Annotated in this window: 52 protein-coding genes and 1 tRNA gene; 30 read left to right on the top strand and 23 right to left on the bottom strand. The window is 63.6% G+C overall.

From position 1 onward, the window contains the following. Positions 1-478: 478 nt before the first annotated feature. From LAN37_15740 to LAN37_15730, 3 genes are all read left to right on the top strand, one after another. Positions 479-1483, top strand: a complete 1005-nt coding sequence (locus LAN37_15740; protein ID MBZ5648662.1) for a hypothetical protein — start codon at positions 479-481, stop codon at positions 1481-1483. A 1120-nt stretch (positions 1484-2603) separates the two neighbouring features. Further along, on the top strand, positions 2604-3113 hold the full coding sequence (locus LAN37_15735; GenBank protein ID MBZ5648661.1) for a porin family protein: 510 nt from the start codon (positions 2604-2606) through the stop codon (positions 3111-3113). Positions 3114-3158: 45 nt separating this feature from the next. Beyond that, on the top strand, positions 3159-4334 hold the full coding sequence (locus tag LAN37_15730; GenBank protein ID MBZ5648660.1) for a lactonase family protein: 1176 nt from the start codon (positions 3159-3161) through the stop codon (positions 4332-4334). Positions 4335-4443: 109 nt separating this feature from the next. Here LAN37_15730 and LAN37_15725 read toward each other — a convergent pair whose 3' ends face one another. From LAN37_15725 to LAN37_15685, 9 genes are all read right to left on the bottom strand, one after another. Next, complete coding sequence (locus LAN37_15725) at positions 4444-5259, bottom strand: uridine kinase (protein ID MBZ5648659.1); 816 nt, start codon at positions 5257-5259, stop codon at positions 4444-4446. Next, complete coding sequence (locus LAN37_15720; GenBank protein ID MBZ5648658.1) at positions 5249-6157, bottom strand: uridine kinase; 909 nt, start codon at positions 6155-6157, stop codon at positions 5249-5251. Before LAN37_15720 ends, LAN37_15725 begins: the two co-directional genes overlap by 11 nt. A 201-nt stretch (positions 6158-6358) precedes the next feature. Continuing rightward, positions 6359-9007, bottom strand: coding sequence for a molybdenum ABC transporter ATP-binding protein (modC, locus tag LAN37_15715; GenBank protein ID MBZ5648657.1), 2649 nt, complete (start codon positions 9005-9007; stop codon positions 6359-6361). Continuing rightward, complete coding sequence (modB, locus tag LAN37_15710; protein MBZ5648656.1) at positions 9004-9705, bottom strand: molybdate ABC transporter permease subunit; 702 nt, start codon at positions 9703-9705, stop codon at positions 9004-9006. The genes modC and modB overlap by 4 nt, the downstream gene beginning before the upstream one ends. Then, complete coding sequence (gene modA, locus LAN37_15705; GenBank protein MBZ5648655.1) at positions 9702-10472, bottom strand: molybdate ABC transporter substrate-binding protein; 771 nt, start codon at positions 10470-10472, stop codon at positions 9702-9704. Before modA ends, modB begins: the two co-directional genes overlap by 4 nt. Positions 10473-10563: 91 nt before the next feature. Beyond that, positions 10564-10935: a DUF983 domain-containing protein gene (locus LAN37_15700; protein MBZ5648654.1), complete on the bottom strand. Its 372-nt coding sequence runs from the start codon at positions 10933-10935 to the stop codon at positions 10564-10566. A gap of 54 nt (positions 10936-10989) precedes the next feature. Further along, positions 10990-13146 (bottom strand): protein kinase, encoded by a 2157-nt coding sequence (locus LAN37_15695; GenBank protein MBZ5648653.1) that lies wholly within the window; start codon positions 13144-13146, stop codon positions 10990-10992. Positions 13147-13312: 166 nt separating this feature from the next. Continuing rightward, on the bottom strand, positions 13313-13690 hold the full coding sequence (locus LAN37_15690) for a PilZ domain-containing protein (protein MBZ5648652.1): 378 nt from the start codon (positions 13688-13690) through the stop codon (positions 13313-13315). A gap of 83 nt (positions 13691-13773) precedes the next feature. Then, a complete protein-coding gene (locus tag LAN37_15685; GenBank protein MBZ5648651.1) occupies positions 13774-14571 on the bottom strand; it encodes a class I SAM-dependent methyltransferase in 798 nt (265 codons plus the stop codon). A gap of 244 nt (positions 14572-14815) precedes the next feature. On the opposite strand from LAN37_15685, the gene LAN37_15680 reads away from it, so the two are divergent. The 3 genes from LAN37_15680 to LAN37_15670 are packed head-to-tail and all read left to right on the top strand — an operon-like array spanning position 14816 to position 17716. Next, the gene (locus LAN37_15680; protein ID MBZ5648650.1) at positions 14816-16192 is read left to right on the top strand and encodes a tryptophanase; all 1377 of its coding nucleotides are present in this window, start codon (positions 14816-14818) and stop codon (positions 16190-16192) included. After that, on the top strand, positions 16189-16494 hold the full coding sequence (locus LAN37_15675; protein ID MBZ5648649.1) for an antibiotic biosynthesis monooxygenase: 306 nt from the start codon (positions 16189-16191) through the stop codon (positions 16492-16494). The genes LAN37_15680 and LAN37_15675 overlap by 4 nt, the downstream gene beginning before the upstream one ends. Before the next feature lie 22 nt (positions 16495-16516). Next, positions 16517-17716, top strand: a complete 1200-nt coding sequence (locus LAN37_15670) for a TIGR03790 family protein (GenBank protein MBZ5648648.1) — start codon at positions 16517-16519, stop codon at positions 17714-17716. Here the strand turns inward: LAN37_15670 and LAN37_15665 are convergent. After that, positions 17693-19867 carry a SpoIIE family protein phosphatase gene (locus LAN37_15665; protein MBZ5648647.1) on the bottom strand — a complete coding sequence of 725 codons (2175 nt, stop codon included), beginning with the start codon at positions 19865-19867 and terminating at the stop codon, positions 17693-17695. The genes LAN37_15670 and LAN37_15665 overlap by 24 nt on opposite strands. Before the next feature lie 280 nt (positions 19868-20147). Here LAN37_15665 and LAN37_15660 point away from each other — a divergent pair, with 280 nt between their 5' ends. Genes LAN37_15660 through LAN37_15650 form a run of 3 tightly spaced genes read left to right on the top strand, consistent with a single transcriptional unit; the run spans position 20148 to position 22660 of the window. Then, complete coding sequence (locus tag LAN37_15660) at positions 20148-20789, top strand: GvpL/GvpF family gas vesicle protein (protein ID MBZ5648646.1); 642 nt, start codon at positions 20148-20150, stop codon at positions 20787-20789. 12 nt (positions 20790-20801) lie between these two features. After that, a complete protein-coding gene (locus LAN37_15655; protein ID MBZ5648645.1) occupies positions 20802-22253 on the top strand; it encodes a hypothetical protein in 1452 nt (483 codons plus the stop codon). A gap of 2 nt (positions 22254-22255) precedes the next feature. Then, positions 22256-22660, top strand: a complete 405-nt coding sequence (locus LAN37_15650) for a response regulator (protein MBZ5648644.1) — start codon at positions 22256-22258, stop codon at positions 22658-22660. 134 nt (positions 22661-22794) lie between these two features. Here LAN37_15650 and LAN37_15645 read toward each other — a convergent pair whose 3' ends face one another. Next, the gene (locus tag LAN37_15645) at positions 22795-22998 is read right to left on the bottom strand and encodes an allantoinase (GenBank protein MBZ5648643.1); all 204 of its coding nucleotides are present in this window, start codon (positions 22996-22998) and stop codon (positions 22795-22797) included. A 93-nt stretch (positions 22999-23091) separates the two neighbouring features. Here LAN37_15645 and LAN37_15640 point away from each other — a divergent pair, with 93 nt between their 5' ends. The 3 genes from LAN37_15640 to LAN37_15630 all read left to right on the top strand — a co-directional run bounded on the left by LAN37_15640 (position 23092) and on the right by LAN37_15630 (position 25873). After that, positions 23092-23772 (top strand): hypothetical protein, encoded by a 681-nt coding sequence (locus LAN37_15640; protein ID MBZ5648642.1) that lies wholly within the window; start codon positions 23092-23094, stop codon positions 23770-23772. Positions 23773-23817: 45 nt separating this feature from the next. After that, positions 23818-24750: a thioredoxin-disulfide reductase gene (trxB, locus tag LAN37_15635; GenBank protein ID MBZ5648641.1), complete on the top strand. Its 933-nt coding sequence runs from the start codon at positions 23818-23820 to the stop codon at positions 24748-24750. A gap of 202 nt (positions 24751-24952) precedes the next feature. Beyond that, positions 24953-25873, top strand: a complete 921-nt coding sequence (locus LAN37_15630) for a proline dehydrogenase family protein (protein MBZ5648640.1) — start codon at positions 24953-24955, stop codon at positions 25871-25873. Between the two features lie 100 nt (positions 25874-25973). On the opposite strand, the gene LAN37_15625 is transcribed toward LAN37_15630, so the two are convergent. From LAN37_15625 to LAN37_15610, 4 genes are all read right to left on the bottom strand, one after another. Then, the gene (locus tag LAN37_15625) at positions 25974-26621 is read right to left on the bottom strand and encodes a DUF3106 domain-containing protein (GenBank protein ID MBZ5648639.1); all 648 of its coding nucleotides are present in this window, start codon (positions 26619-26621) and stop codon (positions 25974-25976) included. A gap of 9 nt (positions 26622-26630) precedes the next feature. Continuing rightward, a complete protein-coding gene (locus LAN37_15620; protein MBZ5648638.1) occupies positions 26631-27095 on the bottom strand; it encodes a hypothetical protein in 465 nt (154 codons plus the stop codon). A gap of 14 nt (positions 27096-27109) precedes the next feature. Beyond that, entirely contained in the window at positions 27110-27856 is a 747-nt protein-coding gene (locus LAN37_15615; protein MBZ5648637.1) for a sigma-70 family RNA polymerase sigma factor, read from the bottom strand. Between the two features lie 176 nt (positions 27857-28032). Continuing rightward, a complete protein-coding gene (locus LAN37_15610) occupies positions 28033-28755 on the bottom strand; it encodes a response regulator (protein MBZ5648636.1) in 723 nt (240 codons plus the stop codon). Between the two features lie 206 nt (positions 28756-28961). Between LAN37_15610 and LAN37_15605 the strand changes: the two genes are divergently transcribed. The 9 genes from LAN37_15605 (at position 28962) to LAN37_15565 (ending at position 36226) form a co-directional block, all read left to right on the top strand. Beyond that, positions 28962-29210, top strand: coding sequence for a hypothetical protein (locus tag LAN37_15605; protein MBZ5648635.1), 249 nt, complete (start codon positions 28962-28964; stop codon positions 29208-29210). Next, positions 29207-29431, top strand: coding sequence for a hypothetical protein (locus LAN37_15600; protein MBZ5648634.1), 225 nt, complete (start codon positions 29207-29209; stop codon positions 29429-29431). The genes LAN37_15605 and LAN37_15600 overlap by 4 nt, the downstream gene beginning before the upstream one ends. Positions 29432-29640: 209 nt before the next feature. Continuing rightward, a complete protein-coding gene (locus tag LAN37_15595; GenBank protein MBZ5648633.1) occupies positions 29641-30237 on the top strand; it encodes a prepilin-type N-terminal cleavage/methylation domain-containing protein in 597 nt (198 codons plus the stop codon). Continuing rightward, positions 30228-30791, top strand: coding sequence for a type IV pilus modification protein PilV (pilV, locus tag LAN37_15590; protein MBZ5648632.1), 564 nt, complete (start codon positions 30228-30230; stop codon positions 30789-30791). The genes LAN37_15595 and pilV overlap by 10 nt, the downstream gene beginning before the upstream one ends. Next, positions 30772-31899 carry a prepilin-type N-terminal cleavage/methylation domain-containing protein gene (locus LAN37_15585; GenBank protein MBZ5648631.1) on the top strand — a complete coding sequence of 376 codons (1128 nt, stop codon included), beginning with the start codon at positions 30772-30774 and terminating at the stop codon, positions 31897-31899. Before pilV ends, LAN37_15585 begins: the two co-directional genes overlap by 20 nt. 37 nt (positions 31900-31936) lie before the next feature. Next, the gene (locus tag LAN37_15580) at positions 31937-34456 is read left to right on the top strand and encodes a hypothetical protein (GenBank protein MBZ5648630.1); all 2520 of its coding nucleotides are present in this window, start codon (positions 31937-31939) and stop codon (positions 34454-34456) included. Between the two features lie 28 nt (positions 34457-34484). Then, positions 34485-35042, top strand: a complete 558-nt coding sequence (locus LAN37_15575; protein ID MBZ5648629.1) for a hypothetical protein — start codon at positions 34485-34487, stop codon at positions 35040-35042. 184 nt (positions 35043-35226) lie between these two features. Beyond that, complete coding sequence (locus LAN37_15570; protein ID MBZ5648628.1) at positions 35227-35946, top strand: PEP-CTERM sorting domain-containing protein; 720 nt, start codon at positions 35227-35229, stop codon at positions 35944-35946. A 205-nt stretch (positions 35947-36151) separates the two neighbouring features. Then, positions 36152-36226: transfer RNA gene (locus LAN37_15565), tRNA-Val, on the top strand. A gap of 21 nt (positions 36227-36247) precedes the next feature. Here LAN37_15565 and LAN37_15560 read toward each other — a convergent pair. Further along, entirely contained in the window at positions 36248-38140 is a 1893-nt protein-coding gene (locus tag LAN37_15560) for a hypothetical protein (GenBank protein ID MBZ5648627.1), read from the bottom strand. A gap of 741 nt (positions 38141-38881) precedes the next feature. Between LAN37_15560 and LAN37_15555 the strand changes: the two genes are divergently transcribed. Next, positions 38882-39301, top strand: coding sequence for a response regulator (locus LAN37_15555; protein ID MBZ5648626.1), 420 nt, complete (start codon positions 38882-38884; stop codon positions 39299-39301). Between the two features lie 104 nt (positions 39302-39405). Here LAN37_15555 and LAN37_15550 read toward each other — a convergent pair whose 3' ends face one another. From LAN37_15550 to LAN37_15540, 3 genes are all read right to left on the bottom strand, one after another. After that, positions 39406-39747, bottom strand: coding sequence for a histidine triad nucleotide-binding protein (locus LAN37_15550; GenBank protein ID MBZ5648625.1), 342 nt, complete (start codon positions 39745-39747; stop codon positions 39406-39408). Between the two features lie 130 nt (positions 39748-39877). Beyond that, positions 39878-40660 carry a septal ring lytic transglycosylase RlpA family protein gene (locus LAN37_15545; GenBank protein ID MBZ5648624.1) on the bottom strand — a complete coding sequence of 261 codons (783 nt, stop codon included), beginning with the start codon at positions 40658-40660 and terminating at the stop codon, positions 39878-39880. Continuing rightward, positions 40576-40779 (bottom strand): hypothetical protein, encoded by a 204-nt coding sequence (locus LAN37_15540; GenBank protein MBZ5648623.1) that lies wholly within the window; start codon positions 40777-40779, stop codon positions 40576-40578. Before LAN37_15540 ends, LAN37_15545 begins: the two co-directional genes overlap by 85 nt. A gap of 521 nt (positions 40780-41300) precedes the next feature. Between LAN37_15540 and LAN37_15535 the strand changes: the two genes are divergently transcribed. The 7 genes from LAN37_15535 to LAN37_15505 all read left to right on the top strand — a co-directional run bounded on the left by LAN37_15535 (position 41301) and on the right by LAN37_15505 (position 52000). Further along, on the top strand, positions 41301-43460 hold the full coding sequence (locus LAN37_15535) for a radical SAM protein (protein ID MBZ5648622.1): 2160 nt from the start codon (positions 41301-41303) through the stop codon (positions 43458-43460). Positions 43461-43780: 320 nt separating this feature from the next. Continuing rightward, complete coding sequence (locus LAN37_15530; GenBank protein MBZ5648621.1) at positions 43781-45484, top strand: radical SAM protein; 1704 nt, start codon at positions 43781-43783, stop codon at positions 45482-45484. Positions 45485-45579: 95 nt separating this feature from the next. Next, positions 45580-46041 (top strand): nuclear transport factor 2 family protein, encoded by a 462-nt coding sequence (locus tag LAN37_15525; protein ID MBZ5648620.1) that lies wholly within the window; start codon positions 45580-45582, stop codon positions 46039-46041. Positions 46042-46116: 75 nt separating this feature from the next. Continuing rightward, a complete protein-coding gene (locus LAN37_15520; GenBank protein MBZ5648619.1) occupies positions 46117-47067 on the top strand; it encodes an A/G-specific adenine glycosylase in 951 nt (316 codons plus the stop codon). A gap of 20 nt (positions 47068-47087) precedes the next feature. Then, complete coding sequence (locus LAN37_15515) at positions 47088-47585, top strand: TlpA family protein disulfide reductase (protein MBZ5648618.1); 498 nt, start codon at positions 47088-47090, stop codon at positions 47583-47585. A 439-nt stretch (positions 47586-48024) separates the two neighbouring features. Next, positions 48025-50265 (top strand): hypothetical protein, encoded by a 2241-nt coding sequence (locus LAN37_15510; GenBank protein MBZ5648617.1) that lies wholly within the window; start codon positions 48025-48027, stop codon positions 50263-50265. 103 nt (positions 50266-50368) lie between these two features. Beyond that, complete coding sequence (locus LAN37_15505; GenBank protein ID MBZ5648616.1) at positions 50369-52000, top strand: hypothetical protein; 1632 nt, start codon at positions 50369-50371, stop codon at positions 51998-52000. Between the two features lie 8 nt (positions 52001-52008). Here LAN37_15505 and LAN37_15500 read toward each other — a convergent pair whose 3' ends face one another. The 3 genes from LAN37_15500 to LAN37_15490 form a co-directional block, all read right to left on the bottom strand. Beyond that, complete coding sequence (locus tag LAN37_15500) at positions 52009-53508, bottom strand: class I SAM-dependent methyltransferase (protein MBZ5648615.1); 1500 nt, start codon at positions 53506-53508, stop codon at positions 52009-52011. A gap of 113 nt (positions 53509-53621) precedes the next feature. Beyond that, complete coding sequence (locus tag LAN37_15495; protein ID MBZ5648614.1) at positions 53622-54266, bottom strand: PEP-CTERM sorting domain-containing protein; 645 nt, start codon at positions 54264-54266, stop codon at positions 53622-53624. Between the two features lie 310 nt (positions 54267-54576). Next, a complete protein-coding gene (locus tag LAN37_15490) occupies positions 54577-56373 on the bottom strand; it encodes a TonB family protein (protein ID MBZ5648613.1) in 1797 nt (598 codons plus the stop codon). A gap of 163 nt (positions 56374-56536) precedes the next feature. Here LAN37_15490 and LAN37_15485 point away from each other — a divergent pair, with 163 nt between their 5' ends. Then, complete coding sequence (locus tag LAN37_15485; GenBank protein ID MBZ5648612.1) at positions 56537-56998, top strand: hypothetical protein; 462 nt, start codon at positions 56537-56539, stop codon at positions 56996-56998. Between the two features lie 97 nt (positions 56999-57095). On the opposite strand, the gene LAN37_15480 is transcribed toward LAN37_15485, so the two are convergent. Continuing rightward, positions 57096-57300 (bottom strand): DUF4082 domain-containing protein (locus LAN37_15480; protein ID MBZ5648611.1); only part of this gene is annotated, 205 nt, incomplete at its 5' end.

The following is a 57300-nucleotide window of genomic DNA, read 5'->3' as shown; positions in this document are numbered from 1 at the left end:
TCCCCATTATGAGTAGGCCGATTACTTCAAGACGCGCGGCTTGCGACCGAGAGCGCTAGGGCCTTTGTTTGGAGATGGTTTCAGGGCCATGATGAGGTTCGCGAAAGCCTATCCTGGTAAATTTCTCAGCCGTCGAGACTACTTATCGCCACAGGTTATCAGGTCATGAACAGGGGTGCCTGTCCTCACCCCTGTTTTTTTTTGATTTCGAGAGTATTTCGGACGTGGGCGCCGCCCCGAATTTCACGGGCGTGCCCCCACTGGCCCCCTGGTCTAGCACCTCCGTAATCCCGCCTGCGGTCATCGGTTATTGACAGGTAAATAGGCGTTCCAGCTAAACTTGCCATCAGAGTGGGGCAGACCGGAATATCCGGTCGACCGAGCCGCATGGTTCAGAGCGGCGTTCAATGAGGATTCTGCAGGAGGAAAGATGATTAAACATTGGGTAGTAGTAGTGGCACTAGCCTCGGGCGCAGTCGTGAATACCGCCATCGCCCAGACCCAAGCGGGGGCGCAGGCTTCCGGCTCCGCCTCGAACCAGACATCGGTTTCTGCCGACAAATCAGGTGCGCAGGCGAGTTCGCAGAGCGCGACCAGGACCGGCGCGGCGGCTACCACCTCGCACAACGGCCAGGAAAGGAGCAACGCCAGTGCTAACGGCAGCGCGATCAACACGGCTTCCGCAGCGCTGGGTCCGGGCAGCGCCAATCTGGCCGGAGGCAGCACCGTCAACGCGGTGCTCAACAAGTCGGTCGACGTAAAGAAAAACAGGCCGGGCGATGAAGTCACCGCCAAGGTCACGCAGAATGTGAAGTCCTCCGCCGGGGGCTCTTCTCAGGTTGTGATTCCCAAGGGTTCGCGCCTGGTAGGTCACGTGACCGAATGCAAACCGCGCGAGAAAGGCCACAAGTCTTCGGCGGAAGGCAACGCCAGCGCAAGCGGCCAGGCGGATTCCGCGCTAGGCATCGTGTTCGATAAGGCCATCCTGAAGAACGGTAAGGAAGTGCCGATGCACGCTGTGATCCAGGCAGTGGGGGCGGCGCAGCAAAGCCTCACGGCGGCCGGACCCGGCAGTGACGTGATGGAGTCCACGAGCGGCATGGCATCGGGCAGCGCGGTGGCCGGCGGGGGCCGATCGGGTGGCGGGCTGCTGGGCGGCGGCGGCTCGACGGTCGGTTCGACGCTGGGGTCAACCACCGGCGCAGTGGGGAACACCACAGCAGGGCTCGGCAATACGACCGGCGGCGCGCTGAATGCGACCACGAACGCCGCCGGATCGTTGGGCAGCAACGTGGGCGGTGCAACCACTGCCACCGGCCAGCTCATGTCTTCAGCCAACGGCGTGATCGGCTTGCGGGGGTTGAACCTTTCCTCGGTCGCTGCCAACCCGACGCAGGGTTCACTGATCACTTCCAGCACCCGCGACGTACACCTGGACAGCGGCACGCAGATGGTCCTGCGGATCGTCGGTTCAGTCCAGTAGCTCGTAGCAAATCGGTCCCTTGTCCTTTCGCTCCGGCCGCGCAGCTGTCACAGTCCGCAGCTTCCGGCCGGAGCTTTTGCTGCTTCTGCGCGGTCTGTCACGCCATTTTCAGCAACGGTGCAGTTTGAACTCCTGCCTTTTCCGCCACAATCACAACAGTAATGAGTCTTCCTCTGGCCGCCTCGACGACGTTCCGAATCCTGCGTTGCTCGACAAGGTGCAGTGCGGGTTGCGGTAGGGGTCGGCGGGCGCAAGCGCGCTCTTTCACACCGAAGGCGGTTGGAGTAGGCTGTCGCAACGTGGGGGTGGGTATGACTTTGTCCAGCGCTCTCCGCGCGGCATCGCGGGCCGCCTTGCGCCCGCTAGCGCTGAGATTCGGAATATCGAAACCCTGTTTTGGGCTGCGCAAATTGTTTGATCCTGGACGGAGTGATTCTCTCAACTGATGCGCCGTTCTTGCCTTCACCGGCATCGAGCTGACCCACCAGCGCTAGGTCACAGGGTTTTCCTTGGCCTTCTCTGAATCAAGATGTGCCGGAACGGTTGGTTTTTGGCGCGCACTAAGCGCTCGCTGATTGTGACGCTTTTGTGACGCTCGCTTTCTCCTGCAGCTTCCAAAATCCAACAGAATCAACGCAGGTCCGACTACCTTCCGTGCGGGCTGAAATAGGCTCTAAGCCTTTGTTTTCTGTATAGGTTGCCGAGTTTAGCCCAGCAATGACTCTGCAATTCTCAATCTTCAAACCCGGGTTCGATTCCCGGTAGCGCTACCAATCCTTCCATCGCTCTTGCCGATTGAGGTCCTTCGCTGCGCTCAGGATTTCGCCTGCTGGCTCCCGCTTCGCTCACGCCCGCAAGACGGCTCAAGTTCGATTCCCGGTAGCGCTACCAAATCCCTTCCCGCGATACTTTTTCCTGCGCCTCCTCAGGCATGTCGAACGAGTGCCGAATCATGCGATGAAATCTTCGGCGCTGTATGATTTTTGTATTGACACCCCGCAACCTTGGCAGCCATCATGGGGGCCGTTTTGTGGGGCTCCAGACACCTTCTTTCTTTATCTGAGAACAGATCTACCGGCGCCACATCTGTGGCGGCGAGAAGCTTCAGAAGGGGTTATAGATGAAAAAAGCGTTATGGATCGCACCCCTGGTGGTGCTGTTCGCGATGCAGGGTTTTGCCCAGGACTCCAAAGTGGACATCTTCGGCGGGTATTCCTACGTGCGGTCCGACCCGGGCTTCACTCTGCCTGCGGGGGACGCCAGCGGCTGGGAAGGCGCCCTGACCTACAACTGGAACAACTGGTTGGCGCTGAAGGCCGACTTCGACGGCCATTACTGCTGCGATCAAACCATGCACAATTTTCTGTTCGGGCCGCAGATCAACCTGGGGCATGGGAAGTTGAAGCCGTACCTGCACGGGCTGGTGGGGGGCAGCCACGGCACCTCGTTCGGAGGCTTCTCCGACACGGTGCTGGGGTTCGCGCTGGGGGGCGGGCTCGACGTGAAGTGGACCGACCGGATATCGGTCCGCATCGTGCAAGCCGATTACCTGGGGACGCGTTACGCGGACGCGACGCAGAACAACTTTCGCCTGTCGGCGGGGCTGGTGTTCCACTTCGGAAAGAGGTAGCGAGATCGCGCAACGCGGCGGCCGCGTGCGCACCAAGGATCGAACATGAATAAGCAAAAATTGATGGTACTGCTGGCCTTCTCGTGCCTGTTGATCATTGCCACGATCATCGGCTGCACCGCCGTGCAAGAGGGATTCCTGATCCCGGTGGAGGAGGGTGCGGAGGCTCGGTTCGCCTTCGTGGTCAACGCGGAGAACGACTGCGATTGCAGCTTCTCGATCAGCGTGTTCTCGGTCGAAAAGAGTACGGGGAAGCTGACGGCGGCAGCGGGGTCGCCGTTCACCACCGCATTCATCGGGGGAAATGAAGAAGGGACGTCGTTCATCGACGTGGACCCGAACAGCCGCTTCGTGTACGTGCCGCTGGGGAACCAGGGCAAGGTGGCGGTGTACAGCGTCAATCAGAGCACGGGAGCGCTGACGGAGATCGGCGGTTCGCCGTTCACGGTGGGAGAGGGCGGCGACCGGCCGTACTCGGCCAAGGTGGACCCCACGGGTAAGGTTCTCTACGTGACCAACCGAAATAACGACGAGATCTACGCGTTGTCGGTGGACCAGAGCACGGGCGCGCTCGCGACCATCGGGAGCTTCGAGCTGGACGGGTTCCCCTACCAGATCATCATGGACCCGCAGGGCAGGTTCCTGTATGTGGGGGTGGATACCGGGGAAGGCGCGGCCGTGCAGGGATTTAAGATCAACAGCAGTGCGCCGGTCCTGACGCCGGTGCCGGGGGAGCCGGGCGGTTATTGCGCCCTGCGCTCCGGGACCGTCGATGCCACCGGGCATTTCCTGCTGATCGCCAACCCGTGCGAAGATAACGTGTCCGTCTTCACCATCGATCAGAGCACGGGTGCGCTGGCGGAGGTGGCTAACTCGCCGTTCGACGCCGGCAGCGGGCCGTTCCACGTGGTCGAAGCGGTCAATGGAGGGCAGTCGTTCGTCGCGGTGAACAACCTCGACTCCGCCAACATCTCGGTGTACACCTTCAACACCTCCACGGGCGAGCTGAAGCCGGTCACCAGCTCTCCGTTCACGTTCGCCAATGCCAGTTGGACGCACTACATGGCGGTGGACTTCGGAAACCGTTTCGGGTACGTCGCGGATTTCGGGAACGGGATCACCGGGGTGACCATCACCCAGAACGGGACGCTGGCGCAGATCACCGGGTCGCCGTTCACCAGTAGCACGAGTCCGCCGACGCAGATCGTGCTGGGCCGCTGATCCAGGCGGCAGGAATCGAGCCGACGGCACCGCGTGCATGCGGTGCCGTTTTGCTTTGCCCAAGAGAACGGCCCGCGGGACCGCGGGCCGGCTTCGACCCGGGGACAGCCTAGTCCACGTAGATGATGGTGCCGACGTGCTCGCCTTCCAGGGCGCGGGTCAGATTGCCGGCCACCAGGCCGTTGATCACCTGGATCTCGCGCATGTGCACGGCGTGCAGCATGTTCTCCAGCACCACGCGCTCGACCACCAGGTCCTGGAGGTCCATCTCCAGGAGCTCCTGCGCGCTGATGCGCGGGATGAATTTCGCGTGCGGGTCCTTCTTGGGATCGTGGGTGTAGAGGCCCTTTTCGTCCTTCACGAAGATGACCGAGCGCGCGCCCAGGAATTCGCCCGTCAGGTAGACGCCGGAGTCGGTGCGGTTGGCCGGGATACGCCCGCTCTGCGTCGGTTTTTCCCAGTATTCGTACGGCGGCATTCCGACCATGATGGGGATGCAGCCCACGCGGAAGTACAGGGGAAGCTTTTCGAAATCCTCCGGATTCAGGTACACGCCGCCGTGCTTGGCCAGCAGCATCTGAAGGATGCGCGCGTTCTGCCGGCTGGTAGCGCAGCCGATGGAGGCCAGCACGCCGGTCGGCAGGTCCAGGTCCAGGGCCACGCTGTAAGCGTGACGGGCGCGCGTACCGCCGCCGGCCCCGATCAGGATGTTGAACCTCTTGGCCGCTTCCGCGATCTCTTCGATCAGGGGAAATACCGCCGCCCGGCCCCGGTCCATGATGCTCTGCCCGCCGATCTTGACCACGTTCACATCGGGGAGCACGCGGATCGACTCGCCGTACTTCTTCGACATCTCCGCGGGCGTGATATCGGGCGCGGCTGACTTCGCTCCGGGAGCCAGCGTCGCTTTTCCATTACCGCCCATTGCGATTTTTCCTCCCCCGGCGAATGCTAGCTACCTTCCGCTTCCAGAGTCCCTTCGCAGGATGGTTCTCCTTGCCGGCATAGATGACCGTTCCGACGGGCTCGCCGGCGAGCGCGCGCCGCAGCATCTGCGGCTTTGCCACGTTGATGATCTGCACCTGGCGCGTGTGCCGGGCGTTGAGCATGGTCTCGATCACCATGCGCTCGATGATCAGCTCTGGCAGGTTCATCTGCAACAGTTCGCCGGCTTCGACACACGAGATGAACTCCGCCTTCGGGTCCTTTTTGGGGTCGGCGGTATAGAGCCCGTCCTCGTCTTTGACGAAGATCATGGATCGCCCGCCGAGCACCTCGCTGACCATGAACATCCCCAGGTCTTCGCCGTGCGAGGGCACGTCGCCCGCGGTAGGCGGCTCCCAGTAGTGATAGGGAGGCATGCCCGTCATGATGGGGATCATGCCCGCCTCGAGCCACAGCGGCAGGTCGAGGAAGTGGTCCTTGTTCAGGGTGATGCCTTTGTCCTTGGCCAGCAGCGATTGCACCAGGCGGGTGTTCTGCTCGTCCACCGCCCCTGCAACCATGGCCATTCCGCCCAGCGGGATACCAAGGTCGCGGCAAATGTGAAACGTGTGACGTACCCGCGCGCCACCGCCCACCCCGATGATGATCTTGTACTTCTTGCGGCAGCGGACGATCTCCCGCAGGATGGGGAACAGTGCTGCCTTGCCCTTGTCGAGGACGCTGCGCCCGCCCAGCACCACGATGTTGACGTCGGGCAGGATGGAGATCTCGGCTTCCGTTTTGGTGGAGGCCACCACGTGCTTGTCCAGCAGCGACTCCCGCATCAACCGGCTGGGGATGTGCGTGCGCTTCGGACGATTCATTGCAGGACTCGCCATTTGGCTCCTTCTTCTTTCAATCCGCCCCACCCCGAACAGACCACTGGATCCGATCACTATCCATACCTATCCAGAGACTCGATCTCCGCGCAGGTGCCTACTGGATTCAGGGAAAGCAGGCAGGGCAACTACAGGATTGTACGTGAATGTAGGTGACCGTGCGGAGTAGCGTCAACCAAAATCCCCGCACGAACAACGGCGCTAGTCGCCCTGCGCACGGCCTGTACCCGAGCCGCCGCCACCCCCGCCGCCCCGTCCGCCGCCGCTACCCCGGCCTCCGCCCCCACCCGCTCCCATGCTGCTGCCGAAAGTCGCCGTCGGGGCAACGCTCGATTCGCCGGCAGGCGCTTCGGCGATCATCGCCATGCCCGGCGCCGGTCCCGGCTGTGCGGCCGCGGGTTCTGCCGCCGCATCCGCCTCCTGCCGCGCCGCACGCGTGGCATGGAATGCGGGCAGCACGAAGTAGGTCACCATGCCGCTCAGGGTCCCGGCGATCAAGTTGGGGATCAACTTGAAGAAAGGGAACAGCAGGACTTCGTCGCGCGGACGCAGCAGCAGGACGGTAGCGAACTCCGTGCTGGTGCGGGCGATGGCCGCTATGAATCCCACGGCGCAAAATACCAGCATGGACCGCGGCAGCCGCCGCACCAACGGCCAGGAAAGGTCGATCACGATCCCCGGCGCTGTGTGTTTCAGGATCTCGAAGGCGCCGTAGCGCCCGTCGCCCTGCAGGAAGCCGATCACGCCCATGATGGTGCCGCACACCGTCCCGCCCCAGCGCGAGCGCGTCAGATCGGCTGCCAGAAAATAAAGCGGGTACAACAGCAGAGTCTTGAACCCGGAGAAGAACGGGATGCCCGGCAGGATCTTCAGGATCTTGAGGGACATCATCATGAACGAAATGCCGGTAATGACGGCCACGTCGTGCGCGAGATCGGATTCCAGCTTGCCCCCGGGCGCCTGCTGCACGTGGTCCTGAGCGCGCTGCAGGCTGTCGTGCACGGCGGCCGTAAAGACACCCACGTCGCCGCGTAGCAGACTTTTCAGCACCTTGATGAGGCCAGGCCCGGGCGCATCCTGGACGGCCTGGGCGCGGCGGCCCCGGCCGCCACCCATCCCACCGCCCATCCCCTTACGGCGGATCCCGCCCAGCATGGCCAGCGTGTAGTCCACCGAGTACACAAAGAGCTTGGGCAGGCCGAATCCGCGAAGGCCGTCGATCAGGTCGGTGCCCGCGCCGGTCAGGCGCACCACTGCGGAGACCAGGATGACGGTCATTAGCTGCAGGCACATCATGGCTGACGTGGCCAGGCCGGTGAGATTGACGGGGATCGCCCTCCAGCCCTCGACCGCATGCCAGCGGATGATCTCGTCGTTCCCGCCGGAATCTGACGGCAGGAAGGTGTACATCAGAAGCAGGAAGAGGAAGAGCCACTTCAGCCGCGTCGCGCCGCGCGCGATCTCGCCCGCCGAAACCCGTGCTTGCAGCAGCAGGAGCACTTGCAACGCCAGCAGCGCGGGCAGGAATTGCCAGCGGTGCGCCCGCGTCACGCTCCAGGCAGGTACGGCAAACGCCAGCGCAGTGACGCCGAGCAAGTACAGGACCTTCAATCGTGGGAAGCTGCGCGCGGCCGCGGCGACGGGCCGCGGATCACCTCGTTCTGCCTTGGCGGCGTGAGCGCCATCGATCCAGCGTTTGTTTCCGGCGCCCTTCTGGACTCCGGCGTTCGCGCGGCTTTCTACCAGGTGGCAGGAGTGCGTCTTGATGACCAGCCAGATCTCTTTGCCCGGCTCGAGCTTTAGCGTCTCGCAGGCGCCAGGGGTGACGTTGACGGTGATCTTCACGCCACTGCAATCCACCGCGGTCACTACGAGCCCTTCGGCGCGCTCCAATCTCGCCAGCTTGCCCGGGACCACATTGCGAGCGCTCAGAAAAAGCGGCGGCTGGGTCGCCAGGAGGATGTCCCCCGCCCGAACGGCGAGCCGCACGCGCGCGCCGGCTTCCACACGGGCCAGCGGGATCTCCACTTCCACCTGGCTGTCTTCGAGGCGGCAGGTCATGGTGCCCTGGGTCTCGTGCAGGGCGAGCACAGTGGCGTCAAAAACGTTCTCGAACCCGGCCAGTTGAGCGATGGTCTCGTGCTGTGGCTGGTTCAAGACTTCGTGCGGGGCGCCCTGGGCGAGGATCTCGCCGTTTTCCAGGCACACGACGCGCTCGCCCAGCGCGAACACCTCGCGCCGGCTGTGGGTGACGTAGAGAATGGGGATGCGCCGGGCCTCGTTCCAGGCGCGCAGGTCCTCGATGATGCGGTTCTTGGTGGTGACGTCGAGGCCGGAGAGGGGTTCATCGAGCAGCAGCACCCGCGGCATGGTCACCAGCGATCGCGCCAGCGCCACCCTCTGGCGTTCGCCACCCGAGATGTCGCGCGGATAGGCGTGCAGCAGGTGGGCCACATGGAACGAATCCAGAATGGCCAGCGTGCGCTCGCGCTTGGCCTGCGCGTCCAGCTTACCCAGCCCGTACTGCACATTCTGTTCGACCGTCAGGTGAGGGAACAGGGCCAGCTCCTGGAAGACGTATCCGATGGAGCGCTGCGACACGTCGACGTCGATCCCCTCGTGCGAGTCGAAGAGCACCGTGTCGCCGGCGGCGATGCGCCCCGCGTCCGGCGTGGTCAGTCCCGCAATGCACTGCAGCACCGTGGTCTTGCCCGAGCCCGAAGGCCCGAACAGGATGGTGATGCCTGCCGGCAGGGACACGTCCACGTTCAGCGAGAAACGGTGCCGTCCGTTGGACGCCAGCCGTTTGCTGACCTGGATGGAAAGCGCAGCTCCGTTGCGGTCGATCATGGAGTCAGCAGGTCCTTCGGGGCGCGCGCCTTCATCCACAGCGAGACACCTTTGCGGTTCAACCCGTACACCACCGATAAGACAGCGAACGAGAACACCAGAAGCGCCAGCGCGGTGCGATTCGCCGACGGGTAGTTCAGCGCCTGTACTTGGTCATAAATATCGATCGAGACCGTCCTGGTCACACCCGGGATGTCCCCACCCACCATCAGGACCACCCCGAATTCTCCCATAGTGTGGGCAAAACTCAGAACTACTCCGGTGATCACGCTGGCCAGCGAAAGAGGCACGATCACGCGAAAGAAAGTCTTCACCCGCGATGCTCCCAGAGTCCATGAGGCTTCAATCAGCCGCCGGTCCACGGCGGCGAATCCGGAGGCGAATGGCTGCACCGCGAAGGGAAGGCTGTAGAGCACGGAACCGATCAGCAGGCCCTCGAAGCTGAAGGCCAGGGTGCGTCCGGACCAGTCGTGATACAGCCGCCCGACCGGGCTGCCTCGCCCGATGGCGACCAGCACGTAGAAACCAAGCACCGTGGGCGGCAGGACCAGCGGCATTGCCACTACCGCCTCCACCAGGAATTTCCAGCGCCAGCGCGAGAACGTGATCCAGTAGGCGATGGGCAGTCCGATGGCCAACAGCACCAGCGATACCAGCAGTGCAAGCTCCACCGTCAGTATGATCGCCTGCCAGTTCATCTCTTGCTCCCGGGGCGCTCGAAACCGTAGCGTCCCATCAATTCCACGATCTCCGGCTTGCGCAGGAAGTCGAGGAAAGCGGACGCGGTCTTCTTTTTCGGAGAGTGTGAGATCACCACCGCCGCCTGCTCGATCGTCGGATAAAAATCCTGGGGCACGACCCAGTACCGGCCTCGGCCCTGGGTCGGTGGCGCCGTGGCCAGCGACAAGGCCACGAACCCGGCGTCCACATTGCCGGATTCGATGAAATGCATGGTCTGGGAAATGTTCTCGCCGAACACAAATTTTCCGCTGACCTGGTCGTAGAGGCCCTCGTGACGCAGGGCCGCGACCGCAGCGCGACCGTAGGGTGCGTGCTGCGGGTTCGCCAGCGCCACCTTCCGCACCGCGGGATCGAGCAGGACCTTGAGCCCCTTGTTGAGGTCAAGCTTCGACGCGCCCGGCACCCACAGCACGATCCGGCCGACCCCGTAAACGAAGAGGGAATTCCGATCGGCGGCGCCCGCCTCGATCAGTTTCTTCGGATACTCGCTGTCGGCCGACAGGAAGACATCGAAGGGCGCGCCGTTGGCGATCTGCGAATAAAAGTTCCCGGACGATCCGAACGTAAGCTTTACCGTGTTGCCGCTCTCTTTCTCAAAGCGGGCGGCGACTTCCTTGAGAGCGTATTGCAGGTCCGCCGCCGCTGCTACCGTGATCTCGCCGGCGAAGGAACTCGCGGACAGCACGGACACTGCCAGACAGATTTGTATGAGCCAAGTGCGCATTTTCCCGTATGGACAATAATCGTGCGGATCCACGATCGGAATCTTAAGAGTCTAGTCGAAAAGGCCGCGTCCGTGCGTTCCTATCGCGCCGTTATTCTCCCGGGTCGACCCCGCGATCGAGATGGATCCAGAGCACGCGAGCGAAGAGCGTCAGGACGGGAGCGAACGGGACCAGCGCCAGCGCCGAGCTCAGCAGGATCGCGTTCCAGCCCCAGTCGGTGAGCCACCAGAAGAGCGCCAGGAAGGCCGCCAGCAGCGGTACGGCCATCGCGTAGCTCATGTACATGGCACCCAGAAAGTAGCCCTGCTCGCGCTCGTACTTCAGGCCACAGACCGGGCAGCGCTCGTGCATCGGGGTGAACCACAGCATCGAGCCTTGGAAGATCGGTCCCAGGCGGCAGCGCGGGCAGAGGCTGCCCAGGATCGCGTTTAGACGGGATGTACGCGGCGCACGAGTGCTCATCGGCGGGCACGCCAACATACGACGCGACCGTCCGCGCAGGCAACTCGCCGGCGATCACGCGCGCTTGAGCAATGCCAGGAAGCGCGGATGGCCGCGGATGGGAGCGAGGTCGGGATCGTGTTCCATCCATTCGCGCTGGCCCCAGCCGTGCGTGATGGATTTCTCCAGGCAGTCGATTGCTTTGTCCGCCTCGTCCAGCAGCGCGTACACGCAGGCCACGTTGTAGAGGACCTGCGGCTCTTCGGGCTCGACCGTGAGCGCGCGCTCCAGCCACTCGATCGAACGTTCTCTCTGGTTGAGCTGGGAGAGCGCGTTGGCGCCGAAGTAGAAGGCGCGCGAGTCGCCGGGATGCAGGCTGAGGTGCTTCTCGGCGGCGAGCAGGCCACGCTCGTAGGCGGCGCGCGCCTGGTCTTGCCGACCCAGGCCATGCAGTGCGCTCGCCATCAGCATTTGCGCCTGGTAGTCCTCTGGCACGACGCGGTTGGCCTGTCCGAACCACTGGACCGCTTTTTCGAGCTGCCCCTGCGCGTAGTAATTGCGCGCCTGGAAATAGTAGGGCTCGAACAGGTGCGGGTTCAGGCGGATGGCGGTCTCGAACTCCTTCTGCGCCTCGTCGTACTGCTTTTTCAACGAGGCTGTCAGGCCGCGCGACGCGTGCGCCTCGGCGAGGTCCGGATCCAGCTCCAGCGCTTTCTGGCTGGCGGCGTCGGCCTGTTGCAGGTTCTTCTCGGTCGAGTCCCAGTACATATGCAGGAAGGCGCAGCAGTCGGCGATGCCGGCGTAGGCGCGGGCATAGGTTGGATCGAGCTCGATGGCGCGGGCGAACATCTCGCGCGCGAAGTCGAACCCTTTGCGCCGGAACTGGTGAAAGAACTGCCGCCCCCGCAGGTAGAAGTCATAGGCCTGCACGTCGGCCGTGGGCGGTTTGGCGATGGCGCGCTTCTCGGTCTCGGTCAGCACCAGCCGCAGTGCCCCCGCGATGCAATGCGCGATCTCGTCCTGGATAGCGAAGACGTCTTCCATCTGGCGGTCGTATCGCTCCGCCCAGACCGCATGCCCGGTGCTCGTCTCCACCAGCTTGGCGTTGAGGCGCAGGCGGACGCCTTCGCGCCGCACGCTGCCTTCCAGCACGTACGCGGCATGCAACTGGCGGCCGACATGCGCCGGCGTCACCGGTTTGTCCCGGAAGGCGAGCACCGCGGAGCGCGAGAAAACGCGCAGGCCGCGGATCTTCGACAGCTCGGTGGTGATGTCCTCAGTGATGCCGTCGCGGAAGTACTCGTGTTCTTCCTGCCCGCCCAGGTTCTCGAAGTAGAGCACCGCGATGGAGTTGTCGCGGGAAGTCTCGGGCATGCCGGCGCGCCGGAAGTCGGCGATCAACTCCACGCACGACTGGTAGCGCACCCCGGGGTCCTTCTCCAGGCACTTGAGGATGATCTGCTCCAGGCGCGGCGACAGCTCGGGCTGGCACCATCGCGGCGGAGCCGGCGACTTGTGCAGGACGGAATCGATCAGCGCCGGGACCACCGCCTCGGGAAAGGGATGCCGCCCGGTCGCCATCTCGTAGAGCACCACGCCCACGGAGTAGATATCACTGCGCGAGTCGAGCGCTTCGCCGCGCAGTTGCTCGGGCGCCATGTAGGCCAGTGTGCCAGCGACTCCGACGTTGTTCCTGCTCGAACTTTCCGTCGGCGTGTCCGCCCCCGCCATGGCCAGCGACCTGGCTAGGCCGAAATCGAGGACTTTGAGCCGGCCATCGGAAGTGACGCGCAGGTTGCCGGGCTTCAGGTCGCGGTGCACGATGCCCTGGGCGTGAGCGGCGGCGAGCCCTTCGGCCAACTCCCTGCCCAGGCGGAGCACTTCGCTCTCCGGCAGCGGTCCGGAAGCCAACTTTTCGTCCAGCGTCTGTCCGGGGACATACTCCGCGACCAGGAAGTCAGCGCCTTCCTGGGTATCGAAATCGTAGACAGTGGCGATATTGGGGTGGGTGAGCTTGGAGCAGGCAAGGGCTTCGTTGCGGAACTGGCGGCGGGCGTTGTCGTCGGCCAGTGTTCCAGCCGACAGGACCTTGATGGCCACCTCGCGGTCCAGATGCTCGTCGCGGGCACGATAGACTTCGCCCATCCCGCCGGCGCCGATGCGCTCCAGGATGCAGTAATGCCCCAGTCTCTGGCCCACCAGGCTAGCCGGGCGCAGCGCTTGACCGGCCATCGGGGAAGCTCCCTTCCCCTCACCCTTACTGGAATGCTAGGGCGGGGGTCAGGACAAGTCAAACGGCCTACCTTTGGGTGTGTGTTCCGAAGGGATTGATAAGGAGTCGGATGGGGCCTTCCCAGTGTGAATTGCTACGACGTCGCGTGATGGCGGCCTGCAAGAGCTACTGCAGCAGGGTCAGGGCCTTGCACAGTCGCAGGATCTCTTCGCGCTGCGGGATGCTCAGGGTCAGGAACTCGACGCCGTAACGGTAGCCATTCCGGTTGCGGATGGTCGCGCCGGCCCGCAAGGGCTGCCGGGAATAGGGCAGCGTGAATTCCACTTCGAGCCGGTCCCCGACCTCGAGATCATGGGCCACGAACAGGGCCATACCACTCTCGCTGATGTCGTTGCCACGCCCGTGGACGATGGTGTTCTTGCCGCTCTTATGCACGATCAGGCGGAGCCGCACGTCCACGGTATAGCGCGGGCTGCGACGCATATCCCGCCCGCCGCCCGGGGCGCTTCCCGGTGATGCATTCATGCTGATCATTGGGGACATCCTTCAGCTCCCACGTTACCTTGGGACATGTCCTTGTTCAACTTACGAACGTAATGCCGCGTGGCTGGGGCAGGACCCGAGGGCTATCGCGTGGCGAGCCACATGGAGACCCCTTTATCGGCACTGGTGGAGAGCCCCAGGGCCTGCCATAGCGGATGCAGCACACCCGACAGCTCTGGATCGCCGGAGACGAAGGCATTTGGCAACACAACTTGCAGACGGCTGGCGTCCTCCAGCAGCGCAAACGCGAGCAGGTATTGCTCGTTCCAATAATGGTGTAGCCAGGCCGGAGGGTAGTCGTCAGGCAGGAAAACGTCGTGCACCTGCACCAGCACTCCGGCCGGCAGCGCAGGCAGGATTTCCAGGAAGGCCACGCTCACGTCCGAATTGGTCAGCAAGACGTGGGAGCAGTCGAGGAAGAGCACATCGCCCGCTTGCAGCTCGTGGAAGAGACTGAGGTCAGCCTGTTGCAGAGGCTGCCGCACCAGCCGGTGGCAGAGGGCATCGATCTCCGCCCGCGGATGAGGATCCAGGGAGACGATTTTTGTGGGTAGCGCGTGATCGTCAATGGCACGTCGCGCGAACTTGGTGGAATGTCCGGACCCCACTTCGAGGTACAGTCGCGGTTTGCGTTGCGCCACTATGCAGTACAGCGCGGCAGCATCGAGCGGCGGCATCCAGCCGTTGTCCCAGTAGGGCGAGCGCTCGTCACGTCCTTCCACGGGAATGCGCGCCAGGTGGTCCCGGAACGAGAGGAAGCCACTCAAGAGCTCGCGGTACCCATCGCGTCCTTGCTCCAGCAGCGCCTGCAGGCGAGGGTGCGGCGGACGGTCGTAGCCATGGCGGCTTTGCGGTTCGACCCGGTAGTCGAGGAAGAGCATCTGGTGGCCCTTGACCACGTGACGCAGGTTGTACGCCAGCCACAGCAGCGGATGGCGCCAGGCGAAGGCCCGGACTCGGTCTTTCAGCCGGCGCTGCGCCGGGTGCAGCAGATCGCTGCCGCTGGAGTCTTGGGGCATGCGCGCCTAGTGTAAATGCGCCCCTGCAATGTTCAAACATCACAGCCAAGGCCCTCGTCACGCACTAGAATTCGGTGTGGAGAAGGCCTGCATCCGAGGCGAATGAATGCCCATCCATACTGTCATCGAACCGTTCCGCATCAAGAGCGTGGAGCCCATCCGCTGGACCACGCGCGCGGAACGCGAACAGTTCCTGCGCACGGCACATTACAACCTGTTCCTGCTGCCCGCCGACGACGTGCTCATCGACCTGCTGACCGACTCCGGCACCGGAGCTATGTCCACTCATCAGTGGTCCGCCATCATGCGGGGCGACGAGAGCTACGCCGGGAGCAGAAGCTTCGACTGCTTCCGCTCGTCCGTGCAGAAGATCTTCGGCTACCGGCACGTGATCCCCACACACCAGGGCCGCGCCGCGGAGCGCATCCTGTTCAGCGTGATGTGCCGCAAGGGGGACGTGGTGCCCAACAACACGCACTTCGATACCACGCGCGCCAACATCGAGTTCGTAGGTGCGGAGGCCGTGGACCTGCCCATCGCGGAAGGGAAGCAGCCTGCGACCCGGCACCCCTTCAAGGGCAACATGGATGCAGGCGAGCTGGAGGCGCTGATCCAGCGTGTCGGCCGTGAGCGCATCCCCCTGGTCATGCTCACGGTGACCAACAATTCCGGCGGCGGCCAGCCGGTTTCCATGGAGAACGCGCGCACCGTCAGTGCCATTTGCCGCAAGCACCACATCCCCCTTTATTTCGACGCCTGCCGCTTTGCCGAGAATGCGTACTTCATCAAGCTGCGGGAGCATGGCTATGAAGACAAGTCTCCCAAGCAGATCGCGCAGCAGATGTTCGCCTTGGGCGACGGCTGCACTATGTCGGCGAAGAAGGACGGCATGGCCAACATCGGCGGCTTCCTTTGCACCAACGACGACAAGCTGGCGCAGCAGGAGAAGGACCTGCTCATCCTCACCGAGGGCTACCCGACCTACGGCGGGCTCGCCGGACGCGACCTGGAGGCCATCGCCGTCGGCTTGCAGGAGGCGCTGCACGAGGATTACTTGCACTACCGCATCGCTTCGACCGCCTACCTCGGCAACCACATCGCCGAGCAGGGCGTGCCCATCGTGCAGCCGCCCGGCGGCCACGCGGTGTACATCGACGCCCGCGCCTTCCTGCCCCACATCCCCCAGGAGCAATTTCCCGGGGTCGCGCTCGCTGCAGAACTCTATCTGGAAGGCGGTATCCGCTCGGTCGAGATCGGCACGCTCATGTTCGGCGCCGCCGCCAAAATGGATCTGGTGCGACTCGCCATCCCCCGCCGCGTCTATACCCAGAGCCACATCGACTACGTGGTGGAGGTAATCCTCGAAGTGTGGCGGCGTCGCGAGCAGATCCGCGGGCTGAGGCTGAGGTTCGAAGCGCCCTTCCTGCGCCATTTCACGGCCCACCTGGAGCCGGTCGAGGCGGCGGCCGTGGCGGCGCGATGAGCTACGTCGTCATGTGGGAATTCCATGTCCGTCCCGGTGCGGAGGTGGAGTTCGAGCGCGTGTACGGCCCCGAAGGCGACTGGGTCCGGCTCTTCCGGCAGGGCGCGGGATACGTCCGCAGTGACCTTCTGCGCGATCGCGAAGAAAAGGACCGGTACGTTGTGCTCGATCACTGGGTCTCGCGGGACCAGTACGACGCATTCCGCGCCGCGCACGCTACCGCCTACGGCAATCTCGACCGCCGCTGCGAATCGCTGACCTCGCGGGAGACCCACATCGGGAGCTTCACCGTCGTCGAGTAGCGCCCAGCTACAATACCCTTCCATGTGGAAGCGCTCCCTCCTTCTGCTCGCGCTGGCGGCTCCGGTCATGGCCGACCCGGTCCCTTTGAATGAACGCGTGCTCGTGGTCTACAACGCCTACAGCAAGGATTCGCTGGCGGTCGCCCGGTACTACATGCTCGCGCGGCGCATCCCCGCGGCCAACAAGTGCGCTCTCAAGCCGGTGGAGTTCAAGGCCGCAGCTTCATTTCCCGTCGAGTACGTTGCCTACGGCGATTTCACGGATATGTTCGCCAAGCCGATCCGAAAGTGCCTGAACAAAGTAGGCAAAGAAAAGATCCTTTACATCGTCTTGACTTACGACACTCCGTTCGAACTGAGCGGCGCACCGGAAGGTGCCGGCATGGCCATCGACTCGTACCTGGCCGATGTTTGGGACGAGACCGCCCGATCTCCGGAGCCCAACCCATATTTCGCCCCGCTGTTCAATCAGCGAGAACTGTATCCGCCCTTTGTCCCGCTGGCCGAATACCGCGGGCAGACTGGGGCGAAGCTGATCTACTCGGTCTGGCGCTTGGACGCGCACACGCCGCAGCTGGCCAAGGGCATGGTGGACAAGGCCATCGACGCGGAGCAGAAGGGCCTCTCCGGGACCGCGTGCTTCGACCGGCGCGGCGGCGGCGAGAACATGAGGTTAGTACAAGATTCAGGTTACGGCGCGGGTGATTGGGATCTGTTTCGCGCCGCGCAGTTCGCGCGCCAGGCGGGCTTCCACGTGGTCGAGGACACGAACGAGGCCGAGTTTGGGACCCCGCCGGCGCCCGCGCGTTGCGACGACGCTGCGCTTTATTCCGGTTGGTACTCCATGGGGCATTACAACGATGTATTCACCTGGCGCCCCGGCGCTGTGGGCTTTCACCTCGATAGCGGGTCTGCGACCAATCCACGCTCGGGGAAGAGTTGGTCCGCGAACGCCATCCACCGCGGCATCACCGTGACCTCAGGATCGGTCACCGAGCCCTACCTGACCGGGCTGCCGCACCCCGCGGGGATCTTCCGCAATCTGTTCGAGGGCGCGAACGTCGGCGACGCGTTCCTGCGCAACACCGCCATGATCAAGTGGCAGATCATCAATCTCGGAGATCCGCTCTACACGCCCTTTCCCGGTGGCCGTGGTCCATTCGCGAAAGAGAATTCCAGAAATGAGGGGAAGGCGCCGTCAGCGCGGCCGCGCCAGCACTAGGGTGATGTCGTCCGGCTGTTCGCGGGCGCCGATCCACTCCTGCACCGCGCCGGTCACCAGCTCGGAGATCTGTGCCAGCGGCAAATGGCGATGGTCGCGCACGATCTCGATGAGCCGCTCCTCGCCGAACTCGCCGAATTCGTTCTCCGGTTCAGTCACCCCGTCGCTGTAGGCAAGGAAGATCTCGCCCGCTCTGAGCTGCACCGACTGCTCCTCGTATCCCTGGCGGTCGAACAGCCCCACAACGAGCCCGGCCGTGTCCAGTTTGCGCAGCGAGCCGTCGTTGCCGATGATGATCGGCGGCAGGTGTCCGGCGTTGGAGAAATTGAGCGTTCGCGTGCGCGCGTCGTACACGCTCATGAACAGCGTCGCGTACTTTTCGGTGGGGGTGCTGTGGAACAGCTGCCGGTTCAGCACCGTCAGCACGTTGGCGGGCGAGAACTCGCTGTCCGGCGGCGGCCCTGAGGTCATCTCCAGCACGTGCGTCCGGGAGCTTCCGGCGGCCACCAAGCGTCCTGCCATCGCCGGCATGCGGCCGAACTCATACGCGCGGACGGCCGAGTGCACGGTGGCCATCAGCAGCGCGGCCGAGATTCCTTTGCCCGAGATGTCCCCGACCGCGATCCCCAGGCGGTCCGGGCCCAGCGGCAGGAAGTCGTAGTAGTCGCCGCTCACCGTCCTCGCCGGCCGGCAGACCCCGAAAACCTCCAGCGATTCCAATTCGGTCTTCTGCTTGGGAAAGAGCTGTGCCTGCACCTCCTGCGCGATGGCCAGCTCGTTCTCCAGTCGCTGCTTCTCCTTCTGCTCGGCGATCAGCCGTTCGAGCGATTCGTTCATGGAATTGAACGATGTCTCCAGCGCGGCTAGCTGGTCTTTCGAGCGCACCGGGATGCGGTAGCTGAAGTCGCCGCGGTTCACGTGCTGCGTGCCCTCGTACAGCTCTGCCACCGATCGCGTGATCGTCCGCGTCAGCCCCAGTCCGATGAACAGCGCGAGCAGTTCGATGATGGCGAAGAAGATAGCGGTTCCAGCCAGCACGTAGAGGATGGCCTGCGTCAGTTGTCCCAGTGTCCGAAACAGGCGCGCGTACAAAGCCGAGAGGCGGCTATGAACGATCAGGCCCTCCTTCGCGGTTTCCCCGTCACGCCAGTCGATGACGTCGAACAGGGCGAGGAAGGTGAATTCAAGGTCGACTCGGGCTTCCGGTGGCGGCAGGCTACCCGCAGTCACCTTGGGCATGCGCACGCCCTTCTCCGCCTCCTCCAGGGGGACCGATTCATTGCCGATCACCAGGCGCGAGCCTGGTTTCCCCGGCGGCCGGCCCGTGGTGCCCTCCGCCGGCGTCGACGCCCGCGTGGCGCGGGCGCTGATGTCGGTGATGGTGATCTCTCCGAAATGTGCCGTTATCTCCTGCAGGCGCGCGGCATCCAGGGGCTCGCTGGAGATGATCGTGAGCGGCTCGCCTCCGGCCATGACGGTGTTCGACACTCGCAGGTACGCCCCCGCCGGGTCGAAGGTCACGCCGCGAAAGTCGTCCTTCAGCCATGGAGGACGGGCCAGCGGCTTCGCTCCCGCCGGACCTTGCAGAAGCCTCGTGTTGCCGCGATGCCAGGCCGTCACCTGGCGCTCGGCCCAGCGATGCTCCAGCTTCGGGTCGCGCAAGGCGGGCAACGCTGTCTGCCGCTCTCCGGTGGCGACGCTGTGCGCGTACTCCGCCGCGATCATGGCGTTCGCCGCCTCCAGCGTGCGCAGTTCCGACTGGATGTCCGCGGTCACCAGGTAAGTGGCGAACTGCCCCGCGAACAGGTACGCGGCGCCGACCGCGATGGTCGCGATCAGGAACACGGGAATGACACCGATGAATACGTAGGTGACGATCAACCGGTTCCGCAGCCGCCACAACAACTTGTCGCGCAGCCAGCGGAACCCCAGCACCCCGCCCAGGATCAAGAGCACGAATGTCAGGAACGAGACCCAGCCGCTTAGCCCGGTGCGCGCCGCGGCCGCCGGAGAAATCAGCGCCACTACCTTCTGCACCACGTAGAGCACCAAATCCACTGCTAGCAGATACAGGGTGAAGCGTCCCAGCGCCGTCCGCGGCGCCAGGGCGGCGATTCTGCGACGCCCGTACTTGTTGGAGAAGAGAGCCATCAAGGATTCCTGAAAGGTCGATTATAGCTGCCGCAACAGGTGCTGCCCCGCTGCCGCATCTCCTGTGCAGAAGTACGCTTCCGGCGGCCCGAAGGTTCTGCGGAGAACCGCCGGATTTGAGCGCTTGACTTGCTGCGCCTCCCGTATCGCAGGTCGTGTGGCGGCGGCTGTTGTTGAAAACCCGGGCAGCGCACCGTACACTACCGCTCGCTCAGTGTCTGGCGGTCCAGACCGCGATCGTCCACATGAACCAGGCCCAGCAGCGGCGGAGGCGGTAAGCGTGCCTCTTCTCCTGTATTGCCTCACCGAATCCGAGCCCGCCGTGCCGCCGCCCAAACAAGGCGTGCGCGGGCGTCCCGTCGAGCGCCAGGCCATCGCCGGCATGCAGTGCTACTACTCGGTTTTCCCGCACGCGCCAACAGATCTTTCCCGAGAGGACGCGCTGGTGTTTCACAGCGTCATCACGGCAATCTTCGCCAAGGCCGCGGTCACTCCCTTTCGCTTCCCCACCGTCCTCGAGGGCGAGGACGAGCTGGAGGTGTTTCTGGAGACCGAGGGCCATGATCTGCTCGAAGCCTTGCAGCGCCTGCGGGATTTCGCGCAGATGGAGGTTCGGCTCAGTTACGGAGGAGAGCGCGTCTCCAGCGCAGAATCCGGGAAGGAGCACCTGAAGACCCGCGAGCACGCGCGCGAGATTCTCGAACAGGTGGCGGAGAGCGCCCGCGATTTCCTGGCCGATGCCATCCGCGGGTGGCACACGCGAGAATTCCCCAACGGCTTGCGATGCTATGCTCTGGTCCCCCGCGACGAGGTCGCCTCCTTCCGGCACAAGAGCGAGGGCTTGAAGACGGAGGGCAGGGTTCGCGTGGCGGTCAGCGGTCCCTGGCCTCCGACCGAGTTCCTCCACGAGCCCCTGGAATAAGGAGTCGGCCCCATGGCCTCACCCAAGATCCGCGTGGGAGCGCTGGAAAGGATTCCGAGCGTCAAGGAGTGGCGGCAAAGCAGTCCCCGTCTGCCAGCCGCCGCACGTCTGCTCGAAGCCGAGCGCAGCCACAGGATTTTTCCCCTTCTGCTGGAGGAGATCGTCGCGCTGGGCTTCTCCCGCGCCCTGGTCGCCGGCGTGGACTTTGAGACCGGCGAGGTTGCTCCCACCGCATCCATCAACTTTCGCAAAACCGTCCTCCAGCGATTCTGCACGTCCCTGAAGGCAAGGGGTAAGCCTCTGATCGGCGTGCTGCACGGCGGGCAGCCGGCGGTGCTTCCCACCGGGCCCAGCCGGCGGTCCCTGTATTGCCACCCCATCATCTTTCGCGCCCGGACCAAGTGCTGGGAGGCCGAGCGCCGGCATGCCGGCGGATGCCTGGCCGTGGACAACCAGCACGGGCGGCGCAAGCTTCGCCTACCGGAGCAGGTGTGCTCGATCTGCGGCCTGCGCGCCTACGCAGCCTTGGTCGTTGTCGAACTGGAAAAGGGCGCAGAAGAATGCGACCTCACCGGCCTGTGCGCCCTGGTGGACATGGCCAACCGCTCTCTCTCCCGGCTCTCCAAGGTCGAGCATGACTACCACCGCATAATCGATCTGCAGAACACCATCGTGCGCATGCAGACGGCGATGAGCTCAATGACCGATTTGCGCCGCGCCGGCGAAGAGGTGCGCGCGCAATCCGAGAGGTTGCGCGCTGCCGAGGAAAAGGTCGAGCGCCGCATGCTGGAGATCGAGAGGTTCGCCGCCACCGGTCGTCTGGCCGGCACCATCGCCCACGAGATCAATAATCCTATGGAGGCGATCAAAAACGCCATCTACCTGCTCTCGGGAAAGGTCGCGCCCGAAGCCGTCCCGGTCTACAACATTCTGAAGTCAGAGACCGAGCGCGTGGGACGGATCGTTCGCCAGATGCTCGGCTTGTACCGCAGCACCGAACAGGTCGGCCACGTCGACGTCAACAGCGTGATCGAGGACACGCTGCTGCTTTTCAGCCGTCCTCTCCAGCAGGATTCGATCCGGGTCAAGGCGGATCTGGGCACGCTGCCCGCCGCCGTCGGCTCCGCCGATCAGCTCCGGCAGGTGCTGTCCAACCTCGTCGTCAACGCGAAGGACAGCATGGAAAAAGGCGGCACGCTGTATATCCGCACCCGTTCCATGACCGACGCCGACCCGCTCCAGGGCTTCATCCGGATCGTCATCGGCGATACCGGCTCGGGGATCCCGAAGGCGCTCCAGGACCGCATCTTTGAGCCATTCGTCAGCACCAAGGGCGCCAAGGGCACGGGCCTCGGCCTGTGGATCGTCAAGGGCATCATCGAGAGCCACGGCGGTCAGATCTCGCTCCGGAGCAAGGTTGGCAAGGGAACGGTGGTCAAGATCGATCTTCCGGTGGTGCGATAGCTATGAAAGCCCGGCCACAGCGGCAGACGATCCTGGTGGTGGAGGACGAGCCCGCTGTGCTCCTCACCTACCGCATGATCCTCGAGCAGCACGGGTACGACGTGGTCACGGCGGCGTCTTCGGTCGAGGCCAAGCGCGTCCTCGAGCGGCAGAACATCGACCTCCTCCTGTGCGACCTCTCGCTGGAGGAGCGGGATACGGGGTTCGAAGTCATTGCATCCGCGCGCCAGCTGCGGCCTGCGATGCCCTCCGTGCTGCTGACCGGCTATGCCAGCAAGGATGTGAGCGACCGTGCCCGACAGAGCGGTGTCGCCGTCCTGTTCAAGCCCATCGATATCCAGGAATTCTTGGGCACGATCACCGCGCACTTGAGGGCAGTCCAGCAGAAAAAGAAGAGGACCGGCTAGCAAGCTCGCCGGCCGCCACAGCGGCGAGGAAGGTGCGTGTCGGCAGGAACGGCGGCAGCCCGGGCCGCGGTCCGGCCAGGTAGGCGCCATCGTCTTGGCCAGCTTCTCCTGCGATGAGAAGCAGGACGGACCGCCTAGCCTTCTCCATAGAAGAGGTCGAAGAAAGCCGCGACGCTCTGCTTCAATTGCTTCTCGATGTCGTCCTTGCTTCCTTCCAGAATATGCATGGTGACCCGCGTCTCGCGCCCATTGTTCAGCTTCAGGACGGCATCGCCGACTTCCGCCAGTTCGTCGGCCGGCAGCAGACGCATGCCGTAGATGAGGACGAGATTTGCCATAGGCGGGCGATTGTACGAGTCCGCGATGCTCTCCGCCACAGCTTCTCCGGCCACCGTCGGCCAACCACCGACGACTGCTGGTAGAATGCCGCCGTGCTCCGGACGATCCTGTATTCCTTCCTGTTCTTGCTGCTGGCCAGCGTCGCCGGCGCGCAGCAGGCTCCCCCGCCCGAGATCAAGAAAGACGGCATGCAGGTGAAGATCAATGTCATGAACGTGTGCGCGCCGTCGGACGAGGCGAAGCAGGGCATTGCCGCAGCGTTGGAGCGGATCCCGCTCAAGCCGCGTTTCGCTGCCGATTTCGAGGTATCGCGCGGCCGCAGCACCTTCCCCGACGCGCCCGTCTCCACCTGGGCCCGCATCCGGCGGGAGTTCGTCGCTGACTCACCCTTCAGCAACGTCCAGTACTCGATGAGCATGGACGAGAATGCGCTGATCGAGACGCTGGTGTTTCGCATGCGCGACCTTAAAGACGTCCTCGATGTGACCATCGAAGACCGCATGTCGGCTGTGGCCACTCCGGCAGCGGCCCTGGCCAATGACACACCCGCTACCCGGGTGAAGATCGAGCGCTTCGGGAAGAATTCTCTCGGGCTGTCCCGATGCGAGCAGGCCGATCAGGGGGCGTACGAGTCGCTCTTCGCCAACGCTTCGAAGGTGCTGGCCGGCTACAGGAAGCTGCTTGCCGTGCGCACCACCGTTCCTGGCGAATTGGCGCGTGCCGGCGCAGGTGCAAAGAAGTCTCCGGGCACAGCGCAGAAGACGAACCGGTAAGACTTCGCGGTTGAATCCAAATCTTCGGACTCGTATCTAACGACCATGTCAGAGATCCGCAATACTGTCATCATGGGCTCGGGCTGCTCCGGCCTGACCGCCGCCATCTACGCTGCCCGCGCCAACCTCAAGCCGCTGGTCTTGCAGGGACACGAGCCCGGCGGACAGCTTTCCCTCACCACCCTGGTGGAGAATTTCCCCGGATTCCCCGAAGGCATCCAGGGCCCCGAGCTGATCGAGAACATGAAGAAGCAGGCCGAGCGTTTCGGCGCCGAGGTCCGCACCGGCCACGTGCAGAAGGCGGATCTGAGCCAGCGCCCGTTCACCCTGGTGCTCGGCCACGAGTCCGTCCAGACCCGCACGCTCATCATCGCCAGCGGCGCTTCGGCGCGCTGGCTGGGATTGCCCAACGAGCAGGCATTGATCGGCCACGGCGTTTCCTCCTGCGCCACCTGCGACGGATTCTTTTTCAGCGGCAAGGAGATCGCCGTCATCGGCGGCGGCGACTCGGCCATGGAGGAATCGCTTTTCCTCACCCGCTTCGCCACCAAGGTCACGCTTATCCACCGCCGCGACCAGTTTCGCGCCTCCAAGATCATGCTCGAGCGCGCCAGGGCCCATCCCAAGATTAAGATGCTCACCGACACGGTCGTGAGCGATGTGCACGACGTCTCGAAGAAAGAGGTTACCGGGCTGAGGTTGCGCAACGTCAAGACCGGCGCGGAGTGGGATTTCCCCACCAGCGCCTTGTTCCTCGGCATCGGCCACGTCCCCAACGCCAGCATGTTCCAGGGACAGCTCGAGACCGACGCCGACGGCTACTTAAGAACCACGAACTACGTCTTCACGCGCGTGCCCGGCGTCTTCGCTTCCGGAGACGTGCAGGACCGCCGCTACCGCCAGGCCATCACCGCCTCCGGCACCGGCTGCATGGCCGCCATGGAAGTGGAGAAGTTCCTGGAAGAAGAAGGCCGTTGACTGGCTGAGCGCTGAGAGCTGAATGCTGAGCGCTTTCTCCTGTGACCCGCAACCCGGCCTCGGTGACCCCTGTCATAGCTGACCCCAGCACCCGCGTGTGATAAAAAAGACGGTTTGCTGTCGTGCGTTCTTCGATGACTGTACGCGCCAGCGCCGCCGATTCATCCCCGGGCCCGCCCCGCCGGTCCACCATTGGAGCCCCATGCTGAGGGCATTATTTATTTGGTTGTCCGAGAGCCGCTCCCTGCGCGGATTCGCCGAGCGTTCTTCCGCCGGCCAACGTATGTCGCAGCGTTTCGTCGCCGGTACGCAGGTCGACGATGCTCTGCGCGCCACCAAGGCGGTCAATGACTTGGGGGCCAGCGTCAGCATCGACAATCTGGGCGAGAACGTCACCAGTAGCGAGGAAGCAAAGCAGAGTGCAGCGCTCTACCACCAGCTGCTCGACCTGATCTCCGAGCGCAAGCTGAACGCCAACGTCAGCGTCAAGCTCACCCACATGGGTCTGGATATGGACGAGAAGCTCGCCTACGACAATGTCACCTCGCTCGTGCAGCACGCGGCGACGCTGGGCAGCTTTGTGCGTGTGGACATGGAGGGCTCGCCCTACACCCAGCGTACTCTCGATTTCGTCCACCGCCTGCACCGCGATCCCGCGAACGACGACGCCGTCGGCGCCGTCATCCAGTCTTACATGCGGCGCAGCCAATCCGATGTCAAGACGCTTCTCGCCGAGCGCATCCGTATCCGCCTCTGCAAGGGCGCTTACAAGGAGCCGCCCGAGGTCGCCTTCCAGAAGAAATCCGAAGTCGATGCCAGCTACGTCCGCCTGATGAAGATCCTTCTCCAGAGCGGCACCTACCATGGCATCGCGACCCACGACGAGAACATCATCCGTCAGACCATTGCCTTCGCGCGCTCCGAGAGCATCCCGCCCGCTTCTTTCGAGTTCCAGATGCTGCACGGCATTCGCCGCGACCTCCAGCAAGGGCTGGTGAAGGACGGCTGGCGCATGCGCGTGTACATCCCCTTCGGCACCGAATGGTATCCCTATCTGATGCGCCGCCTGGCGGAGCGCCCCGCCAACGTACTCTTCATCGCCAAGAACATCCTGCGGGGATGAAAGGGCCAAACCAGGGAGACACCGAGGTACGGAAAGCGGAACAGGAAGGACCAGTTCTGTGTCGCCGTGCCTAAATGGTCTCTCTCGGCAGGCTTCGAAGTTACCGGCGGTCGTGCCCGGGTTCAGGCCCGTCTGGGGCGGGATGCTGGGGCAGGATGTTGAGCTTCACGACTTGGCGCATGAGGTTACGCTCGTCGTCGCTGTAGGCGCCGCGGAACTCGGGTGAGTCGATGGCCGCCAGCCGCTGATCGGGATTCATCCCCGCCAGCTTGCGCATCCCTTTGCGGAACTCGTGCCGGCGGTCATCGGGCAGCTGGCGCACCTGGCCGAAGATCTGCCGCGCCTGCTGCTGCTGCTCGGGGGTGAGGTGTTCGAACGCGTCCATGCGCTCCAGGATGCGCTGCCGCTTCTCCGGCGGCAGGGAGTTGAAGTGGCGCAGACGCTCCCGCAGCTGGTTCTGTTGTTCCGGGGGAAGCTTTTGAAACTCAGGATCGTTGGCCAGCGCCTTCTCCTGCTCCTCGGGCGACAGGTTCTGGATCTTCTTCAGCCATTGGCCGATGTGTGGAGGGTTCTCGTGGGGGCCGCGTCCCATGCCCGGCCCGCGGCCACCAGGGCCACGGCCTCGGGCCGGCGGCGGACCTTGCGGCGGCGCTTCCGGCCAGCCACCTGCCTGCCCGGCCGCTGCCGGTCCGAATGCGATGCTCGCGGCGGCGATTGCCAGCACCCCGATTGTCTTGATCCCCTTCAAATCCACTCCCTACTGTTGTTCCACCTGTCCCGCATCGTGGTTCGGCAGATCGTCGAGCAGGTCGAAATTCGCGTACAGGTCCTCGTTCTTGTCGAGCGATTGCAGGTCCGCCACGGCGGAGGTCGCGCGGGCCGTGATCTGCGGTGTGCCGGAGTTGCCGTTCGGCGTGGCCCGGAACAGCGCGATACCCGCCGCCATCAGCAGGGCAAACGCCGCTGCCAGAGCTGGTTTGCGCAGCCAGGCGAACACACCCGCGGGCGCCTTTTCCCGCTCCTCCCGCAGCCGGACCTGCAGCCGCTGATCGAAATACGGAGACAGCTCCGGCGCTTTCCACTCCTCCAGCAGCGACAGGGTCGCCCGCAGCGATTCCACTTCCTTGGCGCAGCTCGCGCACGAGCGTACGTGCTCGTTGGCGGGGGTGCCTTTGCCCTCGGCCTGTTCGAGCAAATATCCGTGTGCCTCTTTGCAATCCATAACCAACTCCCTGCTTACATAAATCCCTTTAACTTCTCCCGCAGCGTCTCGTACGCGCGGAAGAGGAGCGATTTCGTCGCCGACTCGCTCAGCTTGAGCACCTCGCCGATCTGCCGGTAGTCCATGCCCTGGTACTTATGCATGATCACCGCCAGCCGCTGCCGCTCGGGCAAGTCCTCGACGTGCCGCCGGATGGCCGCCAGCCGCTCCCGTCGCAGCATCTCCTGCTCCGCCGTGGCCCGGGTGTCGGCCACGTCGATGCGGAGCCCCGTCTCCTCGTCCGCCTCGTCCAGGCTGGCTGCATATCGCTCCTGCTTCGTGTCCCGGGCGTGATTCATCGCCAGGTTGGTGGCGATGCGGTACAGCCAGGTGGTGAATTTGGCCTCCGCCGAGTACGAGCTGCGGGAGCGGTACACGCGCAGGAAAACCTCCTGCGCCAGCTCTTCCGCGGTGGCTTGGTTCCGCGCCATGCGGAACATGAAGTGCACCATCGGCCGCCGAAACTTTGCCACCAGGTAATCGAAGGCCGAGTCATCCCCGGCGCGGACCCGCAACATCACTTCGGCATCGCTGAGCTGATCCAGGGCGACGGCAGAGTGCGGCGCGGCGTCCTTGGGTCGCGGCGCAATACCTGCTACCGGCTGGTTCAGGGCCACGCTGCTCACACCTCTTGAAACCCGCTTATCTTCAGAAAGTTGCGGGGCTTCGGGGCCGCCCGGCCAGGGCCTGCGCGAGGGTTTTTCGCCCGAGCTCATGGTCATAAGATGCGGCAGCTTGACATTTTACATTGTAAGGCTCGGGTGGCTCTCAGCATCGGCACGGCTTCGTCCCGTGTCACCGTGGAAGCGAACGCCAGCGATCTGATCGAGCGTGACCCCACGTTCCACACCGATGTAGGCCGAAATCTGTGCAACAAGCTGCCGCCGGAGAGCAGTCGTCATCCGTCAGTTCTGGCCGCTCGGTGCCGCCTGGATCGGTAGGGAAGCAGCGCGAACTGGCGGCGCAGCCAGGTCACCATGGTGTTCTGTGCGGCATACGGTATGCCGACGAAGCGGACTCCGGCGCGGCCGTCCACGTCCGACCATTCCACCACGCCGCTTACCTGGATCCTGCTGTCCGTCTCCGGCAGGACGAACGATCCGCTCATCTTGCGTTCCACCGGCAGCCGCCGCGGACAGGTGATGCCCATGCCGCTCTCCGCCAGATTGAAAATGTTTGCTTCGATTGCCGACATGTCGCCTTCGAGCTTGGCTGTGAAAGGGATCTCCACCGGCAGCCGAAATTGAAACCTCTGCTCTCCGGCCGCGAGTGATCGCGCCGCATGGACGATGCGCCGCGCCGTTTCCAGGGACACCGGCTTCTGCAGGACGAGATTTGCGCCCTTGTCCAGCGCCTCTTCAATGGAAAACGCCTGCCCGCAGACCGCGATCGCGACCAGTTTCCGGTTCGACGAATGCCGCCCAAGCTCGGTGAGAAATTGCACTCCGCCCTCGAGATCGCAATCGATGCACACGACGTTGAGGTCGGCTTCTCGCAGCTTGCGAACTGCCGGCGCTACGCTGTCGCACGCGGTCACTTCGAATCCGACGTCCCCAAAGATTCTGGCCAGTTCCGCTGTGGGCATCGGACCACCGAGGACCAGCAGACATTCGAGTGACACGGTTCCCCCTTGCGGAATGCAGTTGGCGGCCAGACATTTTAACTTGGTCGTATGGCCGCCTAGCAACGCCTGTGCCGACCCTTGCCGCGATGCGTTACGAACCCCGGGGACTGCCTTACTTGTGAGGAACTGCCCGTTGTAACTACGGAAGCAATATAGTAAAGTCCAGCCGAGTCATGGCCAAAATCTCTGAAGCTGCAAGACGGATGCCGGCCAGCAAGGTTCCCCCCGGCCGGCGCCAGGCCATGGCAGCGGCCCGCCGCGAGCATGCCGCCGAACGCCTCCAACGCCTGCGGGTGTATCGAGGGATTTTCTCGCTTCTTGCAGCGGCGCTGCTCGCGCTCGCCGCCATCTCCGGAGCGGCTGAAGTGCCGTACGAGCCGTACCTGGCGCTGTTCATCTCGGCATTTGGGATCGTGATCGTCTTTTCACTGAAGCTGTGGGAGGCAAAGTGAATCAGACTTCCGACCGCGATCCACTGGGCTCGCAAGTCATTCGTCCCCTTCGCCAGTGGCTCACGGTCCACGAGATTGTAAGCATCGTATTCGCCCTCGTGGCCTTTATCGTTGTCGTATTGTTCTTCCGTAAATCCCCGAATCCCCTGTTCCTCTCCGTACTGGTGGTGGCGGTGGTCGGCCTGGGGCTGCTCAGCTTCTTCTGGGCCGCTCGGCAGTAGCAGCGGACCCATTGACTCCCGACTAGTTTCCAAAAATGTAACAAAAAGTTACGCTATGTTCTCTCGCCAAGTTGGGACACTGAGTACGCGGAGCTTAAAATTCAATAGCTTAGGGCGAGAAATGACTTGGAATGCGAGTTGCTCTCGTGATACCAAGCGTCAGAGTCGAATCCCAGCTTGTGGGGTAAAGCTCGAGCGAGGTTAATGCAATGCTTGCAAAGAGGCTTCTGACAGAGCACCGCCGGACCCGGGGCTTCACGCTGATCGAGCTGCTGCTCGTCATCGCCATCATCGCGATCGTCTCCGCCGTGGCCATGATGAACATCTGGCCGGCAGTGGCGAATTCGCGCGTGGACACGGCGTACCAGACCGCCATCATGGAAGTCCGTCAGGCCCGCCAATCGGCGGTCGATCTGCGTCGCCAGTACAGGATCACTTTCATCGCGCCGCAAACCATCCTGACGCAGCGCCTGGAGCAGAACGGGCAATTGACCTTGATTCGGACAGTCACCCTGCCCTGGGATGTACAGTTCCTCGCCGTGCCCGGGATCCCGACGCAAGCCAACCAAGTTCCGGACGGCTTCGGTGCCGGTGCCCCGGCTATCAGTTTCAACAATGGCATTCAGATCTTCTTTATGCCGGATGGCTCTGCACGCGACGTGAACGGCGCGATCAACAATGGCGTGCTCTACCTGGCCCGGCCCGGCCAGATCCAGACCTCTCGCGCCGTGAGTTTGTTCGGGGCTACCGGCCGCATCAAGGGCTGGAGAATCGTGCAGAACGCAGGGGTGTGGTCATGGCAATGAACCCAAGGAAGACGCAAAGTGGGTTCACGCTCATCGAGGTCATGGTCTCCATGCTGATCCTGGCCATCGGCATCCTCGCCCTGCTGGCGCTGTTTGCCCAGGGCGTTGCCACTATGCAGTTCGCGCAAGAAGACCTGATCGCCAAGCAGAAGGCGCAGGAGACGCTGGAGAGCATCTACGCGGCGCGCAACACGCAACAGATCACCTTCGATCAGATCCGCAACGTGTCCGATCCATCGGGCACGGGCATCTTCCTGGACGGTTGGCAGAACATGCTCGTCGCCGGCAACGACGGCCTCCTCGGCACTGCCGACGATGGTCCAGCCCTCGATTCCATGGTTTTTCCCGGCCCCGACGGCCTGCTGAACACGCCCGATGACGTCGTCACTCCCTTTTCCAACTTCCAGCGCCAGATCCTTATCGAGCAGGTGCTGTTACCTGGCGGCGCTGTCAACCCCGACCTGCGCAAGCTGACCGTGTCGGTCCGTTACACCAGCAACAAAGTGCAGTGGAAACCATTCGTGGTCGTGAGCTATGTCTCAAGATACCGTTAAGCACGCTCCCATCCGCGTTGTTCGGCCCGGCCAGCGCCATGCTGCGGCGGGTTTCACCCTGGTCGAGGTGCTGATCGCCATGGCCCTCGGGTTGATCGTCCTGGCGTCCGCCGTCACTCTCTTCCAACAGGGCATGGATGCCAGTTACCTGGTGGTCCAGCGCGCCGAGATGCAGCAGAACGCCCGCGCGGCGGTCAACCTCATGGCCCACGATCTCAGCATGGCGGCGCAGGGCGGGTTCGCCACCGGCGGCATCCAGCTTCCCTCCGGGGCGGGCTCGGTCAATGAGGTGTACGGCTGTTCCAGCGCGGGGTGTTATCTGGCGGGGGCCACTTTTCCGAACAATCGGCTATACGCCCTCACTCCTGGTCCCGGCGTCGGGCCAAACATCCTGGGCGTCAACAGCGACACCGTGTTGACCGCGTATATCGACAGCAACTTCAACACCGGTCAGGCGTGTGCGACTGACGTCAAGGTTACCCCCGGCACCTCCGTAGTGGTGACCGTGAACCCGGCGACGATGAACCCGCCGTTGGCCGACCCCGCCGCGGGCATCTCTGTCGGTGACGTGTTACAGCTCTGCAACGTCAACGGCTGTGCCGCCGGCACGGTGACGGCTTTCAACGCGGCTGCCGGCACTATCACTTTCAAGGATAACGATCCCCTCTTGTTCAACCAGTCCAATGCCGCGGTCGGCACCGTCGCCTCACTGGGGCCATTCGCCAATCCGGTCCCTCCGGCTGTTTGCAAGAATCCGCAGCTCACTATGTCGCGGATCCTGATGGCGACCTACAGCATCGATAACACCAATCCCAACGCCCCCCGGCTGATGCGCCAGGACGGCGCCCACGTCCCCAATCCGGTGGCGGAGAACATTGAGAACGTGCAGCTCACCTTCGACGTCTTCGATGACAACGCGGGGGTGGCGACCAACAATCTGCCCGACCCGATTGGGAGCGGCTTCACCCCCAATCAGATTCGCAAGATCAACGTCTGGGTTTCCGCCCGCTCCGCCCGGCAGGGACTGCTGCGGCGCGGCTTTGAACGAGTCATCCTCGGGACTGCGGTCAGTCCGAGGAATCTGAGTTTCCGCGACCGCTACCAGTAACGCTTGTGGTGGGGAACAAGTGAGGAGAATGCAAACCATGAAACGGTCAGCGAGATCCAATCAGCAGGGCTTCGTCCTTATCGCCGCCTTGCTCCTGCTGTTCCTGTTGTCGGCCTTGGCGGTGGGATTGATCTACACCGTCAACAGTGAAACCAAGATCAGCAGCAACGATCAGTCCAACACCCTGGCCTACTACAACGCCGAGGCCGGGATGGAGAAGATGATGTCCGACCTCGGCCAGTTGTACCAGGTCAAGGCCGCCCCCACCGCCGCGGACATCCAGAATCTGAGCAACGCCAAACCGAACTTGGGACCGGACGTAGGTTTCACCACCTATCTGTACGTCGTCCCCGTCCAGGCGGATGGGGTCACTCCCGTTACCTCGGTCCACAATATCAGTTCCGGGCCCGATGCCGGACTGGTAGCCGAGATCGTCTCGATGACCCTGACCGTTGGCGCCCAGCGTATCGGCGGCGCTGAGGTCAAGATGACCCGCAACGTCGAAGTCGCCCTCATCCCCGTGTTCCAGTTTGGGGTTTTCTCCGACAGCGATCTGAGTTATTTCCCGGGCCCGATGTTCGATTTTGCGGGCCGCGTGCACACCAATGGCAATCTGTTCCTGGCCGAGTCGAACGCCAACGGCCTGATCTTCCATTCCAAGATCTCGGCTGTTAAAGACATCATTCGCCAGACTCTTTCCAACGGCGTCGGCGTTGTTGCCACCGGCCGCGATAAACCGATCTATATTCCCAAGGCGCCGGGCGGCTGCGACAATGGCGCCAACCCTCCGGGACCGGCTTGCCGCAACTTGCTGGTGACCGAAGGCAGCCTCACGGGTGGGGTCGGCAGCGCGGCGAACGGGAACTGGACGAAGATCTCAACCAGCACCTACAACAGCCTGATCGTGAACGGCCTTACAGGCGCCAAGCCGCTGACCTTGCCCTTCACGGGGGCCGGCGTTGATCCCATCCAGATCATCCGCAAGCCTCCCGCAGCGGGCGATGTGGATCCCTTGCTCGCCGCCTCTCGTCTTTACACACAGGCCCAGATCCGAGTGCTGCTCACGGATGCCGTTGCCGATCTTCCCGGCGGCGCCGGAGATGCGCAGAACGTCCGCCTGGCGAACGTGGCTCCCTACGCCGCCGGAGTGCCGGTTCCCGCCGGCGTGACCTGGTTCGCAGAAGAAAACCCGGCGATAGACCCCGATTGGAAGCTGGCAAATGGTACTCCGCTGATCGACGGCTTCATAAGGGTCGAGTTCCGCAAAGCCGACGGGACTTTTCAGGCCGCGACCCAAGAGTGGTTGCAACTCGGCATCGGCCGGGGACTGCTGGCGCAAGGCGCGGCTTACGCCAACGCCATCAATCCCAACGCCATCCTCGTGTTCCAAATGCCGCGGGACACGGACGGCAGCGGCACGATCAACGGCGCTGAGCCCACCGTCTTCACCGGCGCAGCTGCCACTAAGAACAATTGGTATCCCATCAATCTTTACGACGCGCGTGAAGGCGAGAACCGCGATCCTGTCTCCAACAGCGCCGTGACCGCCTGCCGGATCGGCGGTGTGATGAACATCATTGAGCTCAACGTGGACAACCTGCGCCGCTGGTTGCTTGGCCAGACCGGTACGGGCATCGGCACCCAGGTCGAGTCCGCCACCCAGAACGGCTACATCCTCTATTTCTCCGATCGCCGCGGCATGCTTCCCAACCCGAACGCCGGGAACCAGACTAACGGCGAGTACGGATACGAAGACAACATCAATGCCGCCATTGCGGCGGGCACCCCGGATGGCAAGTTGGATCCCGAAGAGGACCGGGACAGCAATGGCAAACTTGATGTCTGGGGCGCGGCCAACCTTGGGACTGGCTTTGGTGCTGCCAACGGCAACCCCACCCTCCAGCTCGCCATTTGCTTGAAGACGGGCCGCAAGAACCGCGTCAGCGGCGCCCGCCACGCCCTCATGGTGATGAATGGCGGCCTGAACAAGCTGCCGCTGCCCGGCTTCACCGTGGCTAGCGAGAACCCGGTCTACGTCCAGGGCAACTACAACGCGGTGGACAACACCTGGCCGAAGGGTTCCAACGCCGCCGTGATCGCCGACGCCGTCATCTTGCTCACCAACAACTGGTGGAACCTGGACAGCCTCAAGTACCCCAATTACGAGAACTCCAATGCTGGCACGCCGCCGCTGGCCCGTGCCGGTGTGACCACGTACTACCGGCTGGCTATCGCTACCGGTAAGAACAAGCTGTTTGCTCAGCCGGGCTGGGGAGCGGCCGAGGACTTCGGCACCGATGGCGGCGTGCACAACTTCCTGCGCTACCTGGAAGATATGGGCAACGCCACCATGTGGTACAAAGGCTCGATGGTCAGCCTCTATTACTCGCAGTATGCGGTCGGGGTGTTCAAGTGCTGCAATGTGGTGTACACCGCACCCACACGCCAGTACTCCTTCGACGTGAATTTCCTCGACCCCAACCAGCTCCCGCCGGGGACCCCGAAGTTCCGCGACGTCGAGAACGTCGGATTCCGGCAGGACTTCTCGACCCAGTAACGAAGGCGAACGGAAAGGTGGCTTCGATATGACATGGCGCGCGCTGGTCCTCGGGATTCTGACCATCCTGTTGGCCGGCATCGTGGCAGCGGGGCAGCAGACCCCGTCACTCGGTGACCTGGCCAAGCAGGAACGGCAGAAGGCCAAGCCCCAAGCGCGCCGTGTCGTTACCGACGACGATCTCCCGGCCCGTTCCCAAGACCAGCAACCATCGGCGGACCAGGCCGCGACCCAGCAAGGTGCGGGCCCCGCTGCCGGCGCTCCGTCCACCTCTGACACTCCGGCGCAGGCCGCACAGCCTGAGCCGGATTCCTCACCTGCGAACACGCCCGATCCGATGGAAGAACTGCGCGCCAAGATCGCAGGTTTGCAGCAGCAGGAATCTGCATTGACCTCGAAGATCCAGGACCTCCAGGAGCAGCTCGCGGCCACCAATAAGGACTACGTCATCAAGTCGCTGAACGCCGCTCTCGAGCGGGAACGCGAGACCCTGAAGAATCTTGTGACCGACCGCCAACAAGCGCAGCGCGAACTCGATGCCTTGCAGCAGCCGGCCAGCGTAAGTTCCGGCGAGTATGCGCGATAAACTTCCGCTCCCAAGACACGCGTCGCTGCGACTCCACTCTGCGTCAGCGGGTGAAACGCGTTGCAACATTGTAGAAATGAATTGCACGGCGATTCCCGCAACTTTCCGCTATCTTCTTGAAAACTAAGCTGTCACGTGTGGCCCCCAAAATGCACTGAATCAAGCAGAAGAGGTGCATACGACTATGCGACGGCTTGGTCTCCTTGCTTTCTTGGTTCTCACGGTAGGTTTGTTGGCGGCCCCCTTAGCCTCGGCTGACACCCAGACACAGCTGCTCTTCGGTGCCACGCCGTATGGATTCCAGCAGTTGATTCTGACGGTCGGCGAAGGAAAGGTCGTCATCGATGCGTATTCCACCGGCTGGTGGGACAGCACCGGCTCTCACCAGGCCAGCAACACCAACTACGCCGCTGGCTATTGCAGCGCGAGCGACTGCGGCCTCGCGTACTTGGTGAACGATTTCTTTGCGTTTGATCTGGCCAATCTGGGCGGGCAGCACGTCAGCAGCGCGATCTTGAACGTGGGAAATCCTCCTGTGGGCGGCTACGTCAATCCGAACCCGACGGCACTCTACAGCGTGTTCGACGTCAGCACGCCGAACGGCACGCTGACCGCTGATGGCTCCGGCCAGGTTGGCATTTACGGCGATCTCGGTGGCGGGATCCTGTACGGGAGTTACCTGTCGTCGGCCGCCGATAATGGCAGTCAGATCCTGATTTCGCTGGACGCCGCCGCGGTAGCCGCCATCAATGCTGCCGCCAGCGGTGACAACCAGTTTGCGATCGGCGGGACCCTCGAGTTCGTCCCCGAGCAACAAGTTGTCCCCGAGCCGGGCAGCCTGATGCTCCTGGGAAGCGGCCTCTTCGGTCTGGCGGGCGTGGTTCGTCGCAGACTGTCGCTCTAACTCGACTCCAAACTTCACGACAAAACCGGGTGAACTCACCCGGTTTTTTCGTGCCTCTGACCAACCTGGTCCCACTACGCACTCCCACTCGGACACGCCAGTGCTTCGAACCAACCATGACATCGATGGCGGGGTGAGATTGATGGCCGCGATTTGGCGCAGTGGGTGTTTCCGGGTGAAAGCAAGTGATAAAATCCAACAGGTTGGGCGCTTAACTCAGCGGTAGAGTGCCATCTTCACACGGTGGAAGTCGAAGGTTCGAATCCTTCAGCGCCCACCATTCCACCTGCGCAAGTTTCCGCTACTGCAATTCGTTCTGCGTCAGCTTGATGGCGCAGTAGTTGTTCGCGCCGCAGTTGCCGCCCGCATTCGACAAGGTCGTAAAGTAGATGCTCGATCCCTGGTTCGAACTCAATTGCGTGGTATCCACGATGATGCCGCTGGTGCCGCCCGGCTCCGCCACTGTGGCCACCGCGTTGCCCGGCATGGCGCCGGTGATGTCGAACGACTGCACCTCGCCGCTGGTATCGCCTACGAAAAGCAAGTCCTTGACCGCGATGTTCGGGTTCGCGAACTCGGTGAGAGGAGAGCACTCTGCGTTGCTGTTGGCAAGCGTCGGGCCTCTGACGGAGGTAGCGCGCACGGTCGGAGGCGACCCGGCAGTGAATCCCACTCTGTACAGGGCGGGGTGCTGGGAACCTCCCAGGGCGCCGCAGGCATAGATGAATCCATGGGTCGCATCGATCGTACCCAGGAAGTAGTTGTTATCCAGCGCCGGAGCATGAGCATTGCCGGCCGTACTGTGGCCGATGCTCACCGACGTCGTGCTGGTGAACTGCTGCGAACTGGTGTTAAAGATGCCTTGCTCTATCGTGAAACCGCTGGCCGCTGTCTCGAATACCGATAACACTCCTGTAGTCGACGCGTCCACAACCGGCGGGTCCCCCATGCCAGTCCCCACGGCAAAGGTCGAAGACGCCACCGTGAACGGGCTGGAAGCCAGGACTGCTTTGATCGTCCCGCTGCTGTCACCCACCATCAGCCAACCTTGTGCCAGTACCGGGCCCAGTAGCTGCAAGCCACTGCTGACGACAATGGACCCGCTTCCGCCGAAGGTGGCGTCCAGCGCGGGAGCGCCGTAGAACACCCCCTTGATGCGGTAGAGGGTGCCGTTATCATCGCCGACGTACGCCGCATCACCCGCCGGCGAGTAATCGATCCACGGCGACGAGAGCGTATTGCTCGAATGCGAATACGTGATCGAGACCATCGAGGCCGCATTCCCATTCCCCGGCACCGCCGAGCTGGTCGCGCTGGTCCCGTTGTTGCTGCACCCGGCCGTCGAAGTGACGCACGGGTCGAGCGTCAGCACGTGGAAGATGGACGCCGTCCCCGTGCTCTCGACGAAGGCGATCTTCCTTCCGTCCAGCGAGATGCTGGGCGAGGTCAGGATGCGTCCGCCCGCTGCGGTCGTGATGTTGTAGGCGAAGGCCACCGACGCGGAGGCGAACGACGCCGTGCCGCCGCCGCTGGTTGCGTTGGCCGCGACCTGCGCGTATGTGAACGCGATCGCGCTCGGCACGGAAGCCACCGTGAATGTCCCGTTGAAACTCACGTTGGCCACTCCGGCGATGGCCACCTGCATGCCGGCCGTAAAGCCATGCGGCGCGGTCGTGGTGATTGTGACCACGTTGCCGACGCGCGATGCGCCGGAGGCGGCGATGCTGGCCAACCCACAGTACCCGGCACTGCCGCTGTAAAGGTTGCGCAGACCGACCAGGTTCGCCTGGCCCCCGGGCGTGTTCGCCGTGCCCGCCACATCGAGGCCATACACCGCGTAGTCGGTCGTGCAACTCGCGATCAGGAAGGTGGAGGACACTGCGAAGCCGTACTTGGCCGGCGACATGCCGGGCGCCACCCGCCCGGCCCCCATGGAAACGCTCCAGTCTCGCTGCATCTTGCGGGACGATCCCGCGCCGTAGTGTTTGGCGTTGCGGTTTTGCTGGCCGGCGGCCATCATCGCCTGCGTCCGCCGCACCGCATTGGTCAGTGCGCGAGGGTCCCGCGAAGCCGCCATCCGCTCCTGGAGGGTCGCCCGGTTGGTGATGATCATGTGCTGGTGGCTCCAGTCCACGGGCACCGCAACATCGACAGGCTCTTCCGCCCGCGCAGGCGCGCACAAGAGCAATACCATTGCGCCGATTACCACAGCCAGCGGGTTTTGTCGCCCTTTACTCACAACGCTCCATCCCAAAACTTCTTGCCTTCCCGTGACCCTAGTCTTAGACCTGTGGTTACTTGACGCAAGTGACCGGCGTAATGGTCGGGGGTAAAGTGCGGACCTGCCTACACATAGTTCCGCATGACCAAGGTCACTCGTTCTGGGAGGATTGCAGGTGTAGTAGAATAGGACTGTCGCGGACGCGGGGGCGTCTGCGCAGGTTCAGGAACAGGCCTTGCGCCGGGTTTCCAGGACAGATATCATCCGTTTCGTCCTCCAAGCAGCCGCACGCCCATCGTGCTGGCCATCCGCGCGCTGATGTCCCTGCGCTCGACGGACGAATGAGTTCTCGACAGCGACCCAGCCGTTGCGATCTTCGCCTGAATGCGAACATGCGCACGGGTACACGCCGGAAGGACGGCTCCATCTGCAAATGATGAGGGCCCCGGGGAACAAGAGCGAATGAACAAAGGACCGAATCAGCCCGGCCACCGCGGCGGGGGTCAGCGGCGCCGCCGCAAGCATGGCGGACCGCAGGGCCACGCCCAGCACCCGCCGGGCGGCAAACGCAGCGGGCGCGGACAGCGCGGCACCCCTTTCGTCGGTCCCATGGACCACAGCTACCGCAACGCCCAGAACGGCAACGGCGGCAACCAGTTCCGCCCGCGCGGCGGCTTCACATCCCAGTTCTTCCAGCATCCCGAGATCGAGCCGCTGCCCGCCCGCGAAGACGCCGCCACCCGTATCTTCGCCTTCGTCGAGGATCTCTTTTTCCTCACCAAGATCCAGGACACGGCCCGCAAGCTCAACGTCAAGGTCGAGTTCGTCAAGACCGAGAAGGATATCCTCGACCGCGTCGAGCAGAATGGGCAGCAGGTTCCATCCCTGGTGATCTTCGACTTGAACAACGCCAATGCCAAGCCGTTGGCCACCATCCCCAAGCTGCGCGCCAAGCTCAAGAAAGGTACGACCTCCATCCTGGGCTTCGTCTCCCACGTGCAGGGTGACCTGAAGATGAAGGCGCAGGAGGCCGGATGCGACGCGGTCATGCCGCGCTCCGCCTTTTCCTCGAATCTTCCCCAGATCCTCCGCCGCCACGGCGCGCACGACGACCAGGAAGAACAAACTCAGTAGCCGATTGCAGGTAGCCGGTAGTGACTAGCGGGCGAGAAGGTTCGCTCGTTGCGAGACACCGCCCGAGCCGTGAGGGATTTTTCTGAGTGCTGAGTACTGGGAACTTATCCCGGCGGCCACGTCATCACCCGTCCCCCGATCAGATGCAGGTGCAGATGGAACACCGACTGCCCGGACTTCGGCCCCACGTTGAACACCGTGCGGTAGCCGTCCTCGATGCCACGTTCCCGCGCGATCTCGGCGGCGATCAAATGGCAGTGGCCGATGATTTCCGCGTCCTCCGGCTTGGCTGTGTTCACTCCCTCGATGTGCTTCTTGGGGAGGATGAGTACGTGCGTCGGCGCTTGCGGGTGGATGTCTTCGATGACGTACACTTTGTCGTCTTCGTACACCTTCTTCGACGGGATCTTTCCCGTGATGATCTTGCAGAACAGGCAGTCGGACATAGGCGCGCAGAATCCTACGCCGTCTTCCACTCAGTGTCATCCTGAGCGAGGTCCCGTAGGGAAGAGCGTGAGGGTCCACGGCGTGAAGCTAAGTGAGAGCCCCGCGGCGGCGGGGCGAGATTGGCGGGCACTAATCCAGCCGCACCAGGAACATCGTTCCTTCCGGCGTCCTGTTTTCCCGCAGGATCTCTTCCGCGCGTCGCCGGTCGTCGCCCAGCACCCGCACCCGCACCCAGTAATCCCCGGCCGGGCTGGCGAAGGCCAGCACCTTCGCCGTCTTGTACCGTCGCGCCAGCCTGCCCTTCAACTTCTGCGCCTGCTCTTCCTCGGCGAAGGCGCCGATCTGCACGCACCACCGCCCTCCTGTGGCGAGAGGGGCGGGAGCTTGGAGCACCTCCAACCGGACCTTTGCCGTCCCCGCGCGCCAAACCCCGGTTTCCCTGGCCGCCGCCAGCGAAAGATCAATCACGCGTCCGTCCACGAACGGCCCGCGGTCGGTGATGCGCACCAGGGCTGCCTGATTCGTGGTGAGGTTGGTCACGCGCACGACCGAATTCAGTGGCAGGGTACGGTGCGCCGCCGTCATGGCGTTCATGTCGTATACCTCGCCGTTGGCCCCGCGCCGGTTGTGATAGGGAGGTCCGTACCAGCTTGCAAGTCCGGTCTCGACCAGGATCGGCTTGGCGTTCGCCGGGACTTCGATCGGCTCCGGCCGGCTCTCCGGTTGCGACGCTTCCGGTGGAGGCGGCACGTGCACCCGCGCCCGCTTCTTCTCGCCGCAGCCGGTGAGCAGAACCAGCGCCGCCAACAGCAGAAGGAGGTGAAGTCTCAAGAAGGTCGCTGCCGGTGCTCGTCCATGAAGTCGGCGAGCTTCTGCAATTGCTGTGCGGCTTTGCGCAACGCCGACGAGGATTGCGTGCGCACCTTGGGCACCACCTCGCCGTTCAGGTAGTCGATGATCTGCTTCAGTTCGTCGTCGATCTTGCGGCCGACGTCCTCGAAGTTGGTACGCGTGCGGTCTTGTCGGGCCAAGGGGCTGCAACCTTTGTGAGACGCGGATCTGCCACAGGAGATCATTATCCCGCTGCGACTCTACTTCCGGCAACCCTCGGGCACCTTTGCCGATAACAGCTTGCCTCCGCATCCTCTCCTTTCCTTTGCGCCCCGCACCGTCGCAGGAGCAGTCCTCGGTCGCACAAGGCGAAATCCCCCTTCCGATTGCGAGATGGTTAACCCTCGCCCCTCCCCGAGATTGGGTGGAACCAAGTAAGAACTTGGCGGGACGAAATCCGGCGTGTATATTCCTGATTCAGCAATAGCCGTTGATTTTCAAAGGCTTAGAGACGTCTTCGAATCGCCGTTCAATGCATAGAGGCACCGCTAAGCCTGCAAAACACTCCGTTCATAGCTTGGCGGTTGGGGTGGGGGTTCAGTAACAAGTGTAATGGACATGGACATCTACACGTCCGGAATGGCTGCGGCGGGCGTGTGTCGTCCCCCGTTGTGCTGTCCGCTGTGTTTTGTCAGGTCTGATCCATAGGGAGCGTGTGTAAATGCACAAGCCGATCAAGTACTTCGAGAAGGCGTTGACCATTGCGGCCAATGGGGCCTGGTTGGTTTTCGAGAGGTTTAACCAGATCTCCCCCAATCCGGCCTTCACGCCCAAGTGGTCCGAGAAGCCGCTCCTGAAGTCGTATCAGAAGACCAAGCCGCCGCTCGGCTGGCCGCGCGCCACCGACTCCCTGTGTCCCAAGTGCGTGCCCGAGATCCGCAAGCAGATCCTCAACGGCGATGTCCCGCTCGACATCCTGATGACGGAGCATCCGGGAGAGATCAAGGCCCAGGTCATCGAGCGCGACGGCAAGATCCTGATGGTGAAGGACTGTCCCAAGCACGGTCATTTCGAGGATGTCATGTCCATCGACCCGGTGATGTTCCGTCACCTGGAAGAGAGCTTCCCCGGACGCGACATGCGCTCCCACTCCGACGAGCACCTGCATCACCACGGCACCTCCACCATCACTCACGGCCGCGGCGCCGTCCTTACCATCGACCTCACCAACCGCTGCAATATGATGTGCGACCCGTGCTTCATGGACGCGAACCAGGTGGGCTTCGTCCATGAGCTGACGTGGGAAGAGATCAAGACGATGCTGGACAACGCCATCAGCATCAAGCCGAAGCGGCAGATGTCGGTGCAGTTTTCCGGCGGCGAGCCCACGCTGTCGCCGTACTTCCTGGACGCGGTGCGCTACTCGCGCAAGGTGGGCTACAACTCGGTGCAGGCGGCGACCAACGGCATCGAGTTCGCCAAGTCGAAGGAATTCTGCAAGCAGGCGGCGGAAGCCGGGCTGCGTTACGCTTATCTCCAGTTCGACGGCATCGGCAACGCCGCCAACGCGCACCGCAAGGTGGGCAACCTGTTCGACGTGAAGATGAAGGCGATCGAGAACCTGTACGAGTCCGGGGTGGACATCGTGCCGGTCACCACCATCGTCAACGGCATCAACAATGAGCAGGTGGGGCGCATCATCAAGTTCGCGCTTGATAACCCCAAGGTCATCAGCTTCTGCTCCTTCCAGCCGGTGTCGTTCACCGGCCGAGACGAGGAGATCACCGAGGAACGCCGCGCCGCGCAGCGCTACACCCTGGCGCACCTGGCGCACGACGTGAAGGACCAGGTGGGCATCGGCGAGCCGACCCGAGACTGGTTCCCGCTGTCGTTCATGAGCACCTTCTCCGACTGGGCCGACCACCTCCACGGCCCCCAGGAGACCTGGGGCCAGCTCTCCTGCGGCTGCCATCCCAACTGCGGCGTGGGCATGGGCATCATGGTGGACAAGGAAACGAAAGAGGCGGCGCCGATCACCGCCTTCCTGGACGCCGACCAGCTCGCCAAGGACGTGGCCAAGGTCACCGACGCCGGCCGCGGGCGCAAACTCTCGCTGCTGGGCATGGCCCTGGCGGTGATGCGCAACTACAACCCCTTCAAGACCACGCCACACTTCACCATCTTCGACCTGCTCATGAAGTTCGATAAGGGCTTCGGCGCCAGCAAGAAGGCGAAAAGCGGCGCGTACGGCAAGGTCACCGCCGACCGCACCATCGAGGACGTGGAGAAGCGCCGCAAGGACCGGTGGAACATCCTCTTCGTCGCCGGTATGTGGTTCCAGGACCTGTGGAACTACGATTTCCGGCGCACCGAGCAGTGCATCATCCCTTACGCCACGCAGGAAGGCGAGATCAGCTTCTGCGCGTATAACACCGGCGTCGGCTGGCGGAACATCATCGAGAAGATGCACATGACCGCCACCCTGACCAAGTGGTATGACGAGCACGGGCGGCACGAGATCTTCGCCGGCGGCAAGAAGGTGCAGATCGAAGCGCCGAGGGAGAGCGTGTACACGCTCAATCGCGACCTCATCACCGAGGAAGAACAGCAGGACCTCGACAAGATGGGCATCGCGAAGAACTCGCGCGAAGAGAAGATCCGCCAGCGCGACCAGAAGATGAAAGAGAAGGACCCCGCCTACCACGCCGAGATGATGAAGCTGTACAAGAAGCACGTGCTCAAGGACCAGACCGCCGAGAGCTTCGTGCCCCTGGCCACCATCGCTCCCGCCAACGGGAACGGCAATGGTAACGGCAACGGCAACGGCAACGGGCACAAGCCGGCCGTGGAGAACGTCGAGGAGCCGGTCGCGGGCGACTAGGTTCCGACCTCCTGATTGAGGCCGCCGGTCCCTCCGGCGGCCTTTTTATTGCCTTCGCGGGTTCCGGCGTCGTTTTTTTCGCGCCATTCGATGCAATTTCCTGCCACTCGCTGCGCCCTGTGTGCTTTCCACTGCCCCATGTATCCGGCGTCACGTGGTGATGTGAGTGCGGTCACATCGCGTCCGCGTCCGGTTGCGCGACCCTGTAGCGATGGCAGGGGCCGGCGTGTGCCGCGAAGGCGGCTGTGTTTCCGCCCACTGCGCGAACAGCACAGGAGAAATGCGTGAGCACACGGACGATCCCGGAAACCCAGACACCAATGCCGAGCGTCGCAAGCCATAAGACGGTGAAGGCGGGGAAAGAACTCAACATCCTCCAGCCCCGCACCACCTACACCGGTGCGCGCATCGAGCCGCTGCAAAAGGGCTTGCCCAAGACCACGCAGTCGCTTTGCCCGGAATGCATCCGGGTCATCGACGCGCGCCTGTTCGAAGAGAACGGCCGGGTCATGATGGAGAAGACCTGCCCGGACCACGGCGATTTCAAGGACACGGTCTGGTCCGACGTCCGCCTGTACCTGAAGGCGGAGGAGTTCAGCTTTGGCGACGGCCGCGGCCTGTCCAATCCCGCCGTGCAAGACGCCACAATTTGTCCCGACGACTGCGGTCTCTGCTCCATGCACATGTCCCACACCGGCCTGGCCAACATCGATCTGACCAACCGCTGCAACCTGACCTGCCCCGTATGCTTCGCCAATGCCAACGTGCAGGGCTACCTCTACGAGCCGGATTTCGAGACCATCAAGGGGATGCTCCAGCGCCTGCGCGACGAGAAGCCGGTGGCCGGGCGCGTGGTGCAGTTTTCCGGCGGTGAGCCCACGCTCCACCCGCAGTTCATGGAAATCTGCGCTGCCGCGCGCGAGATGGGCTTCAGCCACGTGCAGGCCGCCACCAACGGCATCCTGCTCTCCGATCCCGCCTTCGCGCGCCAGGCCAGGGACCACGGCCTGACCACGCTCTACCTGCAATTCGACGGTACCTGCGACGAGATCTACCAGCGCACCCGCGGCGAGTCGCTCTACGAGATGAAGCTTAAGTGCATCGAGAGCGCGCGCCAGGCGGGCATGAAGATCGTCTTCGTTCCCACCATCGTCAAAGGCGTGAACGACCACGAGATCGGCAAGATCCTGCAACTGGCGCTGGACAACATCGACGTGATCACCGCCATCGTGTACCAGCCCGTGACCTTTACCGGGCGCATCAACCGCAACGAGCTGGCGGACAAGCGATTCACCTCGACCGACGTGGCCCATTGCGTATCGGAGCAGACGGGCGTGCTGGATACCTACGACGACTGGTTCCCGCTGGCCTGCGTGGCGCCGTTCTCCCGCCTGGTCTCGGCCATGCGCGGCGAGCCCATCACCACCCTGACCTGCCATCCGCACTGCTCGCTGGGGACGTACCTGTTCGTGGACGAGAAGAGCCGCAAGGCCGTACCGGTGACGCGCTTCATCGACGTGCCCGGGATCCTGCGCGACATGGACCGCATCGCCGCCAGGACCGAGAAGGCGCACTTCAAGTTCTTCCACAAGCTGGACGCCTGGAACTCGCTGCGCAAGCACTTCAAGCCCGAGTTCGCGCCGCCGGGGCTGGATTTCACCCGCTTCCTCCAGACCCTGCAGGGCTTTACCGACAAGAAGCTCGGCCGCGACGGCATGGACGGCAAGTTCAGCTACCGCACCCTGCTGGTGTCGTGCATGCACTTCATGGATTCTTACAATTACGACATCGAGCGCGTGAAGCGCTGCGTCATCCACTACTCGGCGCCCGACGGACTGATCTACCCCTTCTGCGCCTACAACTCGGGGCCGGTCTTCCGCGAGAAGATCGAGCGCAAGTTCTCGGTCCCGCTCGAGGCCCGGCTCAACCAATTGGATACCGCGGCGATCGCCAAGGCCAAGAGCAATGGCAACGGCAATGGCGCCAAGCCGGAGCTGGTGGAGATCTGCGGAAAGAAGTGCTGAGGACCGGGTAGTGGATTGTGAATAGCGCGGCAGCCCGTGCCGCGCTTTTTCAATCACCCTTCGGGCTTACGTTCCTGTGCGGTACAATCGCCGGCATGACGCCACGCGCTGCGCTGACCTGTGCAGTTGTCCTCCTCCTGACCTTCTGCTCGGGCTGCACCATGTGGAGCGACAAGCCGGTCCGCGCCTGGTCTTCCGCCACCGGTGGCGAGCACCTGGAGCGGCTCTTCTGGGATACGGTGAAGGCAAAGGATTGGAGCGATCTGGAACGGCACGTGGCGCCGACGTTCGTCTATGTCGGTCCGACCGGCATCCACGAAAAGCTCGCGGCGCTGGAGTACTTCGAGCACCTGCAGATCACCGATCTCACCCTGGGTGACATCACGGTCCGCCCCAGCGGGGGTGACGTGGTGGTGGTGACCTACGTCGCGCACATCAACGCCACCCGCGACGGCAAGCCGCTTTCGTCCAATAAGTATCGCATGACCAGCACCTGGCAGAAGATCGACAAGAACTGGTTGCTGATCTCGCGCGCGCACACCCCGGCGACTGACTAGGAATCGTCACTCATGCCGCACAGCGTCGCAGCCTTCACTGAGCGGACCGGGCTCCCGCCACGGGCATTGACCGCATTGCGCGGCCGACTGTTGCGCTGGTATGGCGCTCATCAACGGGAACTGCCGTGGCGCGGCATCTCCGACCCCTACTGCACGTGGGTATCGGAGATCATGCTGCAGCAAACCCGCGTGGCCGCGGTCCTGGAGCACTACGAGCGATTCCTGCGGCGGTTCCCGAGCCCCGAAGCGTTGGCGCGTGCCCCGGAGTCGGCAGTGCTGGCCGTCTGGAGCGGGCTTGGCTACTACCGCCGCGCACGCCTGCTGCACCGCGCCGCGCGCGAGATCGTCCGCCAGCGCGAAGGCGTCTTTCCGATCACGGCGGCCGAATGGCAGCAACTGCCGGGGATCGGACGCTACACGGCGGCGGCCATCGCCAGCATCGCCTTCGCAGAACCCGTGGCCGTGGTGGACGGCAACGTGGAGCGCATCCTGCGCCGCCTGTTCGAGCTGAACGGTTCGTCGCCGCGCGGGTTGTGGGATGTGGCGGAGCATCTCCTGTGCCATGAGAATCCGGGAGATTTCAATCAGGCGATGATGGAGCTGGGCGCGACCATCTGCCTGCCCGTCACGCCTCTGTGCCCCCAGTGCCCGATCGCGCGCTGGTGCCGTGTGGGACAGGCGCCCCGCCTGTCGGCGACGAAAGCCGAGGCGGCTGTCCCAAGCGAGAAGCGCCACCGGCGCGCGATCGCCTATGCCCTGGCCTTGCGCAACGGCTGCCTGCGCCTGCGCCGGCGGCCCGACTCCGAGAGCCTGATGCCCGGGATGTGGGAACTCCCGCCGGCAGCAGGGGGCAACCTCCGCCCCGCCGCCGTGTTCCGCCACTCCATCACCACTACCGACTATCGCGTGCGCGTGGTGAAGGCGGCCTCCCGCGGCGGCGAGTGGGTCCCGCTCCACCGTCTCTCCCGCCTGCCCCTGACCGGTCTCACAAGGAAAATCCTTCGCCACTTCCGGATCATCCAATAGCGGTCAGTCGGAGGAGGCTCATGGCAGCATTGGTCACCGGCGTCACCGCACCGGAACTCAAACTCACCACCACCGATGGCCGCGCCGTTTCTCTTAGGGAATCACTCCAGCGCGGCCCCGTGATTGCGGCATTCTTCAAGATCTCGTGTCCCATCTGCCAGATGACGCTCCCCTACCTGGAGCGCATCTACAAGGCCTACCCCGGTGATAAGTTCACGTTCCTCGGCATCTCGCAGGACGACAGAATCGACACCAAGGCCTTTGCCCGCGAGTACGGCATCACCTTCCCGCTGGGCATCGATCCCTCCGACAAGTACACGGCCTCGAACGCCTACGGACTCACCAATGTCCCCACCATCTTCCTGGTCGAACCCGATGGCGGCATCGCGCTCTCCAGCGTGGGCTGGTCGAAGGCGGGCATCGAGGTAATCAACCGTCGGGTGGCCCAGGCCGCCGGCGCCAAGCCTAAGCCGGTCTTCAAGCCGGGCGAGGACGTCCCCGAATTCAAGGCCGGTTGAGGCTCCCTGAACTGATCCGCGGTCGCGGATCGAAGGAACTATCGACAGATCTTCATCCCTGTCATTCTGAGCGAGGCGCGCCCTGGGGTAGGGCGTGCCGAGCGAAGGATCTCGCCCACGCAGGCAGCCAAAACGTCAGTCCGAACGGATTTCAACGCTGATTTCGGTGACGGGTCAGTCCTCCTGCGCTTCGGCTTCGCGCTGGGCTGGCGTGCCGCCACTTTGCCCGTTCTCATCGGTTGGGAGCGGCCGGACGAGTTCGAGGCGGCCCGCAGGAAAAGCCAGGCCTCCGGTTTCTACTGAGGCCGGGGCGCCGGCACTCGATGGGTAACGCTTCTAGCGTTGGCAGGGCTGCCCCAACGGTGATACTCTCGCCCGCTAAAGCCCCCGGCGCGATAGGCAGCCTGCGTGCGTCTGGTGCACGCGGCCGTTCGTGGCAATGCCATTTTCGTTTCTACAGCGCGGCAACCTCGAGGAGCACCTTCGCCAGCTCAGCTTGGCGACGTACAAGCCGGAGCTCCCGCTCCTGGGCCTGGTCACCGGCGTGGACAACGTCCGCCACGACGTCTGGCTCAGCCATAAATTCTGCGACGCTGCCCGCCAGCACATCGTCCGCCTCATCGCCAAGTACGGCAACGTGGAGCCGCTCCTGGTCCAGGAGCAGACCATCAGCTACCGCCCGCCCTCCGTCATCCGCCCCGCCGAGCAGCAGCCGAAGGAGAAGCCCGCCGACCCCGCCGAATTCAAGCGCATGATGTCCGAGCTGCACGTCGGCGCCCTGAATCGCGCCAAGACGGACGACAACCAGCACCTGGATCTGCTTCTCCGCCTGGCCGTGGTCAAGCTCCTGCGCACCGAGCTGACCACGCAATACAACGAGGTCCTGCAGCGCTGCAGCGCCAAGGTCAAGACCTTCGAGGGCCCGCGCCAGCCCAACCCACAGAAGGCGGTAGAGGTTCGCGAGCGCTTCTGGCACTTCCAGGTCAACAAGAGATCTGTCCTGCGCCGTGTCGGCCAGGACATGTTCACCACCGTCCGTGACATTGAGAAAGAGACCTTGGGAAAGATGCGCCGCTCCCTCTTCGGCGAGAATCACAAGAACGAGTACGATCTCTTCCTCAACCGCCTGCTGTTCACCGAGGACGGCCGCGACGATTACCTGAACGCCGAGCACTACGTCATGCTCGGCAACTACGAGAACGATCCCGACCGCTTCGGCACCATGCTCGAGGTCGCCTGTTCTTTCCTGAAGGCCCTGGGCGTGCTCAAGGAAGGCGAGAGCGAGGGCACGCTCGATTACCAGCTCAACGTGCCCGACAACGCCCAGGAGCTGCTGGCCGGCGGCGCTCCCGACGAGAACACCCCCAAGGGCAAAGGCCAGAAGGCGGTCCTCCAGGAGTGGCAGACCACGCTGGAGAACGCCGGCATCATGGGGCACGTCATCTCGTCCTACGAAGTCGTGCCTCTGCTGGCGCAGTATTCGCCCCCCATCAACGCCCAGCAGCTCAAGAACGCGCTCATTTCCAAGGACGAGCGCAAGCGCGTGGAAGCCCTGTTGGAGAGCCACGGCAAGATCTCGCCGGCCAACCTGCATACCGCGATCAAGCGTATCGACGGCATGAAGGGCGGCGACCGCGCCAAGATCGCCGGCCGCTTCCTGGTGGACTTCATGCGCTACCACCGCGACCTGCGCCGCCTGGAGGCGCTCAACGAGGCCACCGAGCTGGTCAATGTCCTGGCCAATGACCGCCTTCGCCAGCTCTCCTCCATCAACAGCACGCTCTACGAGTTCCTGCTGCCGGAGGAGCTGAAGCCGGTCGAGGAGAAGGTCATCGACCACGTCGTCCTCAAGGCCGACATCCGTGACTCCACCACCCTCACCCGCACCCTGTTCGAGCGCGGCCTCAACCCGGCCTCGTATTTCTCCTTGAACTTCTACGACCCGATTAACAAGCTGCTGCCGCAGTACGGCGCGACCAAGGTCTTCATCGAGGGCGACGCCGTCATCCTCGCCATGTTCGAGCGCGAGGGCGAGGCCCAGTTCGGAGTCGCCCAGATCTGCGTCCTGGCCAGGGAGATGATCGACATCGTCCGCGCCTATAACCGCAAGTCGCAGGAGCAGGGGTTACCCGTCCTGGAGCTGGGCATCGGCATTTCTTTCCAGGACTCGCCGCCCATGTACCTCATGGACGGCACCAACCGCATCATGATCTCCAAGGCGCTCAACGAGAGCGACCGCCTCTCCTCCTGCAGCAAGGGCGCGCGCAACTACCTGTCCGGCAACCAGACCCCGTTCACCGTCTTCTCCTTCCAGACGGTGAACGACGCCGACACCGGCGGCATCCCCGACGAATTCCTGGTGCGCTACAACATCGGCGGCATCCACATCAACCAGGCCGCCTTCAATAAGCTGAAGACCGAGATCTCGCTGGAGGAACGCGAGCTGCCCCTCCCCACCGTGCTGGGCGAGACCTCGGCGAAGATCTACGCCGGCATGGTGCCGGTGCCCTCCGGCGGCTTCCACCTCATCGCCGTGCGCGAAGGACGCATCCCGCACATCAACGCCGCCGATTTCACTCTGAGGTCCTGGACCGACCGCCTCTACTACGAGGTCTGCACCGCCGAGGAGATTTACGCCATGATCTCCAACGGCAAGAGCGCGGCCGTCGCTTCCTCTTAGGTCGCCATGCGCGCTAGGCAAACACGAACCGCGCGGCTATAATCCCGCCACTTTCCGGGCGACCTTCCTTAACGTCTTGAAAGATACAGCGGAGAGGTGATTCATGTCGTTCCGCATGGCCTGCTTGACCACGGCCATTCTCTTCCTTGCGGTCGTTCCAGCTCTCGCCGACGAGCATCAGCATTCGCACTTCGGGAACATGGAGCGCCTGGGCAGGGTTCACTTCCCGATCTCCTGCTCGGCCTCCGCACAGCAGCAATTCGACGTCGCGCTGGCCATGCTCTATTCCTTCTGGTATGAGGAATCGGGCAAGGCATTCGCCGCCATCGCCGACACCGACCCGCGCTGTGCGATGGCTTACTGGGGCGTCGCCATGAGCGGCTGGCACCAGCTTTGGACCCCGCCTCCCAATAAGGAAGAGCTGAAGCTGGGATTGGCGGCGGTGGAGAAGGCCAGGGCCGTCGGCGCCTCAACCGACCGCGAGCGCGCTTACATCGCAGCCATCGAAGCCTTCTACAAAGACTCCGACAAACTCGAGCATCGTGCCCGCGCCCTGGCTTACGAGAAGGCCATGGCCGATCTGAGCGCCCGCTATCCCGACGACCGAGAAGGTGCCATCCTCTACGCCCTCGCGTTGCTGGCTACCGCTCCCAAGACCGACAAGACTTTCGCCAACCAGAAGCAGGCGGGCGCGATTCTGGAAAAGATCTACCCGCTGCAGCCGAACCATCCCGGGCTCACACACTTCATCATCCACAGCTACGACAACCCGGTCCTTGCGCAGCAGGGGCTGGGAGCCGCGCGCGCTTACGCCAAGATTGCTCCCGACGTGCCGCACGCGTTGCACATGCCGTCGCACATCTTCGTTCGCCTGGGCTACTGGCAGGAGGCCATCTCCTCGAACCTTGCCTCCGCGGCCGCGGCACGCGACTACGAACTCCAGGCGCGCCTGCCCGGTCCCTGGGACGAGCGCCTGCACGCCATGGACTACCTGGCTTACGCCTTTCTGCAAAGCGGGCAGGAAGGCGAGGCTCGCCGCGTCTTGGAGGAGGCAACCATCCTTACTAATCCGCAGGCCCCCAGCCCCAAGTCCTGGTACGCGCTGGCTGCCATTCCCGCTCGCTTCACCGTCGAGCGCCGCCACTGGACCGGAGCCGCCTTCCTGATGCCGCGGACCGGCACCTGGCCCGCCGCAGAAGCCATCACCTGGTGGGCGCGTGCTCTCGGCGCCGCGCACATGGGGGACCTGGACGCCGCACGCTTCGATGTGGATAAGCTTCAGTCGCTCGAGAACACTCTGCTCGCGTCGAAGGAGGCTCCCAGCCAGTACTGGGCCGGCCAAGTCGAGATTCAGCGTCGCGAGGCTGCGGCGTGGCTTCTCCACCTTGAGGGCAAGGACGACCAGGCCCTTCCCTTGATGCGCTCCGCCGCCGAACTGGAGGACACCAGCGACAAGGACCCGATGACCCCCGGTCCGGTCGTGCCCGCGCGCGAATTGCTGGGCGACTTCCTGTTGGAGCTGATGCAACCGGCGGCTGCCCTGGCCGAGTACGAAACGTCGTTGAAGACTGCGCCCAACCGATTCAACGGGTTGTACGGGGCGGCGCGCGCCGCCGAACAGGCCGGTCAGGTTGCCAAGGCTCGCGACTTCTACGCCAAGCTGCTGGATGTCTGCGGAAAGGCGAATGAAGGTCCGGAGCTGCACCGCGCCAGGGAGTATCTCGCAAAGAAATAGGCGAGATCCTAGCCCATCAGCATCCCGTAGGCCGCCAGCGTCTTCAATGCTTTCCCCATCGTCTCGGCGGTGACCTCCTGATCGCCGTTGACACACTGGCGCAGATCGCTCAGCAACTGTGCATGGTCGCGCGTGCCGTCCAGCAACGGCAGCAGGCGGCGAAGCACGGAGTCTTCCATGGTGAAGCCCGCGAGGTAGAGCGACGTCACCGGGGTCCCTGCCTCGGCCTGGATGCGCGCCAGTGCGCTGGCCACCGGGCGCTCGCTGACCTCGGTGCAGAACGGCCCCTGGTACACGTGGAACTCCGCCACCCCATTGGCGTACGACGACACCAGCATGCGGATCAGCTTGGCCTCCGTCTCCACCTCCAGGTGACCGCCGTCCAGCCCGACCCGTCGGCAGGCACGCTCGCGCAGCTCGGCGTAGCGAACCGCGCGCGGGAATCTTTCGCCCAGTTCGAGGTACACCGCTTTGGGCAGCGGCTCCTCGACGGTCACCGTGTGGGCATAGAAATCCCTGAACTCCACCTTCTCCGCGCTGTTCAGATCTGCGATCGGCTGCACCGGCTTCATCGAGCACATGATCATCAACCACTCCATGCGCTCCGGCACCAAGGTCAGGTCCAGGTCGTGTCCAGCGCGGCACAGGATGGTCTGGCGGAACCCTCGCCAGTTGATGAAGTCCAGGTACTGCTCACGCAACAGGCGGTCGGTCATGGCGTCCAGTTGCCGGCGCACGTTCTCCACCAGGTGCGCCGTCCGCATGTTCTGGATCTCCGCCTCGGCGACGAACTGCAATCCGTGCGCCGCCGCCTGTTCCATGAAGTCCAGGAAGTAGAAGGGGTCGCTGGTCTCCGACAGCGGGTCGAAGAAGACGAACGCATCGGATTTCTTGTACACGGCCAATTCTCTTTTCAGCAGCTCGCGCTCGTGCGTGGGTTGCGGGATGGCCGAGATCACGAATTCCAGGATGTTGCGCGCCTCGCGCACCTTGGTCGCGGGATCGGAGATATGCCGCGTGTGGAAGCGCATCAAGTCTCGCGGGATCTGCCGCAGGTGCCCGGCAGGATAGGTGTTGTAGCTGACGTAGACGACGCCATCGGGTGCGAGGTGCTTGCCGCAGACCTCCAGCACCGCCTGCCGCACCGCCTCCGGCACCCACGAGTACAGCCCGTGCGCGATGATGTAATCGAAGGTTCCCGCGTCGGCGGGAAACTGCGTCAGGTCCAGCGCGCGGAACTCAGCGTTGTTCAATCCCAGCCGCGCGGCCAGCTCCCGCGCTCTTTTGATCGACGCCTCCGACAGGTCCACGCCCACGAACTGGCTCTGGGGTAACGCATAGGCCAGCGGGATCGTGTGCCCGCCCTCGCCGCAGCCCAGTTCCAGCACGCGGCAGTGGTCCACCGGCGCCGGTCGGGCGCCAAACAGCGTGGCCAGCGTCGCCATCCGTTCCGGAGACGCCTGCGGGTAAAACTTTCCGGGATAGCGGAACTCGTCGTACAGGGTCATGTGCGCCGCATCATTATCTACTTTGCCGGGACATTCTCCCGCAAAGAACAAGAGCACAGAGGATTTGCTGATCTTCTCTGTGCTCTCTGTGTCTCCGTGGTGAGATCTTTCTCTTACAGGCCCAGTCTGCGGCGCACCACTCCACCCAGTCCCAGCAGCCCCGTGCCCAGCAGCGCCAGGCTCGACGGCTCCGGCACCTGCGGGCTGTCGTAAAAGCTGATTTCCGCGAAGCCTCCCGGCATCGGCGGATCGAAGACCAACTCGCCATTCCCATTCAGGAAGAACATGTTGTTCGGCGACTGGGCGCTGCCAAATCCCAGCTTGTACTCCATCTTCACGCCGATGAAGTCCTGGCTGAACACGAATTCCTTGCCCGCGGAGTCCAGCTTCAGCAAGTCGATGTACAGATTGAAGTCAGTGACCTGGAACTCGATCTTGGCGCCGTCGGCGTTGAACTTGAATTCCTTATAGTCAAAACTCCCAAACTCGAACTTCAGCGCGGCGTCCTGGACCGCGGGCAGTTGCCCGAAATTGATGGCAAAACTGTTGCCCTGGACTCCTCCGGTGCTGTACATGCTGTTGCCGCAACTGAATGACTTCTGCACCGCCGGCACTCCGACGCCCTGATCGAGCACCGCGATGATGCCGTTTGAGGCGAGGCCGTCCCCCCAGGTGATCCCGGTCAGGGCACTGCCGTCACACATGAAGTTCGGGGTGCCAAGGGTGCCTCCAAGCGCCGGAAGCGGCATGGCTGCCATGGCCAGAAGAGCAAGAGAACGCGCGCGCACTACCATGTTCGGTCTCCTTACCTACCCTGAGCGATTGAATCTGGAAGTCAGAAACTCGGCGGGACCAAGGACAGAGCCCCAAAATTCTTACCCGAAGTGTAGCAAATCTAGTTCCAATCTCCGGGAGAATTATAATCGCCACACGATAAATCACTTACGCTTCTCTGTGTGGATTCTTCGCCGATGAAGTGTGCAAACGTCTGCGTCTAAGTGACAGAACTTTGCATTTTGAAGGTGTTGAAAAACTTGACAATCGGGGTTGGGGGCGCCTCGACGTGCCTCAGAAGCTGGCTTTCCTGGCCTTAAAGGGGATGAACACCACCGCTTCCAGGTCCACGGCGTTGCCGTTCTTTGTGGCGGGACGGAAGTGCCAGCGCCCCAGCGCTCGCTTGGCGTTCTCGTCGAGCTTGTCGTCCAGCCCCTCAAGCACCCGGATCTCCCCCACTGTGCCGTCGGCCCGGATCACGGCGTAGAGTGTGACCGTTCCCTCGACGTTCTTGCGCATCAGCTCCGGCGGATACGCCGGGTCCACCTTGCTCATGGCGACCGGCGCCGTCAGTTCGCCCGGAGCGCCCGTCTGCTTCAGCTCGGCGAAGCGCATGATCCAGCTGCCGCCGGCAGAGGTCAGGTTCGGCATGTTCAGGATCATCGAGTAGTACTTCTTGGGGCCAAAGACCTTGTCCTCGATCTTGCCCGTTTCCGGCGCATCGGGACGGTTCATGGTCGAGCCGGGAGCGGTCGCACGCGCGATGTCGGCCAACCGGTGTGGCGCTGCCGCCGCCAGCAGGCTGCGCTTCAGCGCCTCTCCACTGACGACGGGGTGTGCCGGCGGTGCGCTGGCCACCACGGCGCCGCTGCTCGCTGTGGCCGGTGCCCCGCCGACGGAGATTCCCGTCGGACCTCCGCCGTCGCCGCCACCATTGCCCGCTCCCGAGCTTCCGCTGCCGTTGCCGCCGCCCTTGCCGCCGCCGGCAATGTCCGGAGTCCCGGGCGCGCCCGGTTTGCCTTCCGGGGTCGCAGCGAAGATGCCGCGCCGGTTGCCGCCAGGGATCTCGATGGGACCCGCTGGCGGCGATGGACGCACGCTCAGCGCCACGAACTGGCCCGCCGCTCTCTCCGCGATGCCTCCCCCTGAATCCACCGCCGGGGGCGGTGGCACCGCTCCGGCCACGCCTGCGAGCGCAGCCGCGCCGCTTCCGCCCAACAGGTTGGCCGCGCGCTGCTCGGGCATGGGAAGCGCCGGGTTGGTGGCGACCAGCTCCGATCGTCCTATATTGATGTCGCCCATGTCGCGCTGTCCCGCGTCGGGCGCCGGCGCCACCACGCCCGCGGCAGCGATTTTCGGCAGGTTCAGCTTCGCCAGGTTGGGGTCTCCCGCATCCGGCGCGGGAGCCACCGCCGTGTTCTCCGGCTTCGGTGCCGCGAGCTGCGACAGGGTACGCGCCGGACTATGCACCGGCGGCGGCACCGGTGCCACCAGTGCGGGCGCCGTCAATTTTGCCAGGTTCCGCGACGCCACCGGAGGCGCTGGCGCCTGCGTCCATACCACCATGTTCGGCAGCTTTGCTTCCTGCGTCAGCAGCCTTGGGTTGACCGGGTCGATGATCGTCTGCGTGCTGTTGTCCGGGTGCGGCGGCGCCGAGATGATCCGCTGCTTGGAGTACTCCGGCTCGCCCTTCTTCGCCTCTTTCGCCGGCGTGCTGCCCGTGTCGATCGCCGGCAGGTATTCCGAAACGTCGTAGTAGGTGATCCTCTGATTGTGGAAGAACGAGTTCTGGACGGGCCGCGTCCGGAACACGAAGGTGTGCGACAGGCCCCACAGCGCGATCACGATGAAGACGTGGTACAGCGACGATTGCAGCAGCGGCCGCCGCGGGATTTCCATGCTGACGAACACGTCGGGCCAGAAGGGCTCCGGCCGCGAGGTCAGCATCTGCATCGGCTCCACGCGGGGGCGCACCGTGTCGCGCAGGTTGCGCAGGAACCCGCGATGCCACGGCTCCAGTTCGATCAGGAATTGCGGCGGGCGGACAGGACGCGGGGTCCGTGGAGCGGACGTATCGCGCGGCGCCTGCATCTGCATCTTTTCAACCACGGGCCGGAACAAAGACAGTAGACCGATTTTATACTGCTGAGCATTTCGAGTCGTCTGAATTTCTCCTCTGCGGCGGAGCGTCCGACAGGACGCAACGGAACTAGCCTGCCACTTGCTCCCATGCTCCGTGTTCTAATTAGGAGCCATGCGAAACGCCCTCATCCTCGTTCTCTGCGCCGCCGCCTTCGCCCAGCAATCCTCGCCCTCCCAGAAGACGCCGGATGACCTCTCCGGCATGTACACCTTCCTCCAGGACGGCGAGTTCGTGCAGCTCAGCGTCCAGGACGGACGCCTCTCCGGCTTCATCTCGCGTTACGCCGACGCCGACAAGAGCCTCTTCCTCGACCACTTCTTCACCGACACCACGCTCAGCGGCGCTGACCTCAGCTTCAAGACCAGGACCGTGCATGGTGTCTGGTTCGAGTTCAAGGGCCGCGTCGAACGCGGGGCAGGGAAGACCCGCGCCGAGGAAGCCTACTACGTCGTCCGCGGCAGCCTCACCCAGAACACCGAGGATGCCACTAAGAAAACTTCGGCGCAGTCCCGCGAAGTCGCCTTCAAGTCCTTCCCTCAGGAAGCCGAGAGCGAGCCTCCGCCGAAAAAGTAGCTGCACCATCTGAACGAAGTTGTAGCGCGGCCGCCCTTGGCCGCGCAGCCCGCAAGGTCATTGAGTACGCGTGCCCGGCAATATCAAGATTGCAACGTCACTGCGCGAACACTATGTCCACCCAGTAGTTGGTGGCGTTGTAGCTGTTGGCGGGGTACACGGTGCTGGCCCCGTACTTGTACACCCCGTTGCCGCCCACCGCCCCGCTCGCCGGCGCATGCAGCGGCGGATTGTCCGCCCCCGACGTGGCGAAGTACTTGCTGGTCAGGCTGTAGTGCCCCACGCTGGTGTGGTACGAGGCC

The sequence above is a fragment of the Terriglobia bacterium genome (assembly GCA_020073495.1).
Classification (GTDB): domain Bacteria; phylum Acidobacteriota; class Terriglobia; order Terriglobales; family Acidobacteriaceae; genus JAIQFD01.
The sequence above is the reverse complement of the archived record's forward strand: the minus strand, read 5'-3'. Positions and strand labels throughout refer to the sequence as shown.

Excerpts from the sequence above, each read along its gene's own strand:
- LAN37_15655 (MBZ5648645.1), top strand. The coding sequence starts at position 20,802 with ATGGCCTCACCCAAGATCCGCGTGGGAGCGCTGGAAAGGATTCCGAGC.
- LAN37_15665 (MBZ5648647.1), bottom strand. The coding sequence starts at position 19,867 with ATGGCTCTCTTCTCCAACAAGTACGGGCGTCGCAGAATCGCCGCCCTG.
- modA (MBZ5648655.1), bottom strand. The coding sequence starts at position 10,472 with ATGCGCACTTGGCTCATACAAATCTGTCTGGCAGTGTCCGTGCTGTCC.
- LAN37_15615 (MBZ5648637.1), bottom strand. The coding sequence starts at position 27,856 with ATGACCATGAGCTCGGGCGAAAAACCCTCGCGCAGGCCCTGGCCGGGC.
- LAN37_15560 (MBZ5648627.1), bottom strand. The coding sequence starts at position 38,140 with ATGGTATTGCTCTTGTGCGCGCCTGCGCGGGCGGAAGAGCCTGTCGAT.
- LAN37_15585 (MBZ5648631.1), top strand. The coding sequence starts at position 30,772 with ATGTCTCAAGATACCGTTAAGCACGCTCCCATCCGCGTTGTTCGGCCC.
- LAN37_15595 (MBZ5648633.1), top strand. The coding sequence starts at position 29,641 with ATGCTTGCAAAGAGGCTTCTGACAGAGCACCGCCGGACCCGGGGCTTC.
- LAN37_15730 (MBZ5648660.1), top strand. The coding sequence starts at position 3,159 with ATGAATAAGCAAAAATTGATGGTACTGCTGGCCTTCTCGTGCCTGTTG.
- LAN37_15550 (MBZ5648625.1), bottom strand. The coding sequence starts at position 39,747 with ATGTCCGACTGCCTGTTCTGCAAGATCATCACGGGAAAGATCCCGTCG.
- trxB (MBZ5648641.1), top strand. The coding sequence starts at position 23,818 with ATGTCAGAGATCCGCAATACTGTCATCATGGGCTCGGGCTGCTCCGGC.
- LAN37_15700 (MBZ5648654.1), bottom strand. The coding sequence starts at position 10,935 with ATGAGCACTCGTGCGCCGCGTACATCCCGTCTAAACGCGATCCTGGGC.
- LAN37_15505 (MBZ5648616.1), top strand. The coding sequence starts at position 50,369 with ATGTCGTTCCGCATGGCCTGCTTGACCACGGCCATTCTCTTCCTTGCG.
- LAN37_15495 (MBZ5648614.1), bottom strand. The coding sequence starts at position 54,266 with ATGGCAGCCATGCCGCTTCCGGCGCTTGGAGGCACCCTTGGCACCCCG.
- LAN37_15530 (MBZ5648621.1), top strand. The coding sequence starts at position 43,781 with ATGCCGAGCGTCGCAAGCCATAAGACGGTGAAGGCGGGGAAAGAACTC.
- LAN37_15575 (MBZ5648629.1), top strand. The coding sequence starts at position 34,485 with ATGACATGGCGCGCGCTGGTCCTCGGGATTCTGACCATCCTGTTGGCC.
- modC (MBZ5648657.1), bottom strand. The coding sequence starts at position 9,007 with ATGATCGACCGCAACGGAGCTGCGCTTTCCATCCAGGTCAGCAAACGG.
- LAN37_15685 (MBZ5648651.1), bottom strand. The coding sequence starts at position 14,571 with ATGCTCTTCCTCGACTACCGGGTCGAACCGCAAAGCCGCCATGGCTAC.
- LAN37_15670 (MBZ5648648.1), top strand. The coding sequence starts at position 16,517 with ATGTGGAAGCGCTCCCTCCTTCTGCTCGCGCTGGCGGCTCCGGTCATG.
- LAN37_15720 (MBZ5648658.1), bottom strand. The coding sequence starts at position 6,157 with ATGGCGAGTCCTGCAATGAATCGTCCGAAGCGCACGCACATCCCCAGC.
- LAN37_15535 (MBZ5648622.1), top strand. The coding sequence starts at position 41,301 with ATGCACAAGCCGATCAAGTACTTCGAGAAGGCGTTGACCATTGCGGCC.
- pilV (MBZ5648632.1), top strand. The coding sequence starts at position 30,228 with ATGGCAATGAACCCAAGGAAGACGCAAAGTGGGTTCACGCTCATCGAG.
- LAN37_15690 (MBZ5648652.1), bottom strand. The coding sequence starts at position 13,690 with ATGTCCCCAATGATCAGCATGAATGCATCACCGGGAAGCGCCCCGGGC.
- LAN37_15490 (MBZ5648613.1), bottom strand. The coding sequence starts at position 56,373 with ATGCAGGCGCCGCGCGATACGTCCGCTCCACGGACCCCGCGTCCTGTC.
- LAN37_15605 (MBZ5648635.1), top strand. The coding sequence starts at position 28,962 with ATGCCGGCCAGCAAGGTTCCCCCCGGCCGGCGCCAGGCCATGGCAGCG.
- LAN37_15500 (MBZ5648615.1), bottom strand. The coding sequence starts at position 53,508 with ATGACCCTGTACGACGAGTTCCGCTATCCCGGAAAGTTTTACCCGCAG.
- LAN37_15725 (MBZ5648659.1), bottom strand. The coding sequence starts at position 5,259 with ATGGGCGGTAATGGAAAAGCGACGCTGGCTCCCGGAGCGAAGTCAGCC.
- modB (MBZ5648656.1), bottom strand. The coding sequence starts at position 9,705 with ATGAACTGGCAGGCGATCATACTGACGGTGGAGCTTGCACTGCTGGTA.
- LAN37_15695 (MBZ5648653.1), bottom strand. The coding sequence starts at position 13,146 with ATGGCCGGTCAAGCGCTGCGCCCGGCTAGCCTGGTGGGCCAGAGACTG.
- LAN37_15510 (MBZ5648617.1), top strand. The coding sequence starts at position 48,025 with ATGCCATTTTCGTTTCTACAGCGCGGCAACCTCGAGGAGCACCTTCGC.
- LAN37_15645 (MBZ5648643.1), bottom strand. The coding sequence starts at position 22,998 with ATGGCAAATCTCGTCCTCATCTACGGCATGCGTCTGCTGCCGGCCGAC.
- LAN37_15680 (MBZ5648650.1), top strand. The coding sequence starts at position 14,816 with ATGCCCATCCATACTGTCATCGAACCGTTCCGCATCAAGAGCGTGGAG.
- LAN37_15675 (MBZ5648649.1), top strand. The coding sequence starts at position 16,189 with ATGAGCTACGTCGTCATGTGGGAATTCCATGTCCGTCCCGGTGCGGAG.
- LAN37_15580 (MBZ5648630.1), top strand. The coding sequence starts at position 31,937 with ATGAAACGGTCAGCGAGATCCAATCAGCAGGGCTTCGTCCTTATCGCC.
- LAN37_15630 (MBZ5648640.1), top strand. The coding sequence starts at position 24,953 with ATGCTGAGGGCATTATTTATTTGGTTGTCCGAGAGCCGCTCCCTGCGC.
- LAN37_15620 (MBZ5648638.1), bottom strand. The coding sequence starts at position 27,095 with ATGGATTGCAAAGAGGCACACGGATATTTGCTCGAACAGGCCGAGGGC.
- LAN37_15525 (MBZ5648620.1), top strand. The coding sequence starts at position 45,580 with ATGACGCCACGCGCTGCGCTGACCTGTGCAGTTGTCCTCCTCCTGACC.
- LAN37_15515 (MBZ5648618.1), top strand. The coding sequence starts at position 47,088 with ATGGCAGCATTGGTCACCGGCGTCACCGCACCGGAACTCAAACTCACC.
- LAN37_15485 (MBZ5648612.1), top strand. The coding sequence starts at position 56,537 with ATGCGAAACGCCCTCATCCTCGTTCTCTGCGCCGCCGCCTTCGCCCAG.
- LAN37_15735 (MBZ5648661.1), top strand. The coding sequence starts at position 2,604 with ATGAAAAAAGCGTTATGGATCGCACCCCTGGTGGTGCTGTTCGCGATG.
- LAN37_15650 (MBZ5648644.1), top strand. The coding sequence starts at position 22,256 with ATGAAAGCCCGGCCACAGCGGCAGACGATCCTGGTGGTGGAGGACGAG.
- LAN37_15570 (MBZ5648628.1), top strand. The coding sequence starts at position 35,227 with ATGCGACGGCTTGGTCTCCTTGCTTTCTTGGTTCTCACGGTAGGTTTG.